A 46,722-nucleotide genomic window follows, 5' to 3' on the forward strand; every position below is an offset into this window, starting at 1 on the left:
GACCGAACAGCCGAACAAGCCGGCGCGCACTGCGTTGCAAGTGGTGGCGTTGCCCTTGCCGGGAGCGCTGGTGGAAGTTGAAGCCATTGCCGCCCGTACGGCCTGATTTTTGGGGTCTGCGCGGGTGTCGTGGCGAGCGCGCTGGCCACGCGTTGGGCTGCGTAGCGGCCCACTACAGGCACCGAGTTCATCCAGAAAGAACTGGGGCGAGAGGTGTTGGGGCCGCTTCGCAGCCCAACGCGGGGCAAGCCCGCTCGCCACAACAAGCCTGTTCGCCACAACAAGCGCGCTCGCCACAGTGATTCATGTTTATCCACGGAGGAGCATCAAAATGTCCACATCCCCCCGGCAACTCAAGTTCGGCGCCATTCTCACGGGCGTCGGCACGGCGCAAAACGAATGGCTGCACCCGCAAATCCCCGGCGATGCCAGTGTCGACATCGACTGGTATCGCGCCCAGGCGCAGCAGGCCGAAGCGGCGAAGTTCGACCTGGTGTTCATCGTCGACAGCCCCTACATCACCGCGGATTCGGCGCCGCACTTTCTCAACCGCCTGGAGCCGCTGACCCTGCTCTCGGCAGTGGCCGGTGCCACCTCGAAAATCGGCTTGGTCGCCACACTGACCACGTCCTACACCGAACCTTTCAACGTGGCGCGGCAGTTCGCCTCCCTGGACTTGATCAGTGGCGGCCGCGCCGGCTGGAACGTGGTGACCACCGGCCTGGAAGGCGCTGCCGGTAACTTCGGCCGTGAGCAGCATATCGACCACACCGAGCGCTATCGCCGTGCGGCTGAGCACTTGGAAGTGGTGCAAGGGCTGTGGGATTCCTACGAGGACGACGCCTTCGTGCGCGACAAAACCAGCAAGGTGTTCCTCGACCCCCAACGTCAGCATCGCCTGGACCACCACGGTGAGTTTTTCTCAGTCACCGGGCCGCTGAATATTGCCCGTTCGGCCCAAGGCCAACCGGTGATCTTCCAGGCCGGGATCTCCGAGTCCGGGCGCAGCCTGGCGGCGAACTACGCCGAAGGGATTTTCGCCGGCGTGGGCAATTTTGAAGACGCCCAGGCCTACTACCGCGACATCAAACAACGCACTGCCGCCGCCGGGCGCAACCCCGACCACGTGACCATCCTGCCCGGCATCTCGCCGATCATTGCCGACACCGACGAACAGGCCCAGGCCATCGACCGTGAACGCAACGGCGAGCTGGACTTGCACAAGGCGCTGGTGCAATTGGGTCGGCCGTTCAACTACCACGACTTCACGCAGTACGCGCTGGATGAGCCGTTTCCTGACCTGGGTGACCTGGGCAGCAATGGCTATCGCGGGCATGCCGAGAACATCAAGCAAGTCGCCCGCGATCAAGGGCTGACCTTGCGCCAGGCGGCGCTGCGCTTCGCCAAGCCGTTCTCCAGTTTTGTCGGTTCACCCAAAACCGTGGCGGACGAGATCGAACGCTGGTTTGTCGAAGAGGCGGTGGACGGTTTCAATATCCACGTGGGCGCGCCGGACGACTTCGCGCGCTTCACCGATCAAGTGCTGCCGTTGTTGCGTGATCGCGGGTTGTTTCGCAGTGAGTACAGCCACAGCACCTTGCGCGGGCACTTGGGCTTGCCGGTGCCGGTAAATCGGCACACCGCGGCGCGCGCCGAGCCTGCGCCTGAGGTGTTGCAGGCAGTCGGATAGGGGATTACCACCATTTCCAGCGACCCTGTTTTTTCAGGGTCGCGATGATGGCTTCGCGTTTATGGCGGAGTTCTACCATCTTGTGACGGAGTTCGCGGCAGCGGTGGCTGTTGAGGATCAGTAGGCCGATCAAGGGGCAGAGGAGGGCTGTGGAGTAGAGGTAAATATTGGGGGCGTAGATGATTGAGGCCAGTGAGACCATAAAACAGATGCTGTATACGCCGACATGAATCCAGATCCAATGAATGTGACCGTACAGCACTCGAGCTTTGGCGATACCAAACACTACAGTGATTGCCAGCCAGGAAAAAAACCAATTTCGCAACGTTGTATCGTCCGGTGCACTGGAAAGATAGGTGACCAATACCAGCAAACCGGTCAGTGCAATTGAGAACCCGCCGGCAAGCATCCATCCAGCAATGACGGGTGTGTAGCGTTTGCGCAATAAACGAGGGTCTTCTAAGTAGAAAACTGAATAATGGAAGTTTTCTGCGCTCATGTTTTTCCAGTCAAGAGCGGGTTGATTGCTGTAACCCATTTTTTCCAGGGCTTTTTGAGCTCGCTGCTTTTTCACGGTCTGACTTCCTCGTAGATACCAATAGCGAGGGTCTTGACGTTCCCTGACATTGCGCTGCTGGTTATCCCCAGTATTCCCGCGCATGCATCCCTTATGTGAGTGGCTGTGGCACGTTGCATGTGTGTCGCACTGATGCGCTTAGAAGCGGTGCCAGCAGCTTGTTTCAACTTGAGTAGTTTCGTCGTCAGTCGCGGGTCGTTGATTCTGAGCAATTCATCGTTGATTTTTACCCGCTCTTGTCGCGTAAGCCCTTTGAGTATTTGTTTGAGGGGTTTACCCGTTACCCTGGTACTGACATTAATGGCTTTGACTGTCGTCAGGGCTGATGTTCCAATTCCAAGTAAAGCGACGCCATCCAGCACAGAGGTAGCGGCCTCATACCAGACCTCGTTGTCGAAACGATCAAGAATTTGCGGAGCAATCAACTCAGCGCCGGTTCTACCAACGCCGATAAAACATTGGGCGAGACTGGCTGCCAAGGCAGCCTGGCCAATAAACGTAATAGCCGTACTCGCTCCCGCTGAAAACGGTATTAACGCAATTCCACTCGAAACTACCATCCAGCTCAACAACGCACCCGTACAAGTGACTGCCGTATTCAGCGCCTGCGCCACCAACCTCGACTCCCGAGGTTCATGCTCCAACATCCGCTTGAACTCCGCAGGCCCGACATAGCGAGGCGCCTCGCGCAACACCAACTTCTTCGGCACCACGCTGCATACCGCCTGAAACTCACGCAGTGTCACCACGTTAAACGTCTCATCGATGTACACCACGCCCGCGCCAATCAGCCCCGGGTCGGTATCAATGGCAAAAAACAGCCGACGCAAATCAATACTGCTTTCAATCCGCTGACGCGTGGTGCGGTGAGCCGAGGGGAAACCGTCTTTCAACAGGGACGCAGTCATCCTGAACGCCTGGTTTTTGTGGGAGTCGAGAGCGTAAAGACCAGCAGGCACCTATGAATGTCGGAAGGTTCGCCAATTCAAGTGGGGTGCGTCTCTATCCCGCTTTGGCGTCTTGCGTGCAGCGTGGTGGCTAAGGAAAAGTGCACCCCACGTCACTACCAACGCACACCAAGGCAGGGAGCAAACATGGCCGTCGATATGTTTTTGAAGCTGGGCGACATCAAGGGTGAGTCAAGGGATCAAGCCCATCGCGACGAGATCGATATCACCCACTGGGCGTGGGGAATGTCGCAGTCAGGTTCGATGCACAGCGGTACGTGCGGCGGTGCGGGCAAGGTCACTATTGCCAACTTGAACCTGACAAAGCCGCTGGATAAATCCAGCCCTAACCTGATGATGGCCTGCGCCAGCGGCAAGCATTATCCGGAGGCGAAACTGGTGGTGCGCAAGGCGGGAGGCGCGAGCCCGGTGGCGTATCTGGTGATCACCCTGAAGGAGGTCATGGTGGTGTCCTACAGCACGAGTGCTGAAAACGGCGCCGATGTGCTGCACGACAGTTTCGCCTTGAATTTCGCCACCGTCGACGTCAGTTACCAACCGCAGAAAGCCGATGGCGGCAAGGACGGTGGGCCGGTGAAGTTTGGCTGGAACATCCGGCAGAACGTGAAAGCCTGAGCCCCAGCCAGCCCTTTATTCCTGCAACTGCAACGCCTGCTGCTTAAGTTGGCGTTTACGTTCAAACGGCAACTTCTCATCATCGCCATACGGCGCGCTGTACCAGTTGCCATAGCTCGGGTTCGGCAGCAAAAACCAGCGCTGCCCCAGCCAATTCACATACGGCGCGACGGCCTTGCGCTGGTCCGCGAGGGTGTTGTGTTCGGCCTGCACGAAGTCCCCCAGCGAATCGCCCGCCATCAATAAAACGCGGGCGTGGCTGGCGACCCACTGGCGGCGGCAATTTTTGCCATAACCGGCGCTTTCGCAATGGCCGGTCGGCGTGCTGGCGGCCAGCACTTGCTCGTCGCTGTCCACCGGGAAGCCACGTAGGCGCAGGTTGGCGACCGTGGCCGCGACCTGGCTGTGTTCGCGGTTGGTGAGGTAGTAAACCTTGATGCCTTTTTGCTCGGCCGCTTGCAGGAACGCCACTGCACCCGGCAATGCCTGGGCCTTGGCCTGGTCGACCCAGGTGTTCCAGCGGTCGTAGGAGTAGACCTGATTATTGATGATGTCGCGGGCGTTGAGTGGCACGTTGTCGAGCAGGGTTTCGTCGATATCGACGACCACGGCCGGGGGCAGGCCAGTCAGGTTGCGCGGCGGGAACGGCAGGGCGTCCCAGGTAGGGTCGGCAAGGGCCACGTCGAGCTGGCGGGTGGCGTTGGCGAACAGCTGGCGGTAGATCAACTCGTGCTCGATGGAGGTCTGGGTCCAGAGCACGGCGTCGAGTTGGTCGTTGGCCGGTGGGGTTTGCTGGCAGCCCGCGAGGGTGGTGGTCAGCAGGCAAACGCCGGCGAAAATCAGGTTACGCATGGGCAAGTCTCGAAGAGGAGGGCGCATCGGCAGCACCTTAGCCTAAACACTGACCATAAGCTGTACCTCAACCCGAATGAAGGAGCGCGCTTGCTCGCGAAGGCGGAGTGTCAGTTGATGTATCTGGTGGCTGACACACTGCGTTCGCGAGCAAGCCCGCTCCCACATTTGGATCTTCGTGAATCAGACAGCAAGGATGTGGATTGCCCCTTCAAGGCCCACACACCAACGCCTGGCGCTCATAGTTCAGCGCCTTGTTCTGCGGCGCCAACGCATAGCTTGCGCTGCATTGCTGATCGCCCCACTTGATGACCAGCGTGCCTTGATCCTTTTCCACCAACGCCAGCGCATTACCATTCGGGTCCGCAATCGCCAGTTGCTTGCCGGCCGAGTCTTCCAGCGAAGCGCCGAACGACAGAGGCTTGTGCTGCGCATCAAACAACTCGAACAACACCCGGCGCCCGGTGGTGCCGCTGTAGTGCGCCACCACGATCGCGCCACGGCGCGGCACCACTTGCTGGGTGGCGTTGGTGATTTCCACATTGCCGCCCAGGTCGCGGGTGTCCAGGCTCACCCAGTTCACCCGATAAGGCTGGGCATTGGGGATCACTGCATAGCCGTTATAGCCGGTCTCTACGCCGCTGTAGCTGCTGATCTTCGCGCCGGAAATGCCCGGCACTTCGGCCAGTGCGAACGTCTCACTGACCGTCTGCCCCAGGTTGATACCGCCCGCGTGAGCGACCACGGAGCCGGCGAGGTTGAGGTTCTGCGAGTTGTAACCCTGGCCCTGGCTGTAGCCCAGGCTCACATCGGCCACGGACGTCCGGCTGTTGATGTTCACCGAACCGGAATCCCCGCTGGTGTCACTGTGGCCGGCCTGCACCGAATAGAACGTGTCGCTGGTATCGGCGACGTAGCCATTGATGCCCGCCTGCGTGGTGGTGTCGCCGTGCTGCCGGCTGGTGGTGACAAACGCACGCGGCGCGCGGGCCTGGCTGCCCAGAGGGAACGAAATCGACAGGTTCAACTGCGTGTCGCTGCTCGGCTGACCCCAGGTGACGATCTGCTTGGTGCGCGTTACGCCGAGGTTGTAGCTCAGCTCGCCCCAGTTGCTGGTGTAGCCGGCCGAGAAGCTCTGCGAGCCGCCCCGATTCCAGTAGCGCTGGTCACTGGCATTCACGTACACGCTGCCAAATTCGTTGTTGCGCCCGATGCTCTGGTTGATGGTCAGGTCGGTGCGGGTTTTTGAGTGGCCGTTGCGCACACGCACATCCTGGCTGCTGTCTTCGACATGGTCGCTGAGGGTGCGATAGCCCTCGGTGGAGTAGCGGTAGGCGGCCAGGGTGAAGTTGGTGTCGGTGCCGGTGAAGGTTTTTGCATACAGCGCCCGCACGCTGCTGCCCTGGGTGGTTTTCCCCAGGGCCTTGCTCGAGGAGTGCGTGGTGTCCAGCGAGAAGGCGCCGAACGAGGTGTTCTTGCCGGCGCCAATGGACAGTGCGTTGTAGTCCTCGCTGGCCTGCAACCCGACAATCCCGCTGAGGTTGCTGGTCAGGCCGTACGCCAGGGTGCCGCTGAGAAAACGCGGGCTCGCCAGGCCATCGGCGTTGCTCTTGAAGGTACCCGCCGAGAGGCTGTACTTGACCTGGCCTTCACGCACCATGATCGGCAAGCTGGAAAACGCCTGCATCGTCACGCGGCGCGTCCCGTCGGCTTCGATCACGGTGATTTGCAGGTCGCCGTTGGAGCCGCTGGGGTAGATGTCGTTGATCTCGAACGGCCCCGGTGCAACGTTGGCGGTGTAGAGGATGTAGTCGTTCTGGCGGATTTCCACCGTCGCGTTGGTCTGCGCCACGCCACGGATCACCGGCGCATAACCGCGCTCGCTGTCGGCACGCATGCCGTCATCGGAGGCCAGCTTGAGGCCGCGATAACGCACGCTGTCGAACAGGTCGGTGTCGGAGAAGATCTCACCGGCGCTGAACTGGCCCTTGATCGCAGTCACGTCGTGCTGCAGGTAAGTACGGTTGCTGGTGTAGGTGTTCGAGCGCCCGGTGCCGCCGCTCAGGTTCGATTCATTGCGCAGGCGCCACGCGCCCAGGTTGATGCCGTTGCGCAGGCCGAGGTTATTCGAGAGGCGCGTTTTGTAGTCGCCGGCGGTGCGGCTGCTGTTGAGCTGGTAGTTGATAAACGCTGCGGGCACGCCGTCATCCCATAATTGCGGGTCAACATAACCGCGCATGCCGCGCTGCATGGCCACCTGCGGAATGCTCGCCATCAGGCGCAGGCGGCTGCTGTCGTAACGCACGCTGGCCTCCTCGATCATCTCGGCCAGGGCGTAGCATTCCTGCGGGTGCTGCGGGTCGATGTTGCCTTCGGCCTGGAGGCGGTGCATGTCGATGCCCAGCTGCTTGAGCAGATCGAGGGTCAGGCAGGCTTCGACTCGGTCGTTTTTCGGGTTGCGCTTGAAGTCGATGTCGCGCCGGCCCACCAGCACTTCGTTGCTGTACAGGTCGACGCGGTAATTGCCCGGCAGCACGCTGTTGGCCGAGAGCAATTGCTGCAGGTCGACCGTCGACTGCGAGCCTTGCAGGAACGTGGTGTTGAAGGTTTGCGCAGTGTCCTCGGCCATCGCCCAGGCCGGCAGGCTGGCGGCAATCGCGAACGACAGCGTCTTCAACTTCAGTGCGCCACGCGCGGGCCTGTTACTGGAAAGAAAAGACATGCGAAGACCTGTGACATCCCTGATTGGCGAACAGGCGGGCACGCGAACACGCACGCAACGTGAGCCTGTGGGTTAGAGAAAGTGCTTAGGGGTTGAGGCGTGATTCGGTCGCGTGTGCAGCGATGCCCGAAAGTGGCGCGGTGTAATGATTCTGTGCGCCGTAGTCATTGATGCTGGAAAACGACAGTTGCACCGGGCCGGGCGCTGGCGCCGTCTTGAGCGCGAACTGTCTTTGCTCGCCGGGCGCGATCATGGTCGAGTCGCTCGCCAGTTGTGCCTGCACCTTAACGTCGGCCATGGACACGTGGTACAGCGTCGGGTTTTTCACCTGCAACAGCGTTTGCGTGCCGTGCTTGACCAATGCCCACTCCAGCTGCGCAGGCGCCTGCAACGCACTGCCGGTCAGGCCGGCAGGGCGGAAAAAAATCTTGATGCGTTGGCGAATCGCCAACTGCAAGGTGTTCTCGGTCTCGCTGGCCTTGGGAATTTCCTGCACGTTCAACCACACCACCGACTCGCGGTCCGTGGGCATGCCTGTGCCTTCATACAGGATGCGCAGCAGTTGCTGTTCCTTGGCGAACACCCGGGCCAGTGGCGGGGTGACGGCAAACGGAGCACGGCTGCCGCTGGAATCATTCATGTCGACCCAGGACTGAATCAACACATCCTGGTCACCGTTGCGCACGGTGATATTGGCTTCTTTATGGTCGCCATCGAACACGATACGGGTGGCATTCAATGAAATGCTGGCGGCGGCCTGGGTAGCCATAAGCATGCCCAGCAGCCCCAGGCATGCGGCAATAGAACGAGGCAGCATGAGGATTATCCGGTGTAATCAAAAAAGAGAATGGCGAGGCCGTGTGGCCTCGCGCGTTCGGTGCACGGGGCGCCGGGGTTACTCGTATTGCAGGATGAACGGCAGGGTGGCATCACCGCGACCGGCGGTGGATGCGCCGGCAGCACCGGTGGTGACGTAGGCAGCTGCAAAGCTCAGGGTGGCGTCGCCGCCGGCAGTGCCGGTGCCGTGCATGGTGCTTTCGATGCGGGCAGTGGCCTGCGAGCTGAGGTCGATCAAGCTGCCATTGCTGTCGAGCAGGGCGATACCGACGTTTTTAGCCGAAGCGGAACCGGCGTTCAGCGCCAGTACGTTCTTGCCGGTCACCAGGCCCGAACCGCCGTTGTTGGCGTCAAAGATCATCGCAACTTTGGTGCCCTGGTTGCAGTTGACGTTCAGGTTGAAGTCTTTGGCAGTCACGCGGCCGGCGGTTGGGTTTTCCGCGGTGCCCATGTCTTTGATCGAAACGTTGCCCATGTCCACCGAAATAGTGCGATCGGAGTTGGCGCCGTCTACCGAGCAGGCGTCGTTGTTGATCACGCCGGTGAAGGTAATTTTACCGCTGCCGCCCAGGGTAGGCGTCGGTGCCGGATCATCGGCAAATGCACTGCCGGAGGCGGCGATAATGGCCGAGGCGATAACAGCCAGGGAAAACTTCTTCATGATGATGTCCGTAAGTGTTAGTTGGAAAATGCGGTTGTTGAACTGCGAGGAAAGAATAAGAGGGCAGGCGCTGCGAGCGAATAAGACGATTCTTATAAGCCGCGCAATAGACGGGTTAGTTGCACCGCAAGGCAGTTGTTGAGCCCGCAAACAGGGGGCCAAGCCATCGCCTGGGAATGGCTTGCACGGTGTGCTTAGTTGAAGATATTGCGCGCCAGGCAATAGGCGAGAAGGTCCTGGTCGCTGCTCACTTCAAGTTTGCGCATGGCCGATATTTTTTGTGCACTGATGGTCTTTGAACTACGGTTCTGGCTGCGCGCAATATCACTCACGCTCATGCCGGAAATAAACAACCGCAAGATCTCGAACTCTTTGGGTGACAAGCTGGTAAAGCGCTCGTCGATGGCCGTGAGGGTCTCGATCACCGAGGTCTTGGGCGGCTCCAGGCTGCGGTAGGCGCTCTGTTGCGCAATCGCCTTGAGCGCCAGTTGAATCTCGGTGTGCAACTGGCTTTTCTGGATGATGCCGACCACGCCCAGCTCCTGCAGACGCGTGAGGATCAGGTGGTTGGAAATCATGGTCAGGATCAAAATCTGCACCTGCGGAAAATGCCGCTTCAGGTATTCCACCAACTTCAGGCCATCGCCGTAGGGCGAGTCGCCGGGCATGTTGTAATCGGTGATCACGATATCGGCGCCCTGGCGCTGCAACAGTTCGATCAGGCCCGCCGAACACACCGCTTCACCCACGACTTGAAAGCGCGTGTCGCGCTCCACCAGTTCGCGTACCCCGAGCAGCACGATCGGGTGATCGTCCGCGATAACCACGTTGAATTTTTTCATAGAGGGCCGTCCGTAGTGCCAGTTCAAGTGAGGGAAGTGTGCCCGGGCTGGAGAGTGTCCAGGACGGCCGACAGTCGTTGCATCACCGCCTTCACCTTGAGCTCAAGCGTCGTGTCGAGGCTGCCGCGGTTCAGTGCGTTTTCCAGTTCGATGCAGGCCTGGGCCAGGGGGAGCGCCTGCACGGCGCCCAGCGCGCCTGCGGCCGAATGCAGCAGTTGGGCGAGCGCGCGCGCATCACGCTGCGCCAGTGCCGCGCCGAGTCGCTGCAAATCTTGCTGCACGCTGCTGATAAACAGCGGGCGCATCTTGTCCGACAGCTGCACGTGGTCGTCGAACGGCTCGGGCGGCGGTTCGACCGGCGCCTTGACCTTGCACAGCTTGACCAACTGCGCGCGCAGGGTTTGCAGGCTCAGGGGTTTGACGATCCAGGCGTTCATGCCGACCGCCAGGCAGCGCACGCCTTCCTCGCGCATGGCGTTGGCGGTCACGCCGATGATCGGCAATTGCGGGTCATGCGCCCTGAGCGTGCGGGCCAGATCATAACCATTCATCAAGGGCATGTTCACGTCGGTCAACACCAGGTCGAAGGCTTGCGGTTGCCACAACTGCAGTGCCTGCTCGCCATTGGCAGCCAGGGTCACCGAGCAGCCGAGTGCCTCCAGTTGTTCCTTGATGATCGCCTGATTGATCGGGTTGTCCTCGGCCACCAGGATGCGCAACCCAAGCTGCCCGGCACTTTGTGGCAGGGCCGCCGGCGGTTGCTCATGCTTGCCGTGCTGGGCCAGCGACACGGTGGTGGCGATAGCCCGTACGTCGTGCATGTCCACGACCCAGCCCTGTGCCGTGTGCAGCGGCGGGCTGTGCGCGCCGGGCAGGCACAGCACGCGTTGCCCGGCCCAGTAGCGGGCCGGCTCGCTGGGCAGCAGATCGACCAGCACCGCCTGGCGGCTGTCCTGTTCCGGCGTGGGCGCCGCCGCCAGGGCCGCGGCAATGCCCAGGCGATTGAGCCAGTCACACAGCGACTGCGCCAACTCGCGTACCGGCGCCTGCACATACACAGGCGTCGCGCTGGGTTCGATCAGCGGCGGGTTGGTCAACGCACCGCTGCACAGCGGCAGGCGTATTTTCAGGGTGAAGCTGCTGCCCAGGCCCGGCTCGCTGACCACTTTGATCTCGCCGTCCATCATTTGCGCCAGCCAGCGGCAAATCGGCAGCCCCAGCCCGGCGCCGCCTTCGCTGGCGGTGTCGGGTGCCTGGTAAAACACATCGAACAGCTTGGCCTGCTGCGCCTCGGGGATGCCCACGCCAGAGTCGGTGACCTGCCATTCCAGGTTGACGTACTCGGCGTCGCGCGCCGTGATCCGGGCACGGATCACCACGCGCCCGATGTCGGTGAATTTGAGCGCGTTGCTCACCAGGTTGTTGAGAATCTGGCGAATGCGCATCGGGTCGCCCAGTACGCTGTCGGGCAGCTGCGGGTCGATGCAACTGTAAAGCTGCAAGCCCTTGCGCTGGGCGAAGGCGGCGTAGGTGTGCAGGGTGTCTTCGAGCATGTCCAGCGGGCAGAACTCCACGGCTTCAATTGCCATTTGCCCGGACTCGATTTTCGACACGTCGAGCACGTCGCTGATCAGCTGGAACAGCGTCGCGGATGAGCGCTGTATGGTCTGCAGGTAGGTTTTCTGGTGCGGGTCCAGGTCGGTCAGGCCGAGCAGTTCCAGAGTGCCGAGCACGCCATACAACGGCGTGCGAATTTCATGGCTCATGGTCGCCAGGAACAGCGTCTTGGCCTCGTTGGCGGCATCGGCGGCGTGACGGGCGTCCTCTAACGCCTGGGCATCTTCGATATGCCGGGTGATGTCGTTGAATGCATACAGGCGTACGTCTTCGGCCTGGTAACGGGTGGAGACGAAGCCGATCTGCAGGTGGCGGCCTTCGATCTCCAGGTGCGTCTCGCCGCTCTCGGCGCTGTCATGCACACCGGTCAGCGCGGATACCAGCCGCGCGGTGCCTGGCCATTGCTGGGCACGCTGGTTCTCGATCAACACCTTGCCGTCACTGCGCCGCACCACGCACAGGCCGGTGGGCGCGGTGTCGATGATCACGCGGCTGAACGCCACGCTTTCGGCGATGCGTTCGTGCGCCAGGCGTGCGGGGTTGATCACCTGGCGCCGGTACCAGCGGCTACCGCCCCAGCACAGCGTAATCAGGGTACCCAGCAACAGGGCCAGGCTGCTCAGCGGCCACAAGGCCGAATGGAAAAAGTGCGAGTAGTTCAGCCCATAGATTGCGCTCCAGGGCTGGTCGCCGCGTTGGGTAATCTTGAATTCGAAGCCGTCGGCCCTGAAGTGCACGCCATCGCTGAGCGGCACACCGACGTCTGGCCCGACCAGCCGGCTGCCGTCGGGGCCAATCAGGGTGAAACGGTCAAAGGCCGAGTGGTCCAGGGCGCGCTGCACATCGTCGACCTGCGCCACGTCGAGCAAGGTACCGACCACCGCCTGGCCCTGGCCGTCGAGGGGCAGGCCGATATAAGCCAGCAGGTGCGCAGGCGCAGGACCGGCCTGCCAGTACACGCGGTTCTGTTCCAGCGGCTGCGGCGTCTGGTCGAGGGTCTGTTGCACCGCGTTGACCAGCGCCACCAGGTTGCCGGTTTCCTCGGTACTTTCTCGACGCTGGTAGCCCACCGACGGAACGGTGATGGTGTAAGGCGTCTGGCGATTGAGCAGAAAGGTTTGTGGCGCTTCATAGGGCGAGGACGACCAGAAGGCGCTGTAATAGCTGGTGAGATGCGCGCCCAGGGCAAAAATCTGCGGGCGCGCGGCAGCGCTGATCTGCTGCTCGTCAAACTTGACGCTGAACGGCACCGAAAACGAATATTTCTGGCCTTCGTACAGCGTGCGGTGGTTGTCGACCATGCGGCTTTTGAGGCTGACCTGAACGTTGGTGGCACGCAACAGTTCGGCCTGGATGCCAGGGTGCGTCAGACTCTTGAGGTACGACTCCTGCTCCGACAGGTTCTCCATCAGGCGCGCAAAATGAAAGCGCGTGGCGCCGTAACGGGTTTCGACCCCGCGCTGCAGTGACCAGTAATTGGTCAGCACCAACAGCAATGCGATCCCGAGCAGCACCATCAGGCCTTTGTTCAGGCGCGACGAGCTGCGGGTGAAGGCTTCGAGGACCGCGTTGTTGTGCTTCATCAGAGGTTTCCGCAGGCGCAGGATAAATCGGCACAGGATGGAGCTTACTCCTTACTATCGAACAGATAATCCGCGGCCGCCAGCTAGTGAGATGTCGCGGGGCCATCATTGTTCAGAAGTTGTTGAAATTGTTCGGAAGAGACCGCGTGAGAAATCAGGAAACCCTGCACCTGATTGCAGTCGACCTTGCGCAGCAGCGCTAGTTGCTGCGGGGTTTCCACCCCTTCGGCCACCACGGTGAGACCCAGTTTGCGGCCCAGCGCGATGATGCTTGCCAGGGCCTGGGCCATGCCCTCGTTGTCGTGGCAGCCCTGCACCAGTGCCTGATCGATCTTCAATTCGGTAAACGGTGTGGAGACCAGGTTCAGGTACGAGCTGTAGCCCTTGCCGAAATCGTCCTGGGACAGGCCGAAGCCCTTGATGCGCAGGCGGCAGGCGCCGGCGTAGAAGTTGCTGATGTCCTGGGGCACCGAGCATTCCATCAGCTCGAAGCAGATCATTCCGGGAATGCCGTCGTGGTGCAGCACAAATTCCAGCAAGCGGTCTGCCAGGTCATGGCTGTTGAGCAGGTGCGTGGGCAAGTTGATCGACACCGGTATTTCGTAGCCACGCTGGCGCCAGCGTTCCTGGGCGTGGATCGCCTGTTTGAGCACCACCCACAACAATCGCTCCTCCAGCTCGAATGCCTTGATCGCCGGCAGGAACGCGGCGGGCAGCATCACGCCTTGCTCGGGGTGCATCCAGCGCACCAGGGCTTCGGCGGCGACGATGCGGCCGTTGGCGAGGGATTTTTTCGGTTGGAACCAGGCCTGCAGTTGGCCGCTGCTCATGGCGTGCACCAGGGTGTGGCGGTCGATGTCCAGGTGTTCGGGCAATTCGGGGGAGGGCTTGCGCACGGTGTTCCTGAGCTGGTCGACGAGGCTGCGCAGGGCGTCGGCGGCGACCGGTTTGGAGATCAGCCCGATCACTTCCACATCGAGGTTTTTCGCCACCAGGCTGGCCGCCATCAGCATGCGCCGCGACGCCGCGCTCATGATCGCCAGCGCCGGCTTGCAGCGCAGGCTGGCCAGGCACTGGATAAACTGCACGCCGTCCATGCCGGGCATCAGCAGGTCGGTCAGTACCAGGTCGAAATCGCGCTGGCGCAGACGCTCCAGCGCTTCTTTACCGTCCTCGGCGGTTTCGAGCATGAAATCCCCCAACTCACTGAGCAGGTGCTGCAGGTAGATGTGCTGCAGGGGATGGTCCTCAACAATCAAAATACTAAGGGGCTTCATGGGTGATCCGTGCATAAGGCGCCAGGGAGTTGAATAGAGCCCGCAACGCAAAGGGTTTGACCAGGCAATGGTTCATGCCGGCGGCCAGGCACAGGTCGGCCTCGCCGCGCATGGCGTTGGCGGTGGCCCCGATAATCGGCAACGGGCAGCCCTGACGACGCAGTTCGCGCGCCAGTTCGTAGCCGTTGATGTGGGGCATGTTCACGTCCGTCAGCACCACGTCGAAGTTGCCGGCGGTGTACAGCTGCAACGCTTCCTGACCATCGGCCGCCAGCTCCACGGTGCAGCCGAGCTCTTCGAGTTGGTCACGCAAAATCAGCTGGTTGATGATGTTGTCCTCGGCCACCAGCAGGTGCAGGTTGAGTTTGTTCAAGTCACGCTGACGCGTCTGCTCACCGGCGCGGGCCACCCACAGCCCCTGGGCCTGGCTCACGGCCTGATGAACAGCGCCCAAGTGGTTGAGGTTGACGTGCCAGGCGCCGGCCTCGGCTTCCAGCGCGGTGCAGGCATGGCTGCTGACGTGAATCACCGGGCCCGGCCACTCGGGCGCCAGCAATGGATCGACGCTGCCGGGATGCACTTGCAGCAGCAGATGGCTTTCCGGCAGCGTCGGCAGCCCGGTCTGAGCGCGTGCACCCCAGCGGCGCAGCCAGCCGCTGATCGAATGCGCCAGTTCCGGGATGGGCGACACCACGTAGATCGTCTCGGCCAGCAACGGTGTCATCGCTGGCGTCGGCGCTTCTTCCAGCGGCAGGATCAGGCTGAAGCTGCTGCCCAGGCCCAGTTCGCTGACCATGCGGATATTGCCGTTCATCAATTCGGTGAGGCGCTGGCAGATCGGCAGGCCCAGGCCGGTGCCGGCAACCACGTTAGTGTTGCCTTCGCTCTGGTAGAAGGGCTCGAAAATCAACGCCTGGTCTTCCTGGGCGATGCCTTTGCCGGTGTCCGAGACTTGCCACAACACACTGGAGCGCTCGCCATCGCGGCCAAGCACTTTGACGCGCAGCACCACGCGCCCGTAGTCGGTGAACTTCACGGCGTTGTTGAGCAGGTTGTTGAGGATCTGGCGGATGCGTGTCACGTCGCCGATCAGCCGTTCCGGCAACTTCGGGTCGAAGCAGGCATACAGCTGCAAACCTTTGCCCTGGGCGGCCGCGGCGTAGCCCTGGATGATTTCGTGGACCAGGTCCAGCGGCGAAAACTCGCTCATTTCCAAAGCCAGCTGCCCGGCCTCGATCTTCGACACGTCGAGCACGTCGCAGATCAGTTGCAGCAAGGTCGAAGACGAACCTTCGATGGCGTGCAGATAGTCTTTCTGCTGGGCGTCCAGTTGTGTGCGCGCCAGCAATTCCAGGGTGCCGAGCACGCCGTACAGCGGCGTGCGGATTTCATGGCTCATGGTCGCCAGAAACAAGGTCTTGGCGGCGTTGGCGGCGTCTGCCGACTGCCGCGCTTCTTCCAGCGCCGCTTCCACTTGTTTGCGTGCGCTGATATCGCTGAAGGCGCAAAATAACACGTCCTCGCCCCTGTAACGGGTCGGCGCGCTGCTCAGGTACAGGTGACGGCCGTCGATGGTTTCAAAGTAATCGCTGCGTTCGGACGGTTCACCGGCGTAGGCCTGCGCGATCCAACCGGCGCGCAACGCCTCGCGCTCGGGGCCGTGGCCCAGCCATTGCTGGGCGAGGGTGTTTTCCAGCACCACCTGGCCGTCGGTGCGGCGCAGTACGCACAGGGCGACAGGCGCGGTCTGGATTACGTCGCGGCCAAACGCCTCGCTTTCGATCAGTGCCTGGATGCGGTGAATCGAGGGAATGATGAAGCGCTGGTCGACGCGGCGCATCACCAGCCAGATCAGCGTCAGGCTGAACAGGCAGAACAGCAGCGAACCCAGTAGCTGTTTCCACAAGCCGGTGACCACGGCGCGCAAGTCAATGGAATACATCAACTGCCAGTCCGAGGATTTCAGGTGCTTGCGGATCACCAGGTGATCGGGCAGCAAGCCGTTGCCGACAAAGCCGAAGAAGCTGTCTTCCTTGGGCTTGAGGTGTTGCTGGCGCATCTGCGTGTCGTCGCTGTTGGTAAATACCAGCATGCCCTGGGAGTTGAGCATCATGAACTCGCCGGCGCTCTGGTCGCTGAGGGCCTGGGACACTTCTCGGCTTTCCATTTCCAGTCCCAGCCAGCCGGAAGTGGGGTCTTGGCGATCCAGCCGGATGAATATGTACAGGTGCGAATGGTGTTCGGTGCGGTCGCTCAGCCACAACTCGTTGAGGGTGGACGGATCGCTGTGCTGCAAGGCCTTGAGGCGGTTGAGCATGCACTTGGAAATCGGCAGGACGTGCGCGGTCGCGTCATACACCCGTGTCACCTGCGGGGTAGGGCCGGCGTTTACATACAGCAGGTTGAGTTGCTTGGCCTTGAGGTAGTCGCGCAGGCGTGACGTCAGCCAGATGCTCCACTGGTTGCCCGGCGTGTCGCCCAGCTGCACATGCTCTTCTTCGGGAGAGGAGGGGTAAATCCTTGACTGCTTGCGCACCGCCGAGAGGCTGAGACTTTCAAGCAGCGCCTCGCGGTTGGTGAAAAACGTATGGGCTTCGGCGATGGCGCTGCTCATGTAGCCACGGCGTTGGGAAATATCGTTATTGAAGGTGGACAACAGAAAGGTGTACACGCCGCTGAGGATGCCGATGAGCAGCACGGTCGCGAAAATACGAAGCAGCCTTCTGGCTGCTTCGGGTCGGGAGAGGACGGGGTTGATCTGGAGCAGATAACTTTTCAATCGCATCGGCGGACTTTAAGCGTCGGCCGTGCCGCGTGGCATAAGACGATCCTTAAAAAATCAGCTATTTGTAATACATATCCACCACCACTGCGGCGTCGAATGCGCCGGGAATCGGCAGGGTGCGCCATTTCAAATCGGCGCGGAATTCGTCGTGGCTCTGGCCCAGTCCCATCAGTTCCTGCAGCGTGAACCAATTGTCGAACGGCAATTGCTGTTGGCTTTCGGCGCGGGACAGGGCGATGCCCACCGATTTATTGTTGTCCGGTACCAGTAACCCGTTGATCACACTGCCGCCACCCGGCGTGGTGGCGAAGCGAGCGCTGACGGTATAAGGCGTGTCGCAACCTTTGCGCAGGTTCAAGCTGAAATTTGCGGTGCTGGCGACTTCGCCGATGGCAAATTTGCGCGAGGGCATCGGGAAGCTGACCACGCTGGGGCTGATGGTCAGCTCGGGGGTACAGGGCACGAAGCGGATGCCGTTCATGCCGGTGACCACGTAGTTGAAGTTGCTGTTGGGCCTTGAGTTCAGGCCGCGTACGCCGTCCAGCTGGAACACCCGATACTCGGTCAGGGTACTGGCCTGGCCACTGGGAGGCGTAGGGTCGTATTTCTCGATGAACACGCTGAAGTTGAGCGTGAAGCGCGCCTTGTCCCAGCCTTTGCAGTTGGCCAGGTTGCAGCCGCGGTCGGAAAAGAACCCGGTGCCGACCTTGCCGGTACTTTGGGTGATCGGCTGGTTGTTATAGCGAATACCCACGCGGATGCCCGTGCCAATGCTGACGTTGGCCGGGTTGACGTAGAAGTAGATTTCCTCGCGGCCGTAATAGTAGTCATCTTTGCAAATCACATCGGTGGAGCGTGGGCCGGACTCCCAGATAATGCTGCCGTTTGGCGCGTCGGCCGCCACCGCCAGGGCGGTGCCCAAGGCTTCCTTGGTAATGATCGAGTCGCTGCCATCCTCACGGCAGGCCAGCGCATGGCTGGTGGCGGGCAGGACTGCGCAAGCCCACAGCAGCATGGGTAGAAATCGTTTGGTGAGTGACATTGGTGCAAATACCCCGCGAACCATCAGTTGAGCGCCGCGCTGTGGCGGGCTTGCAAACCGATATCGGTGATTTCGGTGAAGTGGAGGGTGGTGCCTTTGGGCAACGGGCCGGGCGCGGTCAGGGTTTTGTGCTCGAAAGGCTTGAGCAGCAGGTAATCACTGAGCACCTGGCCGTCGGTTTGCAGGTTCACCAGCGACAGGTGAAAGGCGCTGGGGTTGCTGACCGTGACGGTGCGCCCATCGTTGCTGCGCCATTGCAGTTGCTGCACCGCGTCGGCCGAGCCGCCTTTGAGCGCGGGTGGCCGATAGAACAGCTTAAGCCGCTGGCGTATCGCAAATTGCACGCTGTTGGGGTCTTCCGGCTTGAGCGGGATCTCCATGATATTCAGCCAGAACAGCGATTCACGGTCGCTGGGCAACCCTTCACCGGCATACAGGATGCGCAACTGATGATGCTCGCCGGCGCCCAGCTGCACCAGCGGCTCGGTGGCGGCAAACGGCACGCTGTGGCTGCTGGCTTCGTCCTGGCCGCTGATCCAGGTTTGCACCACCACTTCCCGTGCAGCCTGGTTGACCACACTGATGTTGGCTTCGCGGTCATGGCCGAAATAGATCAGGCGCGTGCCTTCGACCTTCAGCGCGGCGCTGGCGGGCGGCGGTGCAAGGGCCAGCAATCCGCAGGCTAAAATCATCATTCTGAGTAAAAACATGAGCACAGATGAATCCATGGGAGCGTGTGGGAACGCGGCCCATGGTAGGGGCAGGGCACAGTGGGGGCTTTCAGGCGATTCTTAAAAGTGCGGGGCTGTACCCGGTTACCGTTTCAGAATCGCCTTAAAGTCAGGTTTCACCCCTGACGGGTAACGTGGTCAGCGTTGAATGATCGACGCGGATGCCCACCTGCCAGGTTTACCCTATGTCCAATAAAGCGTTACGCCTTCTGATTGCCGATGCAGACCTTCTGCAACGGATCAAGATCGAGAAAATGCTCAACCAGCTGGGCTATCACCGTATCGTCCCCTTGAGCTCGTTCGACGAACTGCAGGCACTGACACGTTCAGGCGTTGTGGCGTTCGACCTGTTGATCATCAACACGGCGCTGGTGCACTCGCGGCAGGTCAACCTGTTGAAGTATTGCCATGACAACCCGCTGATTCGCCACACGCTGATCTATGACGGGCAATGTGCGCAGAGCTCGGTGGTGTCGGTGTCGGTCAGCCAGACCCTGCATTTGTCGCTGTCGCAATCGCCGGATTTCAACTCGCTGCGTCGCTGCATGGAAGTGGTCGATCCCGACCATAGCCTGCCCACGGTCGAACGCCCGGTGCTGCGCGCCGTTGACAGCCGGACCAGCGTGCCGTCAGCGGCGCCACGCGCGATCTATCAGGGCGATCCGGCGGTGGTGGCCTGCGCGGTCGGGCTCTCGCCCAAGCGTTGATCAACCGGCACGCTCAAGCGTATCGGCACCGATTTGGCCGCCGGCACCTTGCTGCGTTCGGCGTGGTGCCAGAGCGGCACCAGTGGGTTGCATTCAGGGTAATACGCCGCGGCGCAGCCTTCGGGGATGTCATACGCAACGATTTCCAGCGGGCCGACCTGGCGCTTGACCTCAGGCTCTATGGCGGTGGTCAACATCACCCCCTGACCGTTCTCGAAACCCAGCCGCGCGATATCGTTGCGGTGCATGAAGATCACCTCGCGCGTGCCACTGATGCCGCGAAAGCGATCCTCGTAGCCGTAGATCGTGGTGTTGAACTGGTCGTTGCTGCGCAGCGTCATCAGTTGCAGCACATCACGCGCCAGCACCTGGGTGTTGACGTCATCGTCTTCATTGAGCGTGGCGGGCAGCACGAACTGTGCCTTGCCGCTGTCGGTCAGCCATTCGCGGTGTGCAACGGCGATGGGGCGGTGAAATCCTCCCGGTTCGGCCATGCGGGTTTCCATGTCGTGGAAGATCTGCGGGTAGATGAGGCTGATGGCGCTGCGCACTTTTGAGTAGTCCGCGCTCCAGCCTTGCCAGTCAATCGAGCCGCCCGCTGGCAACGTGGCCTGGGCCAGGCCGGCGACGATGCTGGCCTCGGCGCGCACGTGGGCGCTGACCGGTTCGGCGCTGCCATGCCAGCCGTGGATGCAGCCGGTGCTGTCCTCGGTGGCCCAGGTTTGCTCAACACCCTGCTGCCGGTCGATTTCGATACGCCCCAGGCACGGCAGCAGCCACTGGTGTTGCGCGGGCAACAAGTGCGTGCGATTGAGTTTGGTCGCGATCTGCACGTTGAGTTGCAAGGTTTGCCAGGCCGGCTCCATGCGCGACGTGTCGGGAATCGCGCGCAGGAAGTTGCCGCCCAAGCCGATAAAGCCGCGCACGCGCCCGGCCAGAATGCCTTCGCAGGCGTCTACCGTGCACAGGCCCATTTGCTCCGGCACCTTGAAGCCGAACTGCTGCTCGATCAGTTCGACCGGGACTTTTTTCGGGTCTTCGGTAATGCCCACCGTGCGCTGGCCCTGCACATTGGAGTGGCCGCGCACCGGGCAGATTCCTGCACCCGGCTTGCCGAAATTGCCGCGCATCAGCAACAGGTTCACCAGCATTTGCACGTTTTGCACCCCGTGCCGATGCTGAGTCAGGCCCATGCCGTAGATCATCATGACCCGGTTACTGCGCGCGTACACCTGCGCGGCCGCCTCCAGGGCGCTGCGGCTCAGGCCGGAGCGGCGCTCGATGGTCGGCCACTGCGCGGCGCGAACCATCGCCGCAAACGCGTCGAAGCCTTCGGTGTGTTCGGCGATAAAGGCGTAGTCGAGTACCGGCGCACGCCCGTCGCGCTGTGCCTGGTCGTCCAGCTCCAGCAGCACTTTAGCCAGGCCGAGCAGGGCGGCCGTGTCGCCACCGATTGCCACCTGGTGATACTGGGTACTGATCACGGTGGATTCGGGGGTGAGCATTTCCACCGGTGATTGCGGGTTGACGAAGCGTTCCAACCCACGTTCGCGCAAGGGGTTGAAGGTGATGATCGGCACGTCGCGTTTGCGCGCATCCTGCAACTGGTGAAGCATGCGCGGGGCATTACTGCCGACATTCTGGCCGAAGAAAAACAGGCAGTCGGTGTGCTCGAAATCTTCCAGCGTCACGCTCCCGACGGGGATGCCGATACTCTCCTGCAAGCCGACCGAGGTGCTTTCGTGGCACATGTTCGAACTGTCGGGCAGGTTGTTGGTGCCATAGGCCCGAGCGAACAGCTGGTACATGAACGAGGTTTCCAGCGAGGCGCGGCCCGAGGCGTAAAACACCACACTGTCGGGTTGCAGCGTTTGCAATTGCGCGCCGATCTCGCGGTAAGCCTCCTCCCATGACGTTTCGCGGTAGCGGTCGGTGGCCGCGTCGTAGCGCATCGGATGGGTCAGTCGCCCGTGTTGCTCCAGTGCGTAGTCCGACCATTGGCGCAGTTCACTGAGCGAGTGTTCGGCGAAGAACGCAGGTGAGGTCTTGAGCGAGGTCAGTTCCCAGGCCGTGGCCTTGGCGCCGTTTTCACAGAATTCCAGAGCATGCGGCTTGCCGGGTTTGGCCCAGGCGCAACTGACGCAGGCGAAGCCATCGGGCTTGTTCTGTTTGAGCAGCGCTTTGGTGGCCTTGGCAAAGGCCTGTTCGCGCCAGAGAATTTTCATCACCGACTGCGCCGAGCCCCAGCCGCCGCTCGCGTGGGTGTAGGGGTGAAAGTGGGCTTTTGGATAGATGAGCATGGGCTGCACCTGAGGGCTTTATCGGTGAGGGATAACGTTACGACGAGTACGCTTGGCAAAAGGTTCGAGCGGGCTTCCGGGCGGCAGGCTAACCGCTCGTCCGACGCCGTGCGGATTTGTTGAACATCCGTTTCTCTGCCTCGGCCCTATCAATCAAGACGGCCGCATTTATTCAGTCGTCGCTGCCTATTAGAAAAAAGCCTGCCGTGAATACCTTGCCGAGCGGAGAGACGCCTGATGAACGACCTACCTGCAGTCAACCCAGCGATTCAGCCTTTGGCTTTTGAGCCGTCATTCGAACAGATTCCCGATGATGAAGCGCAGACCAGCAAGGAGCTGGCTGAAGCGCTGCACGGCATCATGGAAACTACCTTTCGCGACAATGGCCATGCCACTCGCAGTGTCCACGCCAAGGCCCATGGCTTGCTGCGCGGGCACATCAGCGTGCTGGAAAACCTGCCCGCCACACTGGCCCAGGGCGCCTTCGCCAAACCGGTGCGCTTGCCGGTGTACCTGCGCTTTTCGACCAACCCAGGCGATATTCTCGATGACAAGGTGTCCACGCCCCGCGGGTTGGCAATCAAGATCGTCGGCGTGGACGGCCCGCGATTGCCGGGCAGTGAGGGCGAGGTCACCCAGGATTTCGTCATGCAAAACGCCAAGGCCTTCACGGCCGCAACGCCCAAGGCTTTTTTGAAGACGCTGAAATTGTTGGCCAAGACCACTGACAAGGCGCCGGGCATGAAAAAAGCCTTCTCGGCGCTGTTGCGAGGCGTGGAAGCCACACTCGAATCCATGGGCGGCGAAAGCGGCACGCTGAAAAGCCTCGGCGGCCATCCGCAGACCCATATCCTCGGCGAGAGCTTTTCCAGCGTGGTGCCGATGCTCTATGGCCCTTACTACGCCAAAATCGCTGTGGTGCCGGTGTCGTCCAACCTGACGGCATTGACCGACTTGCACGTGGACTTTGGCGATAACCCCGACGGACTGCGCGCAGCCGTTGAGGCTTACTTTGCCCAGAGCGGCGGCACTTGGGAGGTGCGCGTGCAACTGGCCACTGACCTGGAAAAAATGCCCATCGAGGATGCTTCCGTGCAATGGCCCGAGGACCTCAGCCCGTACGTGACCGTGGCGCGCATCGACCTTGAGCCCCAAGCGGCCTGGAGCCCTGAAAACGTCCAGAAAATCGACGACGGCATGGCCTTCAGCCCGTGGCACGGGCTGGCGGCGCATCGCCCGTTGGGCGGAGTAATGCGCGTGCGTAAACCGGCTTACGAGATGTCGTCGGGGTTCAGGGCCGAGCACAACGGGTGCCCGATCCACGAACCGCGGCCGTCAATCACGCCATAAAGGCTGGTGGTCGTCATCCAGCGTCCAGTGGGGTTGGCGGGGTTCCAGGCACACTCCGCCAACCCAACGCACCTGGTTGGCGTGGTCCAGCCAATAAGCGTCGGCGTTCAGCACCGCGTGCCCCAGTGGGGTCAGTGCGAGTGGGCGACGCGGCCATTCGGGCTCGGTTGCAGTCTCGACCAGTAACGGCTGGTCACCATCGATCAACGGCCGCAACAACGCATGAAACATCGTGTCGCCCAGAAACGGCAGCGGCTCGCGCTTGCCCATCAGTTCTGCGAACACCCGACCGAACGGTACGGGCCCGGCTTCGGCGATGTACTGCAGGGACAAGCGTTCGGTGAGTGACAAACCATCGCGCCTGCCTGGCAATTCCTGCAATTGACGCGTCAGTGCCGGCGCGAGCAAGGGCAGGGCGCGGTGGTTGCCCTGAGCCAGTTGCGCCCAGTTGACCGGCGAGGGGTTGCAGTAAGCCGACCAGGCCTGCTTGGCCAGTTGCACGGCCTCATCGTCGATCAACCGGCGCTGTGGCCATAACCACGCGAGGACATCGGGTGCCAGTTGGCCAATGCCGATAAACCGCTCGACGCCGGGAATGCGGTCCACTTCGATCAGCTCAAGCTTGCGCGGTGCCTGCTCAAGCCCGGCCAACGCGCGGATCAGGAACAGCTGGTCGTAGGCATCCGCCTCACACCACAGCACGCTGTGATCGGCGTCGGCCAAGGCTCCAAGCTGGTGGTATTCATCGTTGATGCGCCGCGCGACTTCGGTGGGGTCCAGGGCGAAGGCCTGGCTGATAAACGCGCTGCGCATCGCGCGGAATGCGTCGCCGGGAAGGTCACGCACCGGCCCCATGCACAGCGGATCGGTGAGCATCTGGAACCGGCCTTTGAACCCAGCCACCTGCAGGCTATGGGCAATGTCGCTGCCGCAACGCCAGTGGCTGGTACGGGCTTCATCGCTGGCCTCAAACGCGGGATGGCGGGCGGCGAAGTCGAGGGCGTCGACGTGCGCCTTGAGCTTGGGCCAACTGCTGAACCCCAGTTGCCGGGCGACGTGCCATTGGGCCTGGGACAACGTGGCGGTAGGGTCCTGGCTTTTCAGGCGCGGCAACAGTTCCTTGGCGCGCTTGCGCTGCTGCTCAAGGTTAAGACGGCCATCGGTGTTGGAGGATAAAGGGCGTTGCGACATACGATCTCCTTGCACAGACCTTTTCCGCTTTAAGGTTGGGAGTCGTAAAAATGAAATGCAGCTTGAGTGTCTTGGGCGCAGCCCTTTCCGCGGAAGGTGGCGTAGAGAGCGCCAGGCGGGAAATATAGGCAGCATTGGCGCTCAGTGCAACCCTGCCAGTGTGGGAACGGGCCTGGCCGCGATGGCGCGGTGTCCGTCAGCCAATGCGCTGACGGAACCATCGCCTTCGCGGGCAGGCCCGCTCCCACCTTTTTGTCGTGTCGCTCTTATTTGTCCTTGCGCGCATCCATGGTCTTTTGATGCTCGGCCAGGAACGGCTGCTCCGCCGGATCAAAACGGTCAATCCCGGCAGTGAAGCGATGCCAGTACGGGTACAACGGCTGGCGCCGTGTCACCGCCTCGATGCGTGAAGACTGTTCTTCGGTGAGTTTGAGTTCGGTCGCCGCAAGGTTGTCGCGCAAGTGTGCTTCGGTGCGGGCGCCGACGATCAGCGAGGTAATGCCCGGGCGATCCTTGAGCCACGCCAGGCACGTGCGCGCCACCGATACACCGTGCTCGTCGCCCACGGCGGCGAGGGTTTCGATGATATCCAGCGCGCGTTCCTGGTCATGCACATAGGGTTCCGGCCAGCCACTGCCTTGGCGGGTAGTGGCCGGTGGTGTGTGCCCGCGCCGCGTCGAACCGGTCAGCAGGCCTTCCCCCATCGGGCCCCACACCAGCGTGCCGACGGACTGGTCGAGTGCCAGCGGCAGCAGTTCATATTCGGCTTCGCGCGATTCCGGCGTGTAGTAAATCTGCTGGGTGATGGGCTTGAGCATGCCGTGCAGCTCGGCCTTGCCCAGGGTTTTCATCATTTGCCAGGCCGTGAAGTTGCTGGTGCCGAAGTAGCGGATCTTCCCCGAACCGACCAACAGTCGCAGTGCTTCGAGGGTTTCCTCGATGGGCGTCATGCCGTCCCAATTGTGCAATTGGTACAGGTCGATGTGGTCGGTGCCCAGGCGCTTCAAGCTGGCTTCGCAGGCGCGAATCAAGTGGTAGCGCGAGGACCCGGAGTTGTTCGGGTTTTTGTCCACCGGGCTGCGCCCCTTGGTGGCCAACAGGATGTCGTGACGCTTGTCGCCCAAGGCCTTGCCCACCACTTCTTCGGCCAGGCCGTGGGAATAGAGGTCGGCGGTGTCGACCATATTCACGCCGGCGTCGAACGCGATGTCGAACATGCGCCTGGCCTGCGGCACGTCCACCGCGCCGCACTTTTCGAACTCGGCGCGACCGCCGAAGGGCACGGTGCCCAGGATGATTTCGGATACCAGCAGGCCTGAATGGCCCAGTTGTCGGTATTGCATGTCGCCTCCTGTTTTACGTTGCACGTGAAGGTGTGAACGACATGAATGGCGATAGTTTGAATTTTTTCATGAAATCTTCGTGCACCTGCCGCACCATTGCGCCCAACACGATTTAAGAGGAACACCGCGTCCATGAGCGCACTGATAGAAACCCGCGCCCTCACGCGCGTGGACGAGCGTCGCCAAGTGGCCTTGCTTGAACCGACGGACTTCACCCTCAACAGCGCCGACCGCGTGTCGATCACCGGTTCTTCCGGCTCCGGCAAAAGCGTGTTCCTGCGCGCGCTGGCGCTGCTGGATGCGCCCACCTCGGGGCAGATTCTGTGGAACGGCCAGCCGGTTGCCAATGCCGACATTCCCCATTACCGCAGCCACATCAGCTACCTGTCGCAACGCCCTGCGCTGCTTGAGGGCACGGTGCAGGACAACCTGCGTTTTCCGTTCAGCCTCAAGACGTTGCGCAAGCGCCGCTTTGACCTGCAGGCGGTGACCACGCTGCTGGGGCATGCCGGGAAAACTGCGGACTTTCTGCACAAAAATGCCGGTGACCTGTCGGGCGGTGAAGCCCAGGTGGTCGCGCTGATCCGCACGCTGCAACTCAACCCCGAAGTGCTGTTGCTCGACGAACCCACAGCGGCCCTCGATCCCACTTCCTCCCGTGATGTGGAAGCGCTGATCGACGCCTGGTTTGCCGGCGACAACTCGCGTGCTTTCATCTGGGTGTCCCACGACCTCGACCAGGCCCAACGCATGAGCGCCATCCACCTGCAGATGAGCGCCGGCGTGCTGAGCGCAGTGGCCCAACCATGAATTATCAAAACCTTACCGCGCTGGACATGGGCATCGCCGCCTCGCTGATCCTGATCAACGGCGCGCTGTCGTTGCTCTTGCGCCTGGGCCTGGGTCGCCAGTTGCTGTGGGCGGCGGTGCGCACGGTGGTGCAACTGTTGGCCATTGGTTATCTGCTGGGCTGGGTGTTCGAGTTTGCCTACTGGTACGTGGTGCTGCCGCTGATGTGCGCGATGACTTTGATCGCCGGCCTGTCGGCGGCCGGACGTGGGCGCAGGACCTATCGCGGGCAACGGGTCGACAGCATCCTGTCGGTGTGGGGCAGCTCCTGGCTGGTCACGGCGGTGGGGTTGTTTGCGGTGATCCGCATCCACCCGTGGTACGAGCCGCAGTATGCGATTCCGATTCTGGGGATGATCCTTGGCAATACCCTGACCGGCGTGTCACTGGGCATCGAGCGCATGACCCAGGAACTGACCTCGGGGCGCAACACCATCGAAATGATCCTGGCGTTGGGCGGTTCGCGCTGGGAAGCCGCGCAGGAAGCCATCCGCCAGGCTGTGCGCGCCGGGATGATCCCGACGCTGAACCAGATGACCGTGGTCGGCATCGTCAGCCTGCCCGGCATGATGACCGGCCAGGTGCTGGCGGGTGAGAGCCCGGTGGACGCGGTGCGCTACCAGATCGTGATCATGTTTCTGATCGCCGCGTCGTCGGCGTTGGGCACGGTAGGTGCGGTACTGCTCACCTACCGCCGGTTGTTTTCCAAGAGCCATCGTTTTTTGCGCTTCAGGCTTGAAGAGCGCGCCTGAGCCTTACGTGTTGTTGCAACCCTTGGCGATGGAGGGTTCCACTCGGTGGTGAGCGTAGACAGACACTCGGCACTGGTCCAGTCGGCCCAGCGACCTGCGCAGCCTTCAGCACTGATGTTGATCAAATGTGGGAGCGGGCTTGCTCGCGAATGCGGTGGGGCAGCCAGCTCATGTGTAACTGAGCCACCGCTTTCGCAGGCAAGCCAGCTCCCACAGGGATCAACTTTGCTGGGGAGATTGCATTCCAGGCCAGGCGTCAATCCAGATCCGGCACACCAAAATCCAACACCACTTTCATCGCCTGGGTCTTGTCCGCCGCCAACTCAAACGCCTGCACCGCCTCGCCAAACGGCACGGTGTGGGAGATCACCGGGCGTACATCGACGATCTGGCGATTGAGCAAATCCACCGCCTGGGCAAACTCCGCGTGGAACCGGAAGGTGCCGCGCAAGTCGATCTCACGACTGACCAGCAAATTCAGCGGCAGCGACACATCACCGCCCAGGCCCACCGTCACCAACACCCCGCGCGGGGCGATGCAATCCAGGCCACTGCGCAGGGCCTGGGCGCTGCCGGAGACCTCGAACATCACCTCGAAATAGCCCTTTTCGGCGGTGTAGCGCTTGAGCGCATCGGCGCCGTCGGCGATGTTGTGGGTGCGTGTGGCGCCCATCTTTTCGGCGCAGGCGAGGGCGCTGGCGGACACGTCCACGGCCACGATTTCACCGGCACCGGCAGCACGCAGGCTGCCGATCAGCAAGTTGCCAATCGGGCCGCAGCCGGTCACCAGCACGCGTTTACCGAACACCGCGCCAGCGCGCTGAATCGCGTGCAAGCCTACTGACAACGGCTCGGCCAGTGCGCCCTCGGCGAGGCTGACGTGGTCGGCCAGGCGATGCGCCTGATGGGTCTCGATCACCAGGCTCTGGCGAAACGCGCCCTGGATGTGGGGAAAGGGCATTGCGCTGCCGTAGAAGCGCATGTTCAGGCAGTGATTGGGCAAGCCCTGATGGCAATAGCGGCAGCCGCCGCAGGGGCGCGATGGCGACACTGCAATGCGCTCGCCAACCTTGAATACCCCGGCGTCGCTGCCTACCGCGTCGATCACCGCCGACACTTCGTGGCCGAGCACCATCGGCTCGCGCAGGCGCACGGTGCCGAAGCCACCGTGCTGGTAGTAGTGCAAATCCGAACCGCAGATACCGCCCCGCGCGATGCGCACGCGCAGCTGGTCGGGGGCGAGGGGTTGCGGTTCATCCTGGGGATCGACCCGCAGGTCCTTTGAAGCGTGACAGACGATAGCGTGCATAAAATTCTCCAGGATTACAGCGACGCGGTGATGCCACCGTCGACGTAGAGGATATGACCGTTGACGAAGCTGGCCGCGTCACTGGCGAGGAATACCGCGGCACCGGCCAGTTCGGCCACGTCGCCCCAACGGCGGCTCGGCGTGCGCTGCACCAGCCAGTCGCTGAAGTCGGGGTTGGCCACCAGGTTGGCGTTCAGTTCGGTCTTGAAGTAGCCGGGCCCGATGCCGTTGACGGTCAGCCCGTGCGGGCCCCAGTCGATGGCCATGCCCTTGGTGAGCATTTTCAACGCGCCCTTGCTCGCCGCGTACGGCGCGATGCCAGGGCGGCCCAGCTCGCTTTGTACCGAGCAGATATTGATGATGCGCCCACGCTTGCGCGGGATCATCGCTCGGGCCACGGCCTGGCCGACCAGGAAGGCGCTGTCGAGGTTGGTGCTGATCAGCTCGCGCCAGTGTTGCTCGCTGTAGTCTTCCAGCGGGCCACGGCGTTGCATGCCGGCGTTGTTGACGAGGATTTCCAGTGGCCCCAGGCGCGCCTCGATGTCGGCCACGGCGGCCTGGATCGCCGCGCTGTCGGTCACATCGAATGCCTGGGTGTGCACCTCCAGGCCCTCGAGCGTCAGCAGTGCGGCCGCATCGCGCAAGGTGGCGCGGTTGCGCCCGTTGAGCACCACCCGCGCACCGGCCTGGGCCAGACCACGGGCAATCGCCAGGCCGATACCGGCACTGGAACCGGTGACCAGCGCGAGCCGGCCATCGAGGCGGAAGTTGTCTAAAACGCTTTGCATGGGCTACCTCTCCTAACGCTTCACACCACCAACGACAGCAGCATGATGAACCCCAGGGCGGCGAAGGAGAGCACGGTCTCCATCAGCGTCCAGGTCTTGAAAGTTTCGACGACGGTCATGTTGAAATACTGCTTCACCAACCAGAACCCGGCATCGTTGACATGCGACAGCACCAGCGAACCGGCACCGGTGGCGAGCACCAGCAGCTCACGGTTCACGCCGGGCATCAGCCCGATCACTGGCGCGACAATTCCCGCACCGGTGATCGTCGCCACGGTGGCGGAACCGGTGGCCACGCGAATCACCGCCGCCACCAGCCACGCCAGCAGGATCGGCGAGATCTCGGCGCGCACCGCCATGTGCCCGATCACGTCGCCGACGCCGCTGGCCACCAGCATCTGCTTGAAGCCGCCGCCTGCGCCGACGATCAGCACAATCGCGGCGGTCGGGGCCAAGCTTGAATCCAATAGCTTGCTCAGCTGTTCACGCGAGAAACCGCGGGCCGCCCCAAAGGTATAGAACGCCAGCAGCAGCGCCGCGAGCAACGCGGTGATCGGGTGGCCGATAAAGTCCATCCACACGCGGAACACGCTGTCGGCAGCGAAGGCCACGTCGGCGAAGGTCTTGAGCAACATCAGCACCACCGGCAACAGGATGGTGGTGACGGTGATGCCAAAGCCCGGCAGGTTTTCCCCCGTGGACTCTTTCGCCAGTTGCTCCATCAGTTCCGGCGATGCGTGGCCGGGGACGTAGCGTGAAATCAGGTTGCCGAACAGCGGGCCTGCGATCACCGCCGTGGGCAGGCCGACAATCAGCCCGTAGAAAATCGTTTTGCCGATGTCCGCGCCAAAAATCCCGATGGCCAGCAGCGGCCCCGGATGCGGCGGCACCAGCCCGTGCACCACCGACAACCCGGCGAGCAGCGGCATGCCGACCTTGATCAGCGACAGCCCGGTACGGCGTGCCACGATGAACACCAGAGGGATCAGCAGCACAAACCCGATCTCGAAAAACAGCGGAATGCCCACCAGGAACGCCGAGAACATCATTGCCCAGTGCACGCGCTGTTTGCCAAATGCGCGAATCAACGTGCGCGCGATCTGATCGGCGCCGCCGGAGTCGGCCATCAGTTTGCCGAGCATGGTGCCCAGGCCAAGAATGATGCCGACAAACCCGAGTACGCCGCCAAAACCGTCCTGGAAAGACTTCATCACCTTGTCCACCGGCATGCCGGAGGTCAGGCCAAGAAAGCCTGCGGCGACGGTGAGCGCGACAAACGGATGGACCTTCAAATGGGTGATCAACAATATCAATCCGATAATCGTGACCAGCGCATCCACCAGCAGATAAGTGTCGTTAGCCATGCCGAGCATGCTGCCTCCTTGTTCTCATTGTTATAGGCCAAGCCCTGTCATATCGTGTATGACGGTGCGTTACTTCACCGCAGGCGCGGGTCAGCGTCCAATTTTCATTTGTGATCGGGTGATCATGGTTTTTGATAACCGGGAGATTTCGTGGAGTTAAAACACTTGCGCGCCTTCGTGGTGCTTGCCCAGCAACTGCACTTCGGCCGGGCGGCGGCGCAGTTATCGATTGTGCAGCCAGCGCTGAGCATGCAGATCAAGTTGCTGGAAAGCGGCCTGGGTGTGCGCCTGCTGGATCGCAATCGCCACTCGGTGACGCTGACCGAAGCAGGGCGCGCATTTTTGCCCGAAGCCCAGGCCACCTTGCACCAGGCCGCGCGCGCCGCAGACGCCGCGCGGGCGTCTCATCGTGGCGAAATCGGCCGAGTGCGTCTGGGGTTTGTGTCGTCGGTATTGCCGCAATTGTTGCCGCAGCTGATCCGCGCCGTGCATCTGCGCTACCCGCGTATCGAGCTGGAACTCAAGGACATGCCCGGCCCCGATCAAGCCGCCGCCTTGAAAAACGGCCTGTTGGATTTCGGTCTGATGCGCCTGCCGGCCGCCCATCCCGGCGTGCAGACCCGCGCGGTATTGCGTGAAAGTTTTTGCGTGGCACTGCCGGTCGATCATCCTTTGGCGGCCCAGACCACCCTCCAGCCCAAGGACTTGCTCAACGTGCCGGTGTACATCCTCGCGCGTCGTTATGCGCCGGGGTTCTACGACGAGTTCATCAATGCCCTGGGCATCACGCTGGACATCGCCTCGGAACTGGGTGAGTTCACCACCATGCTTGCGCTGGTGTCTGCGGGGTTGGGCGTCGGGGTGTTGCCGCAACAGGCGGCGCGCGCGCTGCCGGCCAATTGCGTGGCGCGTCACCTTGAGCTGGGGGCGTATGAGGCCAGTACCGGACTGGCCTGGACCGAGCTGGACAGCGCGGTGAAGATCACGCTGTTCAGCCTGATCATGGAATTATTCGCGCAGTGATTGTTTCGTCCGGTGAAATGCTCGATTGTAAATCCTGATGATTCTCTCGATCAGTGCAGCGGTAGAACATGCGGGCGTCGATCCCCCATCCTTGGAGCCTTTCATGTCTCAGTCTGCGATCAAACTGTATGGTTTCCCACTGTCTGGCCACTCTCACCGCGTGGAGCTGATGTTGTCGCTGTTGCGGCTGCCCCGCGAATTTATTCTGGTTGACCTCAAGCACGGCGCGCAGAAGTCCCCGGACTTTATGGCCCGCCTCAACCCCTTCGGCCAGGTGCCGGTGATCGATGACAACGGCACGGTGTTGGCCGATTCCAATGCGATCCTGGTCTACCTCGCGAACACCTACGGCGACGGCCACTGGCTGCCGAGTGATCCTGTCGGCCAGGCGCGCGTGCAGCGCTGGCTGTCGGCCGCTGCCGGTCAACTTCACGCCGGGCCGGCGGCCGCGCGACTGGCCGTGGTGTTTGGCGCCGAGGTCGATACCGTCACCGCCATCAGTCGCTCGCACGCGCTGCTGACGCTGGTGGAGCAGCAACTGGGCCAAAGCCGCTTCCTGGCCAGCGAACAGCCGAGTATTGCCGATATTGCCTTTTACACCTACGTCGCCCACGCGCCGGAAGGCAATGTGTCGCTGGCCGACTACCCTCAGGTGCGGACCTGGCTTGCCAGCATCGAGGCCTTGCCGGGCTTTGTCGGCATGCCGCGCACGGCAGTGGGGCTGCAAGCGCAATAAATGATCTGTGGCTAGAAGAGTGAGCGCCGATGGACCGATTTCATGAAATGCAGGTATTTCTCGCGGTCGCCGAGGAGGCGGGCTTCGCCGCTGCCGCACGCCGCCTGAAAACCTCGCCGCCCAGCGTGACCCGGACCATTGCCGCCATGGAGCAACGCATCGGCACGCAACTGCTGGCGCGCACCACGCGCAGCCTGCACCTGACCGAAGCCGGCCAGCGTTACCTGGAAGATTGCCGACGCATCCTCGCCGAACTGAACGAGGCCGAGGCAGCGGCGGCAGGCAGTTATTCCATCCCGAGCGGTCAACTGACGCTGACCGCGCCCGTGCTGTTCGGCGAGTTGTATGTGGCGCCGGTGCTGGGCGATTACCTGGACCGTTTTCCGCGGGTGAGCATCAACGCCTTGCTGGTCGATCGCGTGGTGAACATGGTCGATGAAGGCGTGGAGGTGGCCGTGCGCATCGGCCATCTGCAAGAGCCGGGGCAGCAGGCGATCAAGGTGGGTGAAGTGCGCCGCGTAGTGTGTGCTGCGCCAGGGTATCTCGACCAGCACGCAAGGCCGGCGCGGCCAGAGCAACTGCGTGAAGCGAAGATCGTCACGTCGTCCTCCAGCCAGTTGGTGAGCGAGTGGCGGTTTGTCGACGGCGGCCAGCCGCTGACCGTGCCTATCGAGCCGCGTCTGGTGGTCACGGCCAATAACGCGGCGATCCACCTGGCGCGGTTGGGTTGGGGCATGACGCGGGTGCTGTCCTATCAAGTCGCAGCGGCGGTGGCGGCGGGCGAGCTGGAGATTGTGCTGGAGGATTTCGAGCCGGCGCCGCTGCCGATCCAGGTGGTGTTCCAGAAGAGCGGCCGGGTACCGGCCAAAATCCATACCTTTGTCGACTTTCTCACCCATCGCCTCGGGCAGGACGCGGCCCTGAACCCGGCGTTGAAGCGGCGCAGTTGATGGAACGTTATCGCGACATGCAGCTGTTTGCGGCGCTCGCCGGGCAACCGAGCCTGGCCTCGGCGGCCCGTCACGCACACGTCTCCAGCCCGACCCTGATGCGTGCGATTGCGCGTATGGAGGCGCGCCTGCACGCGCAGTTGCTGCAACGCAGTACGCGAGGTGTGAGCCTGACCGACGCAGGCAGCGTCTACCTGGCTGACTGCCTACGCCTGCTGGCCGCGGTGGACGCCGCCGAAGCCTCGGCCCAGGGTTTGCACGCGCAGCCTCAGGGTAACCTGCAAGTCTTTCTGCCGTTTCTGTTCAGCCGCTACGTCATGGCGCCGGTGTTGGCTGGCTATATGGAGCGCTACCCCGACGTGCGTCTCGTCGCCCGCTATCACGACCATTACCCCAACCTGCATGAAGAGGGGTTGGACGTGGCAATCCTGGTCGGTGAACTGCCCAGTTCGTCACTGATCGCCCGGAGGGTGGGGCAGGTGCGCCCGATTCTCTGCGCCAGCCCCGACTACCTGGCCGCTCACGGCGAGCCGGCGCATCCTGACGACCTCAAGCAGCATCGCCTGATCGCCAGTGCCGATCAGGTTGACTGGGGCTTCAAAGGCGGCTCATTAAAGGCGCGCGCACGCTTGAGTTGCACCACGGTGCAGGGCGCGATCAATGCCGCTGTGCACGGTGCGGGGCTGATTCGCTGCCTCAGCTACCCGGTGCATGAACAGTTGGCGAGCGGCCAGTTGCGTCGCCTGCTACCGGCCTTTGAACTGCCGGCGCTGGCGGTGCACGTGGTGTACCGCGAAGGCCGCAACGCGCCGATGCGCGTGCGCAGTTTTGTCGATCACTGCGTGGCAGCGCTGCGGGACCATCCGGCGTTTCAGTTGGCGTAATGCTGGATTGCCAAGCGTGGGCATTCTCTTGATGGGTGACAGGGCGCAGCATTCACTCATCGAACCTGAGGAGTGCGCCATGAACCAGATCGAACCCTCCCCCTGGCATGCCGGCGAACGGCAGATGCAGCAAAGCGCCGGCGTTGCCGAGCGCATGGCAGTCGTGGGGCCCAAGGTGATCCGCGACCATTTGCCGGAGCAGCATCGGGATTTTTATCCGCTGTTGCCCTACTTGATGCTCGCGGTGGTGGATGCGCAGGGCATCCCTTGGGCGACGCTGCTCGAAGGCGCGCCGGGGTTTGCCCATTCACCCGACCCGCACACGTTGCAGATCGACAGCTTGCCGTCCAAAGGCGATCCGGCGCTGGCTGCGTTACACCGCGGTGCGTCCGTGGGCCTGCTGGGCATCGACCTCACTACCCGCCGCCGCAACCGCATGAACGGGCGCGTGGGCAGCCTTGGTCACGCTGGCTTTTCGGTCGATGTGGTGCACACGTTCGGCAACTGCCCCAAGTACATTCAACGGCGCCCGGTCGAGTGGATCGCGCGCAAACCCGGCACCTTGGTCGAGCCCTTGAACGGCCTGGATGACGCCGCGCAAGACTTGATCCGCAACGCTGACACCTTCTTCGTCGCAAGCTACGTTGACGAGGAGGGCGCACGCTCGGTAGACGTTTCCCATCGCGGCGGCAACACCGGCTTCGTGCGCGTCGACGGCAATGTGCTGACCATTCCCGACTTCGCCGGCAATCTGTTCTTCAACACCTTGGGCAACCTGTCGGCCAACCCGGTGGCGGGGCTGTTGTTTATCGACTTCGAATCGGGCGACGTGCTGCAGATTGCCGGACGCACCGCGCTGATCCTCAGCGGCCCAGAGGTGGCCATGTTCGACGGTGCCCAGCGGCTATGGACGCTGACCGTGGAGCATGCGGTACGGCGCCCGGCAGCGTTGGCATTGCGTTGGCAGTTTGCCGAGTTCTCGCCGTTCAGCCTGGCGATGGGCCGTTGGCTGTGACTTGCAGCGCGGCCGGAGTGGTTGCCGCAAGCCGGCCAGGCGCATCCCTTGGCATTCGTGCCCGCCGGTTAATATTCAATTGCGCCACTGCCGGTGTTTACCCGCGCCCCATCACGCAATACTCCGTCGGGATTTTGCCCCGAGGTTTCAACCATGAATGTACCGAGCCGCCTTGCGCTCCTGATCTGCGCTGCCACTGCTCTCACCGCCTGTGGTGAATCGTCCAAGTTGCCGTTCCAGGCCAGCGTTGGCCCCACCCCGCAATTACCGGAACCCAGCACGTCGCTGATCCCCACACTCAACGTCTCCAAGGCCGTCGGTTGGCCCGGCAACGCCCAGCCCACGGCGCCTGAAGGTTTCACCGTGACGGCGCTGGCCGACAATCTCGACCACCCGCGCTGGGTCTACACCTTGCCCAATGGCGATGTGCTGGTCGCCGAAAGCAATCACCCACCGATGCCCGAAGGCGCCACTGACGGCGGCACGGGCTTGATCGCCTGGGCACGCCGTACCGCGATGGGATTTGTGATGGGCCGGGTGGGCGCCGATACGCCCAGCGCTAACCGCATCACCTTGCTGCGCGACGCCGATCACGATGGTCACGCCGAAGTACGCACTGAGTTCCTTGCCGGCCTGACATCGCCCTTCGGCATGGCGCTGGTGGGCGATGAGCTGTACATCGGCAACGCCGACGCGGTGGTCAAGGTGCCGTATACCTCGGGCCAGACCCATATAGACGCCACGCCGGTAAAGGTCACCGAGCTGCCGGCCGGGATCAACCATCACTGGACCAAAAACCTGCTGGCCAACCCGGACGGCACGCGGCTCTATGTGACCGTGGGTTCCAACAGCAATGTCGGTGAAAACGGCCTCGACGCCGAAGAAGGCCGCGCGGCCATCTGGGAACTGGACCTCGCCAGCGGTAAGAAACGCCTGTTCGCCAGCGGCTTGCGCAACCCCAATGGCCTGGCCTGGAAGCCCGGCTCCACACAACTGTGGACAGTGGTCAACGAGCGTGACGAAATCGGCAGCGACCTGGTGCCCGATTACCTCACCTCGGTGCAGGACGGCGCGTTCTACGGCTGGCCGTGGAGCTACTACGGCGCCCACGTCGATGTGCGCGTGCAACCGCCGCGTCCGGACAAAGTGGCCCAGGCCATTGCCCCCGACTACGCCCTTGGCACGCACGTCGCGCCGTTGGGCCTGACCTTCTCGGACGCGCGGGGCATGCCGACGGCGTTCGCCGATGGCGTGTTTGTCGGTGAGCACGGTTCGTGGAACCGCAACCCGCAGGCCGGTTACAAGGTGGTGTTCATTGCCTTCAAGGACGGCAAACCTGCTGGCACGCCGGTCGACTTCCTGACCGGTTTTCTGAATGCCGCGGGCCAGGCCCAAGGCCGGCCGGTGGGTGTGACCCTCGACGCGCAAGGCGCGTTGCTGGTGGCAGACGATGTGGGCAACAAGGTGTGGCGGGTGGCACAGCGCAACCCTTGAACGCTGCACAAAGGATGTGGCTAGCCCACATCCAAACCCGCTTTATTTTGCCGTCGCCAGCACCGGCGTATCCCCCCACGCGCCACCCAGCGCGGTATACAGATTCACCTCCGCCACCAACTGTGCCAGCCGGTCGACAATCAGCGCTTGTTGCGAACTGAACAACGAGCGCTGTGCATCGAGAAACGTCAGGTTGCTGTCCACGCCGCTGCGATAGCGGTGTTGGGCCAGGTCGTAATAGGCCTGGTTGGCCGCGACGAAATCGCGTTGTGCATCCAGCTGGTCATTAAAGGTCTGGCGGGCGGCGAGGCCGTCGGCGACTTCCTGAAAAGCCGTCTGGATCGACTTTTCATACTGGGCCACGGTGATGTCCTTTTGCAGTTTTGCGTAGTCGAGACTCGCGCGCAGGCTGCCGGCGTTGAAAATCGGCAGGTTGATCTGCGGCTGGAACGTCCAGGTGCCCGAGCCGCCCTTGAACAACCCCGACAGCTGCGTGCTGGTGCTGCCGGCGTTGGCCGTGAGGGTCACGGATGGAAAGAACGCCGCGCGCGCCGCGCCGATATTGGCGTTGGCGGCCTGTAACTGATATTCGGCCTGGAGAATATCCGGGCGCCGCTGCAGCACGTCGGACGGCAGCCCTGCGGGCACGCGCGCCACCAGTTCATCGGCGAGCGGTCGCGCGGGCAAACGCTCATCTACTGGCGCGCCCACCAGCAGGGCGAGGTTGTTCAGGTCCTGGGCGACCTGGCGTTCATAACGGGCCACGCTCGCACGCGTGCTTTCCACTGCGGTGCGCGCTTGCACCACGTCCAGCGCCGAGGCCTTGCCCGCGCTTTTGCTGCGGCTGGTGAGCTGCCAGCTGTGGTCGTCGGCTTCCAGGGTTTGCTGGGCCAGGGCCAGCAGTTCCTGGTCGGCGCGCCAGGTCAGGTACGCATTGGCGACGTTGGCCACCAGGCTCAACTGCGCGCTGCGTCGCGCCTCTTCGGTGCCCAGGTACGTGAGCATCGCCTGTTCGCTGAGGCTGCGCACACGGCCGAACAAATCCAGTTCATAAGCGCTGAGCCCCAACGTGGCGGAATAATTGGAAGTAATCGCAGACTTGCCGGTGCCGGTCACATCGCCTGGCAACTTTTGGCGTTTGCCGGCGCCTGTGGCGGACAGGGCCGGGAACAGGTCCGCACGCTGGATGCGGTACTGCGCCTGGAACGCCTGCACATTCAGCGCCGCAACGCGCAGGTCGCGGTTGTTGAGCAGCGCATTGGCGATCAACTGCTGCAAGGCAGGGTCGTGGAACACATGCTGCCAGTCCTGTGTTATCGCCACGGTGCCCGATTGCGCCAGGCGGTAAACCCCGCTTTGCGGGTACTGCGCAGGCACAGGCGGCGCTGGCCGCTGGTACTCGGGGATCAGCGAGCAACCGCCGAGCATCCAGGCCATGCCTACCGTTGTGAGCATCGCTTTGTTCATCAGGCGCCAACCATCCATTTGGCCAGGCCATGTCGGCCACTGACGCCCAACTTGGCAGCGGCGCGTTTGAGGTAGGTTTCAATCGAGCTGTTTTTCACGCTGAGTTTTTCCGCCATTTGCGGCACGGTGCCGCCGGTCAACAGGCCCAGGCACACTTCCTGCTCACGCGCCGAGAGGGTGATATCGCTTAACGACAAACGCTTGTAGAACTCGCGCTGCAGCTGCGATTGCTCCAGCGGGTTGTGCGCCGGCTCGATCTCGGTGTGCGGTGCCTGGCGCAGGATCTGCGCGTGCCGTTCCATCAACGGCAGCAGGGTGTCCGACAGGCACTTGAGAAACGACAACTGCGCCAGCGAAAACCCTGGCTGGGTTGGCGGGCGATAGAACGAAATCACGCAGCGTCGATTGCCCTGGCGCGACACCAGGTTGCACTGGTGTGAGCTGCCGCGCGGGTGCGCACTGTTGGCCTTGGCCTTCATCTGAATCAGCAGCGGGTCCTGCATGCGCAGCATTTGCCGCAGCAGCGGGTGATCCTTGATGGGGTGCAGGGTCTGCGGCGCAGACAGGTCATTTTTAACGCCGGCGCTGCCCAGGAGCTTGATCTCGCGCACGCTGTCGCGCAGCTCGTCGAGCGTCCATTCACTGAGGTCCACCAGATGAATCGGCACCCACTTGTCCACGAGGTGCAACATGTTGGCGGCGAAGTGCTGGTGGCCACTGCTTGAAATCAACTCACCCATTTCGGCGTAGAAATGCGGGCTCTGTGTGTCGCCAATACTGCGGGTCAGACTCATAGCCATCTCATCCTTGATGTCGAAAACCGTCGACGGGGCGCCCTGGGTTTGTGAGGCGCGGTCCGTGCTCCTTGAACGTAATTCGGCGTTCGAGATTTTATTTAGCCATAGGGATTTGTCCTACGTATGCAGCGGAAACGAGGGACACAACCTGCCATAAAAACCACGTCATTAATTCGACGTTTCTGACGGCTTATTCCGCCCACGAAAAACCGCCTATCGTTTTTAGATTTAATTAAATTATTGATTTACATGGAAAATATAATTTTTTAAACGAACCCTTTAAGCATTGGTAGCGGCCACAAATAGCCAATTTCCTACAAACGTTTAATCGATTCAGCAATGAACCCTCAGCCAAGGCCGTTTTGCGCCTTTCTGATGTCCGGGTTTCGGGTGACAGACAGCCCCGAACCCCCATGCTCAAATCCGCCAATTTCGGCGAAATGGGCCCTCGCGCGGCCAGTGCCTGACCTCCCATGAGAAGGATCTTATGACGCATCTCACCCGCCAGCCGGCCAGCTTCCCCCTCACCGCTGCCCAACAGGACATCTGGCTCGACCAACTGCGTGTGGGCGACTCACCGCTGTACAACATCGGCGGCTATGTCGATTTTGCCGGGCCGGTGGTCCCCGATTTGATCCAACGCGCGGTCGAGCGGCTGGTGGCCAAACACGATGCATTGCGCACCCAGCTGCATAGCGACGACCAGGGTCTGCCTCGGCAAACCTTCGTCCCTGCCATGGCGGTGGAAGTGGGGCAGTACGATTTCTCTGCGCTGCCCGACCCGCAGGTCGCGACCCAGGCATTGATGCAGGCGCAAATGGCCCGCCCGTACGCCATGAGCGGTGAACCGCTGTTTCGGTTTTTCCTGGTCAAACTCGACGATGACCATTACCGTCTCGGGACCCAGGCTCACCACCTGATCCTCGACGGCTGGGGCTTTGGCCAGATGCTGCAATCCCTGGCTCGGCTGTACAGCGACCTGGAGCAAGGTCGGCAACCGGAGCCACTGGCGCCGTCCTATATCGACTTCATCGACACCGACCAGCGCTACCTGCAATCGGCGCGTTACGCCCGTGACCGCGCCTATTGGCTGGACAAATACCAGGTGCTGCCCGCGCCGCTGTTGACGCCTCGGCACAACGCGCAGGCGCCGAGCAATACGCTGGTGCAAGCGTTCCCGGTGGCGCTGCTCAACCGCATGGAACAAGTGGCCAACCGGTATCAGGCCTCGGCCTTTCATGTGTTGCTGGCGGCGATGTACGTGTATTTCACCCGCACCAGCCAACGCGATGAATGGGTGGTGGGGTTGCCGATCCTCAACCGCTCCAACGCGCGTTTTCGTTCTACCGTGGGTTTGTTCACCCAGGTGAGTGCGGTGCGTTTTCAGTTCAGCCAGCACTTGCCCTTCAGCGCCTTGGTGCGTGGCATACGTGACCAGCTCAAGCAGGATTTCCGTCATCAACGCTTCCCGTTGAGCGAGATGAACCGTGAGCTGGGCCTGCGGCGTACAGATCGCGGTCAGTTGTTCGACCTGTCGGTGTCCTTCGAGCAGGACGACCACGACCTGCGTTACGGTCAGGTCCAGGCCCGCGCGATCAAGGTTTCCAACCATCATGAGCCGCTGCCGATTGCCATCCACCTGCGCAGCAACCGTTACCAGGACACCGCGTGCCTGCATTGCGTGTACAACGAGGCGTATTTCCAGCACGACGACGTGAAAGCGATGGCGCAGCGCTTTACCTGGCTGCTGGAGCAGGGCCTGGAAGACACCGCGCTGAGCGTGGGTGAGTTGTCCCTGGTCACGCCCGCCGAACAGGCCCAATTGCTGCGTTGGAATGCCACCGCACAACCCGCCACCGAGCAGCAAACCCTGCACGCGCGCATAGAAGCGCAAGCCGCCCGCACGCCGCAGGCCATCGCGGCGGTGCACCAGGGCCGGCAACTGACCTACGCCCAGCTCGATCAACAGGCCAATGCGCTGGCCTGGCAGTTGCTCGAACACGGCGTGCAGCTGGACGATCGCGTGGCGATTGTGGCCCGGCGTGGCCTGGACACCTTGGTGGGGTTGTTGGCGATCCTCAAATCCGGCGCCTGTTATGTCCCCGTGGACCCGGCCCATCCTGCCGAACGCCTGAACTACCTGTTGCACGACAGTGCGCCCGTGGCGGTGCTGACCCAGCAGGATTTGCTGCATCGCCTGCCTTTGCTGGACGTGCCGGTCATCCGCCTGGAGCACCCGGCCGGGCACCTGGGCGAGAGTCCGCGGGTCGCCGTCACGCCGTCGAACCTTGCCTATGTGATCTACACCTCCGGCTCCACCGGGCAGCCCAAGGGCGTGATGGTCGAGCACCATACGGTGGCGAACCTGGTGGACTGGCATTGCCGGGCGTTCGACCTGCGCGCCGGCAGCCACACGGCCAGCGTGGCCGGCTTCGGGTTTGATGCGATGGCCTGGGAAGTCTGGCCGGCACTGTGTGTGGGCGCGACGCTGCACCTGCCGCCGGCACAGGATGACGCGCAGGACGTCGATGCATTGCTCAGTTGGTGGCGCGCGCAACCGTTGCAGGTGTGCTTTTTGCCGACGCCGGTGGCCGAGTACGCCTTCAGTCAGCGCCTGGAACACCCTACATTGCGTACATTGCTGATCGGCGGCGACCGTCTGCGCTCGTTCAGCCGAACGCAGACCTTCGACGTGATCAACAACTACGGCCCCACCGAAGCCACGGTGGTCGCCACCTCCGGGCGTGTCGAAGTGGGCGGGCCGCTGCATATCGGCGCACCGGTCGCCAACGCCTGCGTTTACTTGCTTGATGAGCAGCAACGCCCGGTGCCCATCGGTGTGGCGGGGGAGTTGTACGTCGGCGGCAAAGGCGTGGCGCGCGGGTATCTCAACCGTCCGGAACTGACCGGCGAACGCTTTCTCGATGACCCCTTCAGCGACGGCCGGATGTACCGCACCGGCGACCTGGCCCGTTGGCTGCCCGACGGCAATCTCGAGTACCTGGGCCGCAATGACGATCAGGTGAAAATCCGCGGCGTGCGTATCGAGCTGGGGGAAATCGAATCTGCGCTGGCCACGCACCCGGCCGTCATGGAAGCCGCCGTGCTGTTTCGTGAGGGGCAATTGCTGGCGTGGTATGTCGAACGCGCCAGCGTCACTGTCGAATCGCTGCGTGCCCATCTGCAAGCCTCGTTGCCTGACTACATGCTGCCGGCGGCCTACGTGAAGCTGGCGGCTTTCCCGCTCACCGCCAACGGCAAGCTCGACCGCAAGGCCTTGCCGGCGCCCACACAAGCGGCTTTCGTGACGCGGTTGTTTGAAGCACCACGCGAAGGCGTGGAAACCACCCTGGCGCAGATCTGGACGCAATTGCTGCACGTGCAGCAGGTAGGGCGTCATGATCATTTCTTCGAGTTGGGCGGGCACTCGCTGCTGGCGGTGCAACTGGTGCAACGCATGCGTGATGCCGGGTTGCGCGCCGACGTGCAGGTGTTGTTCGGCCAGCCCACCCTGGCAGCGTTGGCGGCGGCCAGTGCCGGCAGCGACAAACAGGTGCCGGCTAACCGCATCCCGTCGGGTTGCACGCACATCACGCCAGACATGCTCGCACTGGCCGACCTGGATCAGCCCGGCATTGATCGCATCGTCGCCGGCATTCCCGGAGGAGCGGCCAATGTGCAGGAAATCTATCCGCTGGCGCCGTTGCAGGAGGGCTTGCTTTACCACCACCTCACCGACGAGCGCGATCCCTACCAGCAACATGCGCTGTTCAGTTTCGCCAGTCGCGCGCAGCTCGACGCGTTTGCCCAGGCGTTGCAACAGGTGATCAACCGTCACGATATCCTGCGTACCAGCCTGGTGTGGGATGCCCTGGACCAGCCCATGCAAGTGGTGTGGCGCGATGCACAATTGCGGGTTCAACCCCTGCGCGAACAACATCAGCCACTGGACTTGCGCCAGGCGCCGCTGATGGCCCTGGATTACGCCGAAGAACCGCACAACCGGCGCTGGGTTGCCAAACTGCGTTTCCATCACCTGGTCAACGACGCCACCTCAACCACCGTGCTGGTGGACGAAATTCGCGCGCACTTGCTTGGGGAGCAGGCGCAACTGCCGGTGCCAGTGCCGTATCGCAATGTGGTCGCACAGACCCGGGCGCCGGAACGACAGGCCGCCCACGAGGCGTTCTTCCGCGAGCGCCTGGCGGATGTCGACGAGCCGACCCTGGCGTTCGGCTTGCAGGAGCGGCAGGCGGACCGCGCTGAAATCGAGGAGTCCGAACAACCCCTCGGCGACGTGCTCAACCAACGCCTGCGGGCCCAGGCGCGTGCCCTTGGCGTCAGCGCTGCCAGCCTGTTTCATCTGGCCTGGGCGCACGTGCTCAGCCGTGTCGCGAGCCGCGATGACGTGGTGTTCGGCACCGTGCTGCTCGGCCGTCTGCAAGCCGGCGAAGGCGCTGATCGCGCGCTGGGCATGTTCATCAATACCTTGCCGTTGCGCGTGCGCCTGGCCGGGCAAACCGTGCTCGATGCGCTCAACGACACCCACACCCAGCTCAGCGCGTTATTGGCCCATGAACAGGCTTCGCTCGCATTGGCCCAGCGTTGCAGCAGTGCGTCGCCGCTGTTCAACAGCCTGCTCAACTACCGTCACACCGACGCCGACCCACGCCTGAACCTGGTGCCGGGCATTGCGTTGCTCAGCAGTGAAGATATCGTCAGTTACCCGTTGATGCTCACCGTTGACGACGTTGCCAGTGGCTTTCGGCTCAAGGCCAAGGCGCCGCGCAAGGTTGGCGCCGAGCGACTGTTGGCGTACCTGGACACGACCCTGCATGGCCTGGCCCATGCCCTTGAACACGCACCGGCCACGCCATTGCGCACGGTGCCGGTGCTGCCTGCCAGCGAGCTTAATCGGCTGTTGGTGGACCTTAACGCCACTGAAACCGACTACCCGGAAACCCTTACCGTGCAGGCGCTCTTTGAAGCCCACGCGCGGCACATTCCCCATGCCATTGCGGTACAGGCCGGCGAACGGCAACTGACCTACCGCGAGCTCAATGAGCGCGCGAATCAGCTGGCCTTTCACCTGCGTGAACGCGGGGTTGAGCCGGATTCGCGGGTGGCGCTGTGTGTCGAACGCGGGCTGGACCTGGTGGTGGGTTTGCTGGCGATTCTCAAGGCGGGCGGCGCCTATGTGCCGCTCGACCCTGGGTATCCGCGCGAGCGCCTGGCCTACATGCTCAACGACAGCCAACCGGTGGCCCTGCTGGTGCACGCCGCCACCCGCGACGTGCCGGGCGCGGTGTCTGTCCCGGTGATCGACTTTGACCAGAACGCCTGGAGCCAGGCGCCCATCGGCAATCCGTCGGTGCCCGGCTTGAGCGTCGCCAACCTGGCCTACGTGATGTACACCTCGGGCTCCACCGGCACGCCAAAAGGCGTGATGATCGAACATCGCGGCCTGGGCAACCTGATGCACTGGGGCTCCCGGCTGTGCCCGAATGCCGAAGGCGGCGCGTTGTTGCAACGTGCGCCGTTCAGTTTCGACGGCTCGGTGTGGGAGCTGTTCTGGCCGCTGGCCAACGGCATGCGCCTGGTCCTTGCGCGGCCCGACGGCCACCGTGAACCGGCTTATCTGGCGCAAGTGATCCGCGAGCAGCAGATCACGGTGATCAAGTTCGTGCCGGCAATGTTGCAGCAGTTTCTCGAGCTGGAAGAGTCGGCGTTGTGCACCAGCCTCACCGACGTGCTCTGCGGCGGCGGCGAACTCACCGAAGCCCTGGCCCGTGGCGTGCAGGCGCGCTTGCCCAAGGTGCGTTTGCATAACGTCTACGGGCCCACCGAAGCCACGGTGGACAGCAGCGCGTGGACGTTGGAACCCGGCGATCCGGTGCCGGCCTTGCAGTTGCCGATTGGCCGTGCGATCAACAACACGCGTCTGTATGTGCTGGACGAACACGATGCGCCGGTGCCGATGGGCGTCAGCGGCCAGTTGCATATCGGCGGCGTTGGCGTAGCGCGGGGTTATCTGGGGCTGGAGCAGATGACGGCCGAGCGCTTTATCGACAGCCCGTTCGTGGCGGGTGACCGGCTGTACCGCACGGGCGATCTGGTGCGTTACTTGCCGGACGGTAATCTGGAATTTCTGGGGCGCAATGACTTTCAGGTCAAGCTGCGCGGGGTGCGCCTGGAGCTGGGGGAGATCGAGTCACGTCTGGCGGCGCATCCGGCGTTGCGCGAAGTGGCGGTGCTGATTCGCGATGAGCGGCTGGTGGCCTACTTCACCCTGCGCGCTCAGGCGCCGAGCCTGGAGGCCTTGCGTGCGTATGTGCTGGAGCAATTGCCGGAGTACATGGTGCCGGCGGCTTTTGTGCAGCTTGAGGTATTGCCGCTTAATCCTGCCGGTAAGCTTGATCGCAAGGCGCTGCCTGAGCCGGGGTTGGAGGCGGTGGTCAGCCGTGCGTATGAAGCGCCGGTTGGTGAGGTGGAAACCTTGATGGCGGGGATTTGGGCGCAGGTCTTGAAGTTGGAGCGGGTAGGGCGGCATGACCATTTCTTCGAGCTGGGCGGGCATTCGTTGCTGGCGGTGAGTTTGGTGGCGCGTATGCGCAAGACGGGGTTGGATGTGGATGCGCGGATGTTGTTCAGTCAGCCGACCTTGGCGCAGCTTGCAGCCTGCACTGCGACACGGGTGGAGGGTGTGGATGTTGTGCAGACGGCTATTCCGCAGCTTGGTCGGCGTCGGCGGATTTGAGTGGGGGGCTTTTGGGGGAGTGTATATCCGTTGCTGCGGTAACGGCTACTTAGGGTTCCGCTCTTACAGCGGGTCACTTTTGGCAAACGCCCCAAAAGTAACCAAAAGGTCTTTGCCCCACCACTCGGCACCTCGCTTAGGCTCGGTGTGCCCTCACTCCGGCTTGAATCCGTGGGCCGCCGTGACGGGCCATCCATGGCCCAACACGGCTAACCCGGCGTCCTGCCGGGTTACCCACGGATTCAAGCCTGCGTTCGGCCAGCGTGGTTTAACGGGGCCTGTCAGATCAAAGTCAAAAGCAAGATCAAGAGCAGAGCACGGCGGCCTAGTAGCCGACCTGAGTGGTAGAAGCAAAAGCGGGTCAACAGCACAGCAACGCGCTTCTATCTGATGCACTGCGATCCAAATGTGGGAGCGGGCTTGCTCGCGAAGGCGGTGTGTCAGCTACACATGAGCTGACTGACCCACCGTCTTCGCGAGCAAGCCCGCTCCCACAATTTGACCGAGTGCAGTCTCCACCACCGCAGTGCTTTGCTTTTCTGTGGAAGCTGGCTTGCCTGCGATGCAGACACCTCGGTGTATCAGGCATAACCAGTAGATGCCATCGCAGGCAAGCCAGCTCCCACATTGAATTGGGTTCAGCCTTCAAGATCAGGTCGGCTGTCAGGCCGCCTCGCGTCCGCTTTTGATCCAACCACTCAGGTCGGCTACCAGGCCGCCGTGCTCTGCTTTTGATCTTGATCTTGATCTGCTTTTGATTTTGATTTTGGGCGCCCCGTTAAACCACGCTGGCCGAACGCAGGCTTGAATCCGTGGGTAACCCGGCAGGACGCCGGGTTAGCCGTGT

The 46,722-nt window shown here is 62.4% G+C and carries 34 protein-coding genes (1 of these 34 only partly in view); 14 read left to right on the forward strand and 20 right to left on the reverse strand.

All coding sequences use genetic code 11. The features are described from left to right. Together AACV02_RS25245 and AACV02_RS25250 are read left to right on the forward strand one after the other, a co-directional pair. Positions 1–106, forward strand: the final stretch of a protein-coding gene (locus AACV02_RS25245) for a RidA family protein (RefSeq protein ID WP_119742716.1). Its footprint begins 329 nt before the window's first position; 106 of the gene's 435 nt are visible here — the last part of the coding sequence; its start codon lies off the left edge, out of view; the stop codon is at positions 104–106. Positions 107–331: 225 nt separating this feature from the next. Next, on the forward strand, positions 332–1,690 hold the full coding sequence (locus AACV02_RS25250) for an LLM class flavin-dependent oxidoreductase (protein ID WP_119742718.1): 1,359 nt from the start codon (positions 332–334) through the stop codon (positions 1,688–1,690). Positions 1,691–1,694: 4 nt separating this feature from the next. On the opposite strand, the gene AACV02_RS25255 is transcribed toward AACV02_RS25250, so the two are convergent. Further along, positions 1,695–2,264 (reverse strand): hypothetical protein, encoded by a 570-nt coding sequence (locus tag AACV02_RS25255; RefSeq protein ID WP_256660611.1) that lies wholly within the window; start codon positions 2,262–2,264, stop codon positions 1,695–1,697. Then, positions 2,261–3,175 (reverse strand): NAD synthetase, encoded by a 915-nt coding sequence (locus AACV02_RS25260; RefSeq protein ID WP_119742720.1) that lies wholly within the window; start codon positions 3,173–3,175, stop codon positions 2,261–2,263. The genes AACV02_RS25255 and AACV02_RS25260 overlap by 4 nt, the downstream gene beginning before the upstream one ends. Positions 3,176–3,361: 186 nt before the next feature. On the opposite strand from AACV02_RS25260, the gene AACV02_RS25265 reads away from it, so the two are divergent. Further along, entirely contained in the window at positions 3,362–3,850 is a 489-nt protein-coding gene (locus AACV02_RS25265; RefSeq protein WP_119742722.1) for an Hcp family type VI secretion system effector, read from the forward strand. 15 nt (positions 3,851–3,865) lie between these two features. Here the strand turns inward: AACV02_RS25265 and AACV02_RS25270 are convergent, their stop codons facing one another. From AACV02_RS25270 to AACV02_RS25315, 10 genes are all read right to left on the reverse strand, one after another. Further along, positions 3,866–4,702: a 5'-nucleotidase, lipoprotein e(P4) family gene (locus AACV02_RS25270; RefSeq protein ID WP_119742724.1), complete on the reverse strand. Its 837-nt coding sequence runs from the start codon at positions 4,700–4,702 to the stop codon at positions 3,866–3,868. Positions 4,703–4,913: 211 nt separating this feature from the next. After that, the gene (locus tag AACV02_RS25275) at positions 4,914–7,424 is read right to left on the reverse strand and encodes a fimbria/pilus outer membrane usher protein (protein ID WP_119742727.1); all 2,511 of its coding nucleotides are present in this window, start codon (positions 7,422–7,424) and stop codon (positions 4,914–4,916) included. Between the two features lie 85 nt (positions 7,425–7,509). After that, on the reverse strand, positions 7,510–8,241 hold the full coding sequence (locus tag AACV02_RS25280) for a fimbrial biogenesis chaperone (RefSeq protein WP_119742729.1): 732 nt from the start codon (positions 8,239–8,241) through the stop codon (positions 7,510–7,512). Between the two features lie 78 nt (positions 8,242–8,319). Further along, positions 8,320–8,922, reverse strand: coding sequence for a fimbrial protein (locus AACV02_RS25285; protein WP_106578940.1), 603 nt, complete (start codon positions 8,920–8,922; stop codon positions 8,320–8,322). Between the two features lie 194 nt (positions 8,923–9,116). Beyond that, positions 9,117–9,764, reverse strand: a complete 648-nt coding sequence (locus tag AACV02_RS25290; RefSeq protein ID WP_053257033.1) for a response regulator — start codon at positions 9,762–9,764, stop codon at positions 9,117–9,119. Between the two features lie 23 nt (positions 9,765–9,787). Beyond that, positions 9,788–12,964: a hybrid sensor histidine kinase/response regulator gene (locus AACV02_RS25295; RefSeq protein ID WP_119742731.1), complete on the reverse strand. Its 3,177-nt coding sequence runs from the start codon at positions 12,962–12,964 to the stop codon at positions 9,788–9,790. Between the two features lie 83 nt (positions 12,965–13,047). Continuing rightward, positions 13,048–14,241 carry an EAL domain-containing response regulator gene (locus AACV02_RS25300; RefSeq protein ID WP_106578938.1) on the reverse strand — a complete coding sequence of 398 codons (1,194 nt, stop codon included), beginning with the start codon at positions 14,239–14,241 and terminating at the stop codon, positions 13,048–13,050. Then, on the reverse strand, positions 14,228–17,026 hold the full coding sequence (locus tag AACV02_RS25305; RefSeq protein ID WP_119742733.1) for an ATP-binding protein: 2,799 nt from the start codon (positions 17,024–17,026) through the stop codon (positions 14,228–14,230). The genes AACV02_RS25300 and AACV02_RS25305 overlap by 14 nt, the downstream gene beginning before the upstream one ends. 58 nt (positions 17,027–17,084) lie before the next feature. Beyond that, a complete protein-coding gene (locus tag AACV02_RS25310) occupies positions 17,085–18,041 on the reverse strand; it encodes a fimbrial protein (protein ID WP_237266740.1) in 957 nt (318 codons plus the stop codon). Between the two features lie 50 nt (positions 18,042–18,091). Further along, entirely contained in the window at positions 18,092–18,763 is a 672-nt protein-coding gene (locus AACV02_RS25315; RefSeq protein WP_218876596.1) for a fimbrial biogenesis chaperone, read from the reverse strand. Positions 18,764–18,984: 221 nt separating this feature from the next. On the opposite strand from AACV02_RS25315, the gene AACV02_RS25320 reads away from it, so the two are divergent. Next, positions 18,985–19,506, forward strand: a complete 522-nt coding sequence (locus AACV02_RS25320) for a chemotaxis protein CheY (protein ID WP_106578968.1) — start codon at positions 18,985–18,987, stop codon at positions 19,504–19,506. On the opposite strand, the gene AACV02_RS25325 is transcribed toward AACV02_RS25320, so the two are convergent. Beyond that, positions 19,452–21,806: an FdhF/YdeP family oxidoreductase gene (locus tag AACV02_RS25325; RefSeq protein ID WP_119742737.1), complete on the reverse strand. Its 2,355-nt coding sequence runs from the start codon at positions 21,804–21,806 to the stop codon at positions 19,452–19,454. The two genes, AACV02_RS25320 and AACV02_RS25325, sit on opposite strands and share 55 nt — an antisense overlap. A 234-nt stretch (positions 21,807–22,040) precedes the next feature. Here AACV02_RS25325 and AACV02_RS25330 point away from each other — a divergent pair, with 234 nt between their 5' ends. Continuing rightward, complete coding sequence (locus AACV02_RS25330; RefSeq protein ID WP_372239333.1) at positions 22,041–23,156, forward strand: catalase family protein; 1,116 nt, start codon at positions 22,041–22,043, stop codon at positions 23,154–23,156. On the opposite strand, the gene AACV02_RS25335 is transcribed toward AACV02_RS25330, so the two are convergent. Further along, positions 23,142–24,347: a DUF1835 domain-containing protein gene (locus AACV02_RS25335; protein ID WP_119742741.1), complete on the reverse strand. Its 1,206-nt coding sequence runs from the start codon at positions 24,345–24,347 to the stop codon at positions 23,142–23,144. The genes AACV02_RS25330 and AACV02_RS25335 overlap by 15 nt on opposite strands. 266 nt (positions 24,348–24,613) lie before the next feature. Next, positions 24,614–25,690 carry an aldo/keto reductase gene (locus AACV02_RS25340; RefSeq protein WP_119742743.1) on the reverse strand — a complete coding sequence of 359 codons (1,077 nt, stop codon included), beginning with the start codon at positions 25,688–25,690 and terminating at the stop codon, positions 24,614–24,616. Between the two features lie 132 nt (positions 25,691–25,822). On the opposite strand from AACV02_RS25340, the gene AACV02_RS25345 reads away from it, so the two are divergent. Further along, positions 25,823–26,500 (forward strand): ABC transporter ATP-binding protein, encoded by a 678-nt coding sequence (locus AACV02_RS25345; protein ID WP_119742746.1) that lies wholly within the window; start codon positions 25,823–25,825, stop codon positions 26,498–26,500. Continuing rightward, complete coding sequence (locus AACV02_RS25350) at positions 26,497–27,291, forward strand: ABC transporter permease (RefSeq protein WP_119742748.1); 795 nt, start codon at positions 26,497–26,499, stop codon at positions 27,289–27,291. The genes AACV02_RS25345 and AACV02_RS25350 overlap by 4 nt, the downstream gene beginning before the upstream one ends. A 256-nt stretch (positions 27,292–27,547) precedes the next feature. Here the strand turns inward: AACV02_RS25350 and AACV02_RS25355 are convergent, their stop codons facing one another. Genes AACV02_RS25355 through AACV02_RS25365 form a run of 3 tightly spaced genes read right to left on the reverse strand, consistent with a single transcriptional unit; the run spans position 27,548 to position 30,761 of the window. Then, entirely contained in the window at positions 27,548–28,600 is a 1,053-nt protein-coding gene (locus tag AACV02_RS25355) for an L-idonate 5-dehydrogenase (protein ID WP_119742750.1), read from the reverse strand. Positions 28,601–28,614: 14 nt separating this feature from the next. Further along, positions 28,615–29,388, reverse strand: coding sequence for a glucose 1-dehydrogenase (locus AACV02_RS25360; RefSeq protein WP_106578927.1), 774 nt, complete (start codon positions 29,386–29,388; stop codon positions 28,615–28,617). Positions 29,389–29,408: 20 nt separating this feature from the next. Continuing rightward, positions 29,409–30,761: a GntP family permease gene (locus tag AACV02_RS25365; protein WP_106578926.1), complete on the reverse strand. Its 1,353-nt coding sequence runs from the start codon at positions 30,759–30,761 to the stop codon at positions 29,409–29,411. A 141-nt stretch (positions 30,762–30,902) separates the two neighbouring features. On the opposite strand from AACV02_RS25365, the gene AACV02_RS25370 reads away from it, so the two are divergent. The 6 genes from AACV02_RS25370 (at position 30,903) to AACV02_RS25395 (ending at position 36,854) form a co-directional block, all read left to right on the forward strand. Next, the gene (locus AACV02_RS25370; RefSeq protein ID WP_119742752.1) at positions 30,903–31,775 is read left to right on the forward strand and encodes a LysR family transcriptional regulator; all 873 of its coding nucleotides are present in this window, start codon (positions 30,903–30,905) and stop codon (positions 31,773–31,775) included. A 103-nt stretch (positions 31,776–31,878) separates the two neighbouring features. Then, the gene (locus AACV02_RS25375; protein ID WP_119742754.1) at positions 31,879–32,511 is read left to right on the forward strand and encodes a glutathione S-transferase family protein; all 633 of its coding nucleotides are present in this window, start codon (positions 31,879–31,881) and stop codon (positions 32,509–32,511) included. A 29-nt stretch (positions 32,512–32,540) separates the two neighbouring features. Beyond that, positions 32,541–33,461, forward strand: coding sequence for a LysR family transcriptional regulator (locus AACV02_RS25380; protein ID WP_119742756.1), 921 nt, complete (start codon positions 32,541–32,543; stop codon positions 33,459–33,461). Then, complete coding sequence (locus AACV02_RS25385) at positions 33,461–34,345, forward strand: LysR family transcriptional regulator (protein WP_119742758.1); 885 nt, start codon at positions 33,461–33,463, stop codon at positions 34,343–34,345. The genes AACV02_RS25380 and AACV02_RS25385 overlap by 1 nt, the downstream gene beginning before the upstream one ends. Positions 34,346–34,424: 79 nt before the next feature. Next, positions 34,425–35,360 carry a pyridoxamine 5'-phosphate oxidase family protein gene (locus AACV02_RS25390; protein ID WP_119742760.1) on the forward strand — a complete coding sequence of 312 codons (936 nt, stop codon included), beginning with the start codon at positions 34,425–34,427 and terminating at the stop codon, positions 35,358–35,360. Between the two features lie 153 nt (positions 35,361–35,513). Next, positions 35,514–36,854: a PQQ-dependent sugar dehydrogenase gene (locus tag AACV02_RS25395; RefSeq protein WP_119742762.1), complete on the forward strand. Its 1,341-nt coding sequence runs from the start codon at positions 35,514–35,516 to the stop codon at positions 36,852–36,854. A 42-nt stretch (positions 36,855–36,896) separates the two neighbouring features. Here AACV02_RS25395 and AACV02_RS25400 read toward each other — a convergent pair whose 3' ends face one another. Further along, positions 36,897–38,321 carry an efflux transporter outer membrane subunit gene (locus AACV02_RS25400; RefSeq protein ID WP_119742839.1) on the reverse strand — a complete coding sequence of 475 codons (1,425 nt, stop codon included), beginning with the start codon at positions 38,319–38,321 and terminating at the stop codon, positions 36,897–36,899. Then, complete coding sequence (locus AACV02_RS25405; RefSeq protein WP_106578919.1) at positions 38,321–39,115, reverse strand: helix-turn-helix transcriptional regulator; 795 nt, start codon at positions 39,113–39,115, stop codon at positions 38,321–38,323. The genes AACV02_RS25400 and AACV02_RS25405 overlap by 1 nt, the downstream gene beginning before the upstream one ends. 490 nt (positions 39,116–39,605) lie before the next feature. On the opposite strand from AACV02_RS25405, the gene AACV02_RS25410 reads away from it, so the two are divergent. After that, complete coding sequence (locus AACV02_RS25410) at positions 39,606–45,875, forward strand: non-ribosomal peptide synthetase (RefSeq protein ID WP_119742764.1); 6,270 nt, start codon at positions 39,606–39,608, stop codon at positions 45,873–45,875. Positions 45,876–46,722 lie beyond the last annotated feature (847 nt).

The organism is Pseudomonas sp. Larv2_ips (genome assembly GCF_963879675.1).
Taxonomy (GTDB): Bacteria; Pseudomonadota; Gammaproteobacteria; order Pseudomonadales; family Pseudomonadaceae; genus Aquipseudomonas.

What these genes read in the sequence shown, in the direction of transcription:
- AACV02_RS25380 (WP_119742756.1), top strand. Translation starts at nt 32,541, where the DNA reads ATGGACCGATTTCATGAAATGCAGGTATTTCTCGCGGTCGCCGAGGAG.
- AACV02_RS25310 (WP_237266740.1), bottom strand. Translation starts at nt 18,041, where the DNA reads ATGCTGCTGTGGGCTTGCGCAGTCCTGCCCGCCACCAGCCATGCGCTG.
- AACV02_RS25315 (WP_218876596.1), bottom strand. Translation starts at nt 18,763, where the DNA reads ATGATGATTTTAGCCTGCGGATTGCTGGCCCTTGCACCGCCGCCCGCC.
- AACV02_RS25400 (WP_119742839.1), bottom strand. Translation starts at nt 38,321, where the DNA reads ATGAACAAAGCGATGCTCACAACGGTAGGCATGGCCTGGATGCTCGGC.
- AACV02_RS25365 (WP_106578926.1), bottom strand. Translation starts at nt 30,761, where the DNA reads ATGCTCGGCATGGCTAACGACACTTATCTGCTGGTGGATGCGCTGGTC.
- AACV02_RS25360 (WP_106578927.1), bottom strand. Translation starts at nt 29,388, where the DNA reads ATGCAAAGCGTTTTAGACAACTTCCGCCTCGATGGCCGGCTCGCGCTG.
- AACV02_RS25390 (WP_119742760.1), top strand. Translation starts at nt 34,425, where the DNA reads ATGAACCAGATCGAACCCTCCCCCTGGCATGCCGGCGAACGGCAGATG.
- AACV02_RS25345 (WP_119742746.1), top strand. Translation starts at nt 25,823, where the DNA reads ATGAGCGCACTGATAGAAACCCGCGCCCTCACGCGCGTGGACGAGCGT.
- AACV02_RS25335 (WP_119742741.1), bottom strand. Translation starts at nt 24,347, where the DNA reads ATGTCGCAACGCCCTTTATCCTCCAACACCGATGGCCGTCTTAACCTT.
- AACV02_RS25405 (WP_106578919.1), bottom strand. Translation starts at nt 39,115, where the DNA reads ATGAGTCTGACCCGCAGTATTGGCGACACACAGAGCCCGCATTTCTAC.
- AACV02_RS25295 (WP_119742731.1), bottom strand. Translation starts at nt 12,964, where the DNA reads ATGAAGCACAACAACGCGGTCCTCGAAGCCTTCACCCGCAGCTCGTCG.
- AACV02_RS25320 (WP_106578968.1), top strand. Translation starts at nt 18,985, where the DNA reads ATGTCCAATAAAGCGTTACGCCTTCTGATTGCCGATGCAGACCTTCTG.
- AACV02_RS25290 (WP_053257033.1), bottom strand. Translation starts at nt 9,764, where the DNA reads ATGAAAAAATTCAACGTGGTTATCGCGGACGATCACCCGATCGTGCTG.
- AACV02_RS25280 (WP_119742729.1), bottom strand. Translation starts at nt 8,241, where the DNA reads ATGCTGCCTCGTTCTATTGCCGCATGCCTGGGGCTGCTGGGCATGCTT.
- AACV02_RS25375 (WP_119742754.1), top strand. Translation starts at nt 31,879, where the DNA reads ATGTCTCAGTCTGCGATCAAACTGTATGGTTTCCCACTGTCTGGCCAC.
- AACV02_RS25305 (WP_119742733.1), bottom strand. Translation starts at nt 17,026, where the DNA reads ATGCGATTGAAAAGTTATCTGCTCCAGATCAACCCCGTCCTCTCCCGA.
- AACV02_RS25275 (WP_119742727.1), bottom strand. Translation starts at nt 7,424, where the DNA reads ATGTCTTTTCTTTCCAGTAACAGGCCCGCGCGTGGCGCACTGAAGTTG.
- AACV02_RS25265 (WP_119742722.1), top strand. Translation starts at nt 3,362, where the DNA reads ATGGCCGTCGATATGTTTTTGAAGCTGGGCGACATCAAGGGTGAGTCA.
- AACV02_RS25300 (WP_106578938.1), bottom strand. Translation starts at nt 14,241, where the DNA reads ATGAAGCCCCTTAGTATTTTGATTGTTGAGGACCATCCCCTGCAGCAC.
- AACV02_RS25355 (WP_119742750.1), bottom strand. Translation starts at nt 28,600, where the DNA reads ATGCACGCTATCGTCTGTCACGCTTCAAAGGACCTGCGGGTCGATCCC.
- AACV02_RS25285 (WP_106578940.1), bottom strand. Translation starts at nt 8,922, where the DNA reads ATGAAGAAGTTTTCCCTGGCTGTTATCGCCTCGGCCATTATCGCCGCC.
- AACV02_RS25410 (WP_119742764.1), top strand. Translation starts at nt 39,606, where the DNA reads ATGACGCATCTCACCCGCCAGCCGGCCAGCTTCCCCCTCACCGCTGCC.
- AACV02_RS25385 (WP_119742758.1), top strand. Translation starts at nt 33,461, where the DNA reads ATGGAACGTTATCGCGACATGCAGCTGTTTGCGGCGCTCGCCGGGCAA.
- AACV02_RS25350 (WP_119742748.1), top strand. Translation starts at nt 26,497, where the DNA reads ATGAATTATCAAAACCTTACCGCGCTGGACATGGGCATCGCCGCCTCG.
- AACV02_RS25395 (WP_119742762.1), top strand. Translation starts at nt 35,514, where the DNA reads ATGAATGTACCGAGCCGCCTTGCGCTCCTGATCTGCGCTGCCACTGCT.
- AACV02_RS25260 (WP_119742720.1), bottom strand. Translation starts at nt 3,175, where the DNA reads ATGACTGCGTCCCTGTTGAAAGACGGTTTCCCCTCGGCTCACCGCACC.
- AACV02_RS25250 (WP_119742718.1), top strand. Translation starts at nt 332, where the DNA reads ATGTCCACATCCCCCCGGCAACTCAAGTTCGGCGCCATTCTCACGGGC.
- AACV02_RS25325 (WP_119742737.1), bottom strand. Translation starts at nt 21,806, where the DNA reads ATGCTCATCTATCCAAAAGCCCACTTTCACCCCTACACCCACGCGAGC.
- AACV02_RS25270 (WP_119742724.1), bottom strand. Translation starts at nt 4,702, where the DNA reads ATGCGTAACCTGATTTTCGCCGGCGTTTGCCTGCTGACCACCACCCTC.
- AACV02_RS25340 (WP_119742743.1), bottom strand. Translation starts at nt 25,690, where the DNA reads ATGCAATACCGACAACTGGGCCATTCAGGCCTGCTGGTATCCGAAATC.